55 protein-coding genes, 1 other RNA gene and 2 pseudogenes (1 of these 58 only partly in view) are annotated in these 54567 nt (G+C 70.5%); 32 read left to right on the forward strand and 26 right to left on the reverse strand.

The window, feature by feature from the left end:
* Window positions 1–22: 22 nt before the first annotated feature.
* Window positions 23–391, reverse strand: a complete 369-nt coding sequence (locus tag ABZX79_RS15555) for an ATP-binding protein (RefSeq protein ID WP_355257087.1) — start codon at window positions 389–391, stop codon at window positions 23–25.
* A 137-nt stretch (window positions 392–528) separates the two neighbouring features.
* Between ABZX79_RS15555 and ABZX79_RS15560 the strand changes: the two genes are divergently transcribed.
* Both ABZX79_RS15560 and ABZX79_RS15565 read left to right on the forward strand, forming a co-directional pair.
* Window positions 529–1377 carry a helix-turn-helix transcriptional regulator gene (locus tag ABZX79_RS15560; protein ID WP_355257089.1) on the forward strand — a complete coding sequence of 283 codons (849 nt, stop codon included), beginning with the start codon at window positions 529–531 and terminating at the stop codon, window positions 1375–1377.
* Entirely contained in the window at window positions 1337–1612 is a 276-nt protein-coding gene (locus ABZX79_RS15565; RefSeq protein ID WP_355256638.1) for a DUF397 domain-containing protein, read from the forward strand. The genes ABZX79_RS15560 and ABZX79_RS15565 overlap by 41 nt, the downstream gene beginning before the upstream one ends.
* Window positions 1613–1729: 117 nt before the next feature.
* Here ABZX79_RS15565 and ABZX79_RS15570 read toward each other — a convergent pair whose 3' ends face one another.
* From ABZX79_RS15570 to ABZX79_RS15585, 4 genes are all read right to left on the reverse strand, one after another.
* Complete coding sequence (locus ABZX79_RS15570) at window positions 1730–2215, reverse strand: hypothetical protein (RefSeq protein ID WP_355256641.1); 486 nt, start codon at window positions 2213–2215, stop codon at window positions 1730–1732.
* Window positions 2216–2327: 112 nt separating this feature from the next.
* Window positions 2328–2792: a hypothetical protein gene (locus ABZX79_RS15575; protein ID WP_355256643.1), complete on the reverse strand. Its 465-nt coding sequence runs from the start codon at window positions 2790–2792 to the stop codon at window positions 2328–2330.
* A 103-nt stretch (window positions 2793–2895) separates the two neighbouring features.
* A complete protein-coding gene (locus ABZX79_RS15580; RefSeq protein WP_355256645.1) occupies window positions 2896–3816 on the reverse strand; it encodes a hypothetical protein in 921 nt (306 codons plus the stop codon).
* Between the two features lie 14 nt (window positions 3817–3830).
* Window positions 3831–4964 (reverse strand): hypothetical protein, encoded by a 1134-nt coding sequence (locus ABZX79_RS15585; RefSeq protein WP_355256648.1) that lies wholly within the window; start codon window positions 4962–4964, stop codon window positions 3831–3833.
* A 232-nt stretch (window positions 4965–5196) separates the two neighbouring features.
* On the opposite strand from ABZX79_RS15585, the gene ABZX79_RS15590 reads away from it, so the two are divergent.
* From ABZX79_RS15590 to ABZX79_RS15610, 5 genes are all read left to right on the forward strand, one after another.
* Window positions 5197–6201 carry a LysR family transcriptional regulator gene (locus ABZX79_RS15590; protein WP_355256651.1) on the forward strand — a complete coding sequence of 335 codons (1005 nt, stop codon included), beginning with the start codon at window positions 5197–5199 and terminating at the stop codon, window positions 6199–6201.
* 54 nt (window positions 6202–6255) lie between these two features.
* Window positions 6256–8427 (forward strand): acyl-CoA dehydrogenase, encoded by a 2172-nt coding sequence (locus tag ABZX79_RS15595; RefSeq protein WP_355256654.1) that lies wholly within the window; start codon window positions 6256–6258, stop codon window positions 8425–8427.
* A 14-nt stretch (window positions 8428–8441) separates the two neighbouring features.
* Window positions 8442–9641: a lipid-transfer protein gene (locus ABZX79_RS15600; RefSeq protein ID WP_355256657.1), complete on the forward strand. Its 1200-nt coding sequence runs from the start codon at window positions 8442–8444 to the stop codon at window positions 9639–9641.
* 229 nt (window positions 9642–9870) lie between these two features.
* Window positions 9871–11295, forward strand: coding sequence for an MFS transporter (locus tag ABZX79_RS15605; protein ID WP_355257092.1), 1425 nt, complete (start codon window positions 9871–9873; stop codon window positions 11293–11295).
* Window positions 11296–11319: 24 nt separating this feature from the next.
* Entirely contained in the window at window positions 11320–11799 is a 480-nt protein-coding gene (locus ABZX79_RS15610) for a hypothetical protein (RefSeq protein ID WP_355256660.1), read from the forward strand.
* A 19-nt stretch (window positions 11800–11818) separates the two neighbouring features.
* Here ABZX79_RS15610 and ABZX79_RS15615 read toward each other — a convergent pair whose 3' ends face one another.
* Window positions 11819–12424 carry a response regulator transcription factor gene (locus ABZX79_RS15615; protein ID WP_355256663.1) on the reverse strand — a complete coding sequence of 202 codons (606 nt, stop codon included), beginning with the start codon at window positions 12422–12424 and terminating at the stop codon, window positions 11819–11821.
* 410 nt (window positions 12425–12834) lie between these two features.
* Between ABZX79_RS15615 and ABZX79_RS15620 the strand changes: the two genes are divergently transcribed.
* Genes ABZX79_RS15620 through ABZX79_RS15630 form a run of 3 tightly spaced genes read left to right on the forward strand, consistent with a single transcriptional unit; the run spans window position 12835 to window position 15759 of the window.
* Window positions 12835–13689, forward strand: coding sequence for a MaoC/PaaZ C-terminal domain-containing protein (locus ABZX79_RS15620; protein ID WP_355256666.1), 855 nt, complete (start codon window positions 12835–12837; stop codon window positions 13687–13689).
* A gap of 27 nt (window positions 13690–13716) precedes the next feature.
* Entirely contained in the window at window positions 13717–14793 is a 1077-nt protein-coding gene (locus ABZX79_RS15625) for a Zn-dependent alcohol dehydrogenase (RefSeq protein ID WP_355256669.1), read from the forward strand.
* A 21-nt stretch (window positions 14794–14814) separates the two neighbouring features.
* Complete coding sequence (locus tag ABZX79_RS15630) at window positions 14815–15759, forward strand: 3-oxoacyl-ACP reductase (protein ID WP_355257095.1); 945 nt, start codon at window positions 14815–14817, stop codon at window positions 15757–15759.
* Window positions 15760–16195: 436 nt separating this feature from the next.
* Here the strand turns inward: ABZX79_RS15630 and ABZX79_RS15635 are convergent, their stop codons facing one another.
* A complete protein-coding gene (locus tag ABZX79_RS15635) occupies window positions 16196–17374 on the reverse strand; it encodes a hypothetical protein (protein WP_355256672.1) in 1179 nt (392 codons plus the stop codon).
* A 185-nt stretch (window positions 17375–17559) separates the two neighbouring features.
* Here ABZX79_RS15635 and ABZX79_RS15640 point away from each other — a divergent pair, with 185 nt between their 5' ends.
* The 4 genes from ABZX79_RS15640 to ABZX79_RS15655 all read left to right on the forward strand — a co-directional run bounded on the left by ABZX79_RS15640 (window position 17560) and on the right by ABZX79_RS15655 (window position 21520).
* Window positions 17560–18603, forward strand: coding sequence for an iron-siderophore ABC transporter substrate-binding protein (locus ABZX79_RS15640; protein ID WP_355256675.1), 1044 nt, complete (start codon window positions 17560–17562; stop codon window positions 18601–18603).
* An 84-nt stretch (window positions 18604–18687) separates the two neighbouring features.
* Window positions 18688–19524 (forward strand): Nif3-like dinuclear metal center hexameric protein, encoded by an 837-nt coding sequence (locus tag ABZX79_RS15645; protein ID WP_355256678.1) that lies wholly within the window; start codon window positions 18688–18690, stop codon window positions 19522–19524.
* A complete protein-coding gene (locus ABZX79_RS15650) occupies window positions 19521–20264 on the forward strand; it encodes a C4-type zinc ribbon domain-containing protein (RefSeq protein WP_355257098.1) in 744 nt (247 codons plus the stop codon). Before ABZX79_RS15645 ends, ABZX79_RS15650 begins: the two co-directional genes overlap by 4 nt.
* A 2-nt stretch (window positions 20265–20266) precedes the next feature.
* Window positions 20267–21520, forward strand: coding sequence for a bifunctional RNase H/acid phosphatase (locus tag ABZX79_RS15655; RefSeq protein WP_355256681.1), 1254 nt, complete (start codon window positions 20267–20269; stop codon window positions 21518–21520).
* Window positions 21521–22154: 634 nt separating this feature from the next.
* On the opposite strand, the gene eda is transcribed toward ABZX79_RS15655, so the two are convergent.
* Both eda and yaaA read right to left on the reverse strand, forming a co-directional pair.
* Window positions 22155–22772 (reverse strand): bifunctional 4-hydroxy-2-oxoglutarate aldolase/2-dehydro-3-deoxy-phosphogluconate aldolase, encoded by a 618-nt coding sequence (gene eda / locus ABZX79_RS15660; RefSeq protein ID WP_355256684.1) that lies wholly within the window; start codon window positions 22770–22772, stop codon window positions 22155–22157.
* Window positions 22773–22834: 62 nt separating this feature from the next.
* Entirely contained in the window at window positions 22835–23638 is an 804-nt protein-coding gene (yaaA, locus tag ABZX79_RS15665) for a peroxide stress protein YaaA (RefSeq protein WP_355256687.1), read from the reverse strand.
* A 96-nt stretch (window positions 23639–23734) separates the two neighbouring features.
* On the opposite strand from yaaA, the gene ABZX79_RS15670 reads away from it, so the two are divergent.
* Both ABZX79_RS15670 and rnpB read left to right on the forward strand, forming a co-directional pair.
* The gene (locus ABZX79_RS15670) at window positions 23735–25177 is read left to right on the forward strand and encodes an RNB domain-containing ribonuclease (RefSeq protein WP_355256690.1); all 1443 of its coding nucleotides are present in this window, start codon (window positions 23735–23737) and stop codon (window positions 25175–25177) included.
* 71 nt (window positions 25178–25248) lie between these two features.
* An RNA gene (gene rnpB, locus ABZX79_RS15675) (RNase P RNA component class A) lies at window positions 25249–25650 on the forward strand.
* Window positions 25651–25724: 74 nt separating this feature from the next.
* Here the strand turns inward: rnpB and ABZX79_RS15680 are convergent.
* The gene (locus ABZX79_RS15680; RefSeq protein WP_355256693.1) at window positions 25725–26288 is read right to left on the reverse strand and encodes a hypothetical protein; all 564 of its coding nucleotides are present in this window, start codon (window positions 26286–26288) and stop codon (window positions 25725–25727) included.
* Window positions 26289–26293: 5 nt separating this feature from the next.
* Window positions 26294–26488, reverse strand: a complete 195-nt coding sequence (locus tag ABZX79_RS15685) for a hypothetical protein (protein WP_355256696.1) — start codon at window positions 26486–26488, stop codon at window positions 26294–26296.
* 420 nt (window positions 26489–26908) lie between these two features.
* Here ABZX79_RS15685 and ABZX79_RS15690 point away from each other — a divergent pair, with 420 nt between their 5' ends.
* The 3 genes from ABZX79_RS15690 (at window position 26909) to ABZX79_RS15700 (ending at window position 28566) form a co-directional block, all read left to right on the forward strand.
* A complete protein-coding gene (locus ABZX79_RS15690; protein WP_355256699.1) occupies window positions 26909–27634 on the forward strand; it encodes a hypothetical protein in 726 nt (241 codons plus the stop codon).
* Window positions 27634–28116: a hypothetical protein gene (locus tag ABZX79_RS15695; protein ID WP_355256701.1), complete on the forward strand. Its 483-nt coding sequence runs from the start codon at window positions 27634–27636 to the stop codon at window positions 28114–28116. The genes ABZX79_RS15690 and ABZX79_RS15695 overlap by 1 nt, the downstream gene beginning before the upstream one ends.
* A 126-nt stretch (window positions 28117–28242) precedes the next feature.
* On the forward strand, window positions 28243–28566 hold the full coding sequence (locus ABZX79_RS15700) for a nuclear transport factor 2 family protein (protein WP_355256704.1): 324 nt from the start codon (window positions 28243–28245) through the stop codon (window positions 28564–28566).
* An 11-nt stretch (window positions 28567–28577) separates the two neighbouring features.
* Here the strand turns inward: ABZX79_RS15700 and ABZX79_RS15705 are convergent, their stop codons facing one another.
* Complete coding sequence (locus ABZX79_RS15705; protein ID WP_355257101.1) at window positions 28578–28730, reverse strand: hypothetical protein; 153 nt, start codon at window positions 28728–28730, stop codon at window positions 28578–28580.
* On the opposite strand from ABZX79_RS15705, the gene ABZX79_RS15710 reads away from it, so the two are divergent.
* Complete coding sequence (locus ABZX79_RS15710; RefSeq protein WP_355257127.1) at window positions 28671–28928, forward strand: hypothetical protein; 258 nt, start codon at window positions 28671–28673, stop codon at window positions 28926–28928. The genes ABZX79_RS15705 and ABZX79_RS15710 overlap by 60 nt on opposite strands.
* A 389-nt stretch (window positions 28929–29317) precedes the next feature.
* On the opposite strand, the gene ABZX79_RS15715 is transcribed toward ABZX79_RS15710, so the two are convergent.
* The 4 genes and pseudogenes from ABZX79_RS15715 to ABZX79_RS15730 all read right to left on the reverse strand — a co-directional run bounded on the left by ABZX79_RS15715 (window position 29318) and on the right by ABZX79_RS15730 (window position 32615).
* Window positions 29318–30283 carry a thermonuclease family protein gene (locus tag ABZX79_RS15715; protein WP_355256707.1) on the reverse strand — a complete coding sequence of 322 codons (966 nt, stop codon included), beginning with the start codon at window positions 30281–30283 and terminating at the stop codon, window positions 29318–29320.
* A 118-nt stretch (window positions 30284–30401) separates the two neighbouring features.
* A pseudogene (locus tag ABZX79_RS15720) lies at window positions 30402–30850 on the reverse strand (lamin tail domain-containing protein).
* A gap of 77 nt (window positions 30851–30927) precedes the next feature.
* On the reverse strand, window positions 30928–31818 hold the full coding sequence (locus tag ABZX79_RS15725) for a PhzF family phenazine biosynthesis isomerase (protein ID WP_355256710.1): 891 nt from the start codon (window positions 31816–31818) through the stop codon (window positions 30928–30930).
* Window positions 31819–31862: 44 nt separating this feature from the next.
* Entirely contained in the window at window positions 31863–32615 is a 753-nt protein-coding gene (locus ABZX79_RS15730; RefSeq protein ID WP_355256713.1) for an SDR family oxidoreductase, read from the reverse strand.
* A gap of 140 nt (window positions 32616–32755) precedes the next feature.
* On the opposite strand from ABZX79_RS15730, the gene ABZX79_RS15735 reads away from it, so the two are divergent.
* Entirely contained in the window at window positions 32756–34345 is a 1590-nt protein-coding gene (locus ABZX79_RS15735; protein ID WP_355257104.1) for an alkaline phosphatase D family protein, read from the forward strand.
* On the opposite strand, the gene ABZX79_RS15740 is transcribed toward ABZX79_RS15735, so the two are convergent.
* Window positions 34287–35363, reverse strand: a complete 1077-nt coding sequence (locus ABZX79_RS15740; protein WP_355256716.1) for a Gfo/Idh/MocA family oxidoreductase — start codon at window positions 35361–35363, stop codon at window positions 34287–34289. The two genes, ABZX79_RS15735 and ABZX79_RS15740, sit on opposite strands and share 59 nt — an antisense overlap.
* An 80-nt stretch (window positions 35364–35443) precedes the next feature.
* On the opposite strand from ABZX79_RS15740, the gene ABZX79_RS15745 reads away from it, so the two are divergent.
* On the forward strand, window positions 35444–36727 hold the full coding sequence (locus ABZX79_RS15745) for a Bcr/CflA family multidrug efflux MFS transporter (protein ID WP_355256719.1): 1284 nt from the start codon (window positions 35444–35446) through the stop codon (window positions 36725–36727).
* A 1104-nt stretch (window positions 36728–37831) separates the two neighbouring features.
* The gene (locus ABZX79_RS15750; protein WP_355256722.1) at window positions 37832–38539 is read left to right on the forward strand and encodes a hypothetical protein; all 708 of its coding nucleotides are present in this window, start codon (window positions 37832–37834) and stop codon (window positions 38537–38539) included.
* Window positions 38540–38592: 53 nt separating this feature from the next.
* Here the strand turns inward: ABZX79_RS15750 and ABZX79_RS15755 are convergent, their stop codons facing one another.
* On the reverse strand, window positions 38593–39906 hold the full coding sequence (locus tag ABZX79_RS15755) for a hypothetical protein (RefSeq protein WP_355256725.1): 1314 nt from the start codon (window positions 39904–39906) through the stop codon (window positions 38593–38595).
* Between the two features lie 115 nt (window positions 39907–40021).
* Between ABZX79_RS15755 and ABZX79_RS15760 the strand changes: the two genes are divergently transcribed.
* Window positions 40022–41041, forward strand: coding sequence for a small ribosomal subunit Rsm22 family protein (locus ABZX79_RS15760; protein ID WP_355256727.1), 1020 nt, complete (start codon window positions 40022–40024; stop codon window positions 41039–41041).
* Between the two features lie 101 nt (window positions 41042–41142).
* On the opposite strand, the gene ddaH is transcribed toward ABZX79_RS15760, so the two are convergent.
* Window positions 41143–42012 carry a dimethylargininase gene (gene ddaH / locus ABZX79_RS15765; protein WP_355256730.1) on the reverse strand — a complete coding sequence of 290 codons (870 nt, stop codon included), beginning with the start codon at window positions 42010–42012 and terminating at the stop codon, window positions 41143–41145.
* 146 nt (window positions 42013–42158) lie between these two features.
* On the opposite strand from ddaH, the gene ABZX79_RS15770 reads away from it, so the two are divergent.
* Window positions 42159–42824, forward strand: coding sequence for a TetR/AcrR family transcriptional regulator (locus ABZX79_RS15770; RefSeq protein WP_355256733.1), 666 nt, complete (start codon window positions 42159–42161; stop codon window positions 42822–42824).
* A gap of 185 nt (window positions 42825–43009) precedes the next feature.
* The gene (locus ABZX79_RS15775; protein ID WP_355256736.1) at window positions 43010–43783 is read left to right on the forward strand and encodes a bifunctional DNA primase/polymerase; all 774 of its coding nucleotides are present in this window, start codon (window positions 43010–43012) and stop codon (window positions 43781–43783) included.
* 34 nt (window positions 43784–43817) lie between these two features.
* On the opposite strand, the gene ABZX79_RS15780 is transcribed toward ABZX79_RS15775, so the two are convergent.
* Window positions 43818–44816, reverse strand: coding sequence for a hypothetical protein (locus ABZX79_RS15780; RefSeq protein WP_355256738.1), 999 nt, complete (start codon window positions 44814–44816; stop codon window positions 43818–43820).
* 124 nt (window positions 44817–44940) lie between these two features.
* Between ABZX79_RS15780 and ABZX79_RS15785 the strand changes: the two genes are divergently transcribed.
* A complete protein-coding gene (locus tag ABZX79_RS15785) occupies window positions 44941–45606 on the forward strand; it encodes a PhzF family phenazine biosynthesis protein (protein ID WP_355256741.1) in 666 nt (221 codons plus the stop codon).
* Here ABZX79_RS15785 and ABZX79_RS15790 read toward each other — a convergent pair.
* Both ABZX79_RS15790 and map read right to left on the reverse strand, forming a co-directional pair.
* Window positions 45603–46274 carry a biliverdin-producing heme oxygenase gene (locus tag ABZX79_RS15790; protein WP_355256743.1) on the reverse strand — a complete coding sequence of 224 codons (672 nt, stop codon included), beginning with the start codon at window positions 46272–46274 and terminating at the stop codon, window positions 45603–45605. The genes ABZX79_RS15785 and ABZX79_RS15790 overlap by 4 nt on opposite strands.
* A 152-nt stretch (window positions 46275–46426) precedes the next feature.
* Window positions 46427–47284, reverse strand: coding sequence for a type I methionyl aminopeptidase (gene map / locus ABZX79_RS15795; protein WP_355256746.1), 858 nt, complete (start codon window positions 47282–47284; stop codon window positions 46427–46429).
* Between the two features lie 58 nt (window positions 47285–47342).
* Between map and ABZX79_RS15800 the strand changes: the two genes are divergently transcribed.
* Window positions 47343–47579 carry a hypothetical protein gene (locus ABZX79_RS15800; RefSeq protein ID WP_215137129.1) on the forward strand — a complete coding sequence of 79 codons (237 nt, stop codon included), beginning with the start codon at window positions 47343–47345 and terminating at the stop codon, window positions 47577–47579.
* 6 nt (window positions 47580–47585) lie between these two features.
* On the opposite strand, the pseudogene ABZX79_RS15805 reads toward ABZX79_RS15800, so the two are convergent.
* Together ABZX79_RS15805 and ABZX79_RS15810 are read right to left on the reverse strand one after the other, a co-directional pair.
* Window positions 47586–47879 (reverse strand): annotated as a pseudogene (locus ABZX79_RS15805) (MFS transporter); the annotation flags it as partial.
* 5 nt (window positions 47880–47884) lie between these two features.
* Entirely contained in the window at window positions 47885–48487 is a 603-nt protein-coding gene (locus tag ABZX79_RS15810; protein ID WP_355256749.1) for a hypothetical protein, read from the reverse strand.
* Window positions 48488–48579: 92 nt separating this feature from the next.
* On the opposite strand from ABZX79_RS15810, the gene npdG reads away from it, so the two are divergent.
* Together npdG and ABZX79_RS15820 are read left to right on the forward strand one after the other, a co-directional pair.
* On the forward strand, window positions 48580–49305 hold the full coding sequence (gene npdG, locus ABZX79_RS15815) for an NADPH-dependent F420 reductase (protein ID WP_355256752.1): 726 nt from the start codon (window positions 48580–48582) through the stop codon (window positions 49303–49305).
* A gap of 13 nt (window positions 49306–49318) precedes the next feature.
* Window positions 49319–49564, forward strand: a complete 246-nt coding sequence (locus ABZX79_RS15820; protein WP_355256755.1) for a hypothetical protein — start codon at window positions 49319–49321, stop codon at window positions 49562–49564.
* Here ABZX79_RS15820 and ABZX79_RS15825 read toward each other — a convergent pair.
* Entirely contained in the window at window positions 49554–50348 is a 795-nt protein-coding gene (locus ABZX79_RS15825) for a site-2 protease family protein (RefSeq protein WP_355256758.1), read from the reverse strand. The genes ABZX79_RS15820 and ABZX79_RS15825 overlap by 11 nt on opposite strands.
* An 82-nt stretch (window positions 50349–50430) precedes the next feature.
* On the opposite strand from ABZX79_RS15825, the gene ABZX79_RS15830 reads away from it, so the two are divergent.
* Complete coding sequence (locus tag ABZX79_RS15830) at window positions 50431–50967, forward strand: DUF6578 domain-containing protein (RefSeq protein WP_355256761.1); 537 nt, start codon at window positions 50431–50433, stop codon at window positions 50965–50967.
* A gap of 4 nt (window positions 50968–50971) precedes the next feature.
* A complete protein-coding gene (locus tag ABZX79_RS15835) occupies window positions 50972–54451 on the forward strand; it encodes a BTAD domain-containing putative transcriptional regulator (protein WP_355256764.1) in 3480 nt (1159 codons plus the stop codon).
* A 30-nt stretch (window positions 54452–54481) separates the two neighbouring features.
* On the opposite strand, the gene ABZX79_RS15840 is transcribed toward ABZX79_RS15835, so the two are convergent.
* Window positions 54482–54567, reverse strand: the 3' end of a protein-coding gene (locus ABZX79_RS15840) for an ABC transporter permease (protein ID WP_355256767.1). Its footprint extends 787 nt past the window's final position; 86 of the gene's 873 nt are visible here — the last part of the coding sequence; its start codon lies beyond the right edge, outside the window — the gene reads right to left on this strand; the stop codon is at window positions 54482–54484.

The following is a 54567-nucleotide window of genomic DNA, read 5'->3' on the forward strand; positions in this document are numbered from 1 at the left end:
GTCGGTACGTACAGGCCGCCCATTATTGCTTCACGTCGCACTCGAACCACACCGTCTTGCCGCCGGGCATCGGCACCGTGCCCCAGCGGTCGGTCACGGCCTCGACCAGCAGCAGTCCCCGCCCGCCCTCGGCGAGCTCGTCGCCTCCGCCGCCCGTCGCGTGCGCCGGTCGGGGGCACCTGTCCGTGACCTCCACCCGCAGTCCGCCCGGCTGCCGCAGGATGAGGAGCGTGCAGTGGCGGCCGGGCACGTGCCGTACGACGTTGGCGACGAGCTCGGTGAGCGCGAGTTCGGCGGCGTCGGTGACCTCGGCCATGTCCCAGCGAGCCAGAAACGTGCGCAAGATGCGCCGCATGTGTCGCGCTGAGTGTTCGCCGACGGTGAAGCCCATGCGGTAACTGGCGTCAATTTGCGCCGATGAATGGGCAGTTACGTGATTCATGCCACCAGGATGGCGTGGCGCGATTACGCTCGGCTACTGACCGAAACGAACGCCGCACGGCGTGAACTTGGGGGGTGGCCGCCACCATGGTCAACATCCGCGACCTCGATCCCAGCGCATCACCGCTGGACTACTACGGCTCCGAACTGCGTCGCCTGAGAGAGGCGGCCGGACTCAAGCAGGGGCAGCTCGGCGACATCGTCTTCTGTACGGGCTCACTGATCGGCCAGGTGGAAACGGCACGGAAGGTGCCGACCCGCGACTTCTCGGAACGGATCGACGCGGCGCTGGGGACGGGCGGGACGTTTTCGCGGCTGTTGGGGCTGGTGCTGCGGAGTCAGTTGCCGCATTGGTTCCAGCCGTATGCGGAGATGGAGGCGCGGGCGACGTACATCTCCACGTTCCAGACACAGGTGGTGTACGGGCTCCTCCAGACGCGGGAGTATGCGCGAGCCTTGCTGAGCATCGGCCATCCGGGCAAGCTCGACGAGATGGTAGCGGCCCGCATGGAGCGCCAGCGCATTCTGGATCCGCACCATCCGCCGGTGATTTGTGTGGTGCTGGACGAGGCTCTGCTGCATCGGGAGGTCGGCAGCAGCGAGATCATGCGGAAGCAACTCGGCCGCCTGTTGGCCTCCCGCGACGAGAAGTGGCTACAGCTCCAGGTGCTTCCGTTCTCCGTGGGGCAACACCCCGGAATGATCGGCGCGTTCAACCTTCTGCGGTTCGATGACGACCCGGACCTCTTCTACGCGGAGACGTATGACGCGCCCTACATGACGGCCAATCCACAACTGATCAGGGATCGTTCGGTCGGTTACGCTCGCCTTCAGGCGGAAGCACTCTCCCCTCGGGAGTCGGCAACTCTGATCGCCCGCGTAATGGAGGAGCGTTATGGCCACGAACCAGGATCTGACGGGCGCGCAATGGCGTAAGTCGTCGTACAGCAGCACCAGCGGTGGCGACTGCGTCGAGTGCGCCCCGCTCGGCGCCGCCGCCTGGCGCAAGTCGTCGTACAGCGGCAGCTCCGGCGGTGAGTGCGTCGAGGTCGCCGCTCAGCCCTGCCGTATCGCCGTCCGCGACTCCAAGCACCCCGAAGGGCCCGCTTTCGCCGTCGCTCCCGCTGCCTTCGCGGCCTTCGTCACGGCGGCTGCCGAGGGCGGCCTCTGAGGGGCGTCGCCACACAGTGAGAGCCCGGCAGGCACGCGCCTGCCGGGCTCTCACTGCCGCCCGTACTTGGCGGTCACAGATATTGGCCGCGAGCCGGCACTGAATATCGGACGAGGGTTACCACCAGCCGGTGCACTGCACCGGGCTGCCATTGCCGCGACTGCCGCACGCGCGGAATCGCCAGTTGGTGCTGTTGTCGGTGCGCTGGGCGGCGGTGGTCAGCGGATCGCCCAGCCGGGTGGCGCGGAAGGGGCCGCACTGGACCCAGTTGCGTCCGCCGTCGACCGTCCAGTCCATCCAGACCTCATCCCCTGCCCAGGGACCGGTCAGCGACGCGAAGCCCCGGATCTCTCCGTTGATCCTGGCGTGCTTCAACGTGATCCTTCCGGGCCAGGACGCTCCGGGGTGCAAGTCGAAGTGGTAGCCGGGACCGACTTCAACTCCCGACTGGTTGTCGGGGATGTCGACGAATCCCCTGGCTCCTCGCTCGCAGTCCTGTGGAGAGGCCTGTGCGGTGGCGGGCATGGCGGCGGTCAGTCCACCTGCGATCAACACTGCGGCACACACCGCACGAGTCGCCGCGCCCAAGGTGAGCTTGATCATGACTGTGCTTCTCCTGACGACAGGCAGCGAAGGCTGCGTCCGTGGTCGGTGGTCGGTGGTCGGTGCGCGCCCCGGCGCAGCCGCACACTGCGGCTGCGCCGGTCTCAGCGCGTCAGCAGTAGTTGCCCCAGCGGTGCGAGGCGACGTTGTTGTCCATGTACTCGCCGCCTCCATTGCCGTTGTACGGGAAGCGGTCGTAGCGCATGTCCATGAGGTAGTTGCCGTTGCCCAGGCAGTAGGCGGCGCCGACGTTGCCACGGTCCCAATACAGCAGTACGTCCTCGTAGGCGCCCGCGTAGCCGTTGTTGTGCACGGAGGAGGCCTGGTTGCGCATGTTCCGGTCTGCCCAGTCGGAGCTGCTGTTGACCCAGGTAACCTGACGGCCGCCCTTCCACGAGTGCTCCCACGCGTAGAGGAGACCGTCCGCGGCCTGGGCGGCGGTGCCTATCTGGGCGGCGGTGCCGGCCTGCGCGGGCGCCGGCGCGGGGGCGGCGGCTTGTGCGGTGGTGGGTGCCAGCCCGAGTGCGGTGACGACCGCAGCCGTGGCGAGCAGGAACCTGCCTCGGTTCATCGACATGAATATTCCCCTCGTTGATTCGCTGTCGTATCTCTCACCCCGCCTTGCCCGGGGCAGCAGTGGTCTGCGGACCCGGTGCGGGAGTTTCTGGGTGCCTGGCCCGTCAGGGGGCCAGCACGTCTCGTGCTCGCGGCAGCGCGTTGGTCCGCAGGCGCTCCACCCGGTCCACCGCTTCTCGGTGCTCTTGGCGCAGTGCCTGGTCGTGGCGGCGGTCCAGGCGTACGGCGACGGCGGACAGGCCGCTGCTGAGCGCGCACCGGGCTTCCTGGGCGGCGACCCGGGTTTCCGCCGCCAGGTCACCGGTCTTCGCGTCCCGCAGGAACTCGGCCTTGCTCTGCGACGGGTCGCGGTAGGCGTGCCCGCTCGCCCGCATACAGGTCGACCATTTTGTGACCGCCCGGCCGAACTCCGGGTCCGCGAGCACCCGTTCGTACCTGTGCGCCTTCAGGTTCGCGACCAGCGTGCTCGCCGCGTACCAGCCGGGAAGATCGCCGTACAGCTTCTGCCAGGCCTCCGCCCTGCACCCGGTGGCGCTGTGTCCCATGACCATCCCGCTGGGCAGCCGCGATGTCAGCTGCTGCGAATCCGTGCGGGTGCCGTTGAGGGCGGTGATCGCGGCTCGTCTCCGTTCCTGGGACAGTCCACGCAGGTACACCTGGTTCGGGTCCTTGGCGCGCAGCCGGCCGATCCGCGCGTTCAGAGTGCTCCCGTAGCCGTACTGGCTCGCCCACGCCGGATCGTCGACGACGTAGGGGAACTCCCGCGACTCGGGCATCGGCTTCGCGGACTCGGCCCAGTACCTGAAGCCGGCCGCTGCCATGCATCTGCGCCGCAGTTCCTGTTCCGCGTCGTGCAGGAGCGTCAGCTCGCCCGTCGTGGACGGCCTCGCAGCCGTGGTGGCCGCGCCGGAGGTCTTCTGCGGGGCGGTTGCGGCTGTCCGTGCGCCGGAGCAGCCTGTGGACAGGAGCTGCAGGGCGAGGAGCGCTGCCGCGGCGACCAGTGCGTTCCTGTGAAGGCGTGCCATCACCTGCCCTCCCCTCAACAGACCCGGACGCCGGGAAGCTGGTTGTCGGGTGACTTGATGTAGATGTTGGTCATGTAACCGCCGTACTGAGGCAGGTACGCCCACCAGGAGTTGGTGTACGGCGGCACGGTGACCGTCTGCCCCTGCTTCTGGCAGGAGACCAGTACCTCCACACCGGCGGGCAGGGTGGTCAGGGTGGCGGATTCCGTGGTTGCCCCGGCCCGGACACGGACACCGGAGCTCCAGGTTCCGAACCACGTGCCCGCGGGCTTCTGCGCACCGGGCACGACGAGCGAGCGAGTGAGTCTGCCCAGGTCGGAGTAGGCCTTGCCGTACGTGGTGCCGTCCGGGTGCAGGGTGAGGACGGCCACGATGGCCCGGTCACCGGCACCGACGGTGCCGGTGGTGTGCAGTGCCGGGCGGGTCAGGTCCACACCGTTCGCCGCCGTGGTACGGGCGTCGGCGGACGCGTCGGCGGGAGCCTTGGCGGTGGTCGGTGCGGCGGTGCAGCCACCCGAGCTGAACTCGGACCATCCCTGCTTGACCGCCCACGGGCGCTCGAAGGCTTCCGCGATGCCGAAGTACTGGTCGAAGCCGTCAGTCGCGCAGCGCGTCGACCGCCGCAGGTTTCCCATCACGTAGTCGCGCAGGGGCGTGGGTGCCCTGTCCAGCAGGTAACGGTAGATCCGTACGGTGTCGGAGGCCGTGACAGCGGTGTAGCCCCAGTAGCCGGGATGCGTCGATGGGGGACGGCTTGTGTGAGTCAGGCCCAGCCGGGTGACCATCCGGTCGATGATGGCGCCCTGGCCGTTCTGCACCCAGTAGTGACTCGCCGCGTCGTCATTGCTGCTGCGCAGCATCGCGTCCAGCCGCGTGCGGTCGGCGGCGGGGATGTCGTACGCGGGGCCCTTGTCCCACAAGTGGTCCAGCGTGATCAGCAGCTTCACCACGGATGCCGACCGGAACGGCATCGTGGTGTTCAGCTGCTCGGTGAAGGTCCCGGTCTGCCGGTCGAAGACGGCGACCCCGGCGGTGACTCCTGCGGGCACCTCGGACGACGCCGTCGTCCGGTCGGGCTCGCCGGTGCTCGGTGCCCGGTGCGACGCCGCTGACGTGGCCGATGCGGCCGACACCGGTGCGAGACACACGCAGGCGAGCAGGAGAGCTAGGCAGGCGCGTAGTCCGCCGACTCCGTGCGCCCGAAACTGCCGTGAACGAAACATGGTGATCCCCGTCATTGCCACGTGTTCAGCAGGTCTGCCCCCCGATGCCGGCGGATGGTCAGTCAGACGGCGGGGCGATTGAGACACTCGCACAGGAGGCAGCCCGTGTCATGGACACGGGCATGAGACAACACAGGCCACTGATAAGGGAATCACCATGGTCGCAGGTAGTGACGCGGGGCGGTCGGCCGAGGGCAACGCGGTTGTGCGCGGGGGAAGCGGCGGGAGCGGGGCGGGGGAGCCGACGATCCACCAGTTGCGGTTGTTCCTGGCGCTGAGTGAGGAGCTCCACTTCAGCCGTACCGCGAAGCGGTTGTTCATGACGCAGTCCGCACTCAGCCAGCAGATCCGAGACCTGGAGAAGCGTCTGGGCATACGGCTGCTGGAGCGCACCAGCCGTACCGTCGAACTCACCCCGGCCGGCCAGGCCCTGCTCCCGGAGATCGGGGCGTCGGTCGCGGCCACGGACCGATTACGCCGGGCGGCCGATGCCCAACTGCGCCAGCTCTCCGGGCAGCTGGTGGTCGGTGCCATCGGCGCCGAGGCCGCCATGCCGCACACGCGTGCCGTGCTTCAGGCGCTGCACGCACGCCATCCCGCCATCGGGATACGGATCGTCAGCCTCAACTTCGTCGACCACGTGGCCGCCCTGATCCAGGACGAGGTCGATGTGGTCTTCCTGCGCCCGCCGGTTCCCGAGGGCATCGAACTGCACCATCTCGCCACCGAGCCCCGCGTCGCCTGCCTGTCGGCCGACGACCCCTTGGCGGCCCTGGAGCGCATCACGCTCGCCCAGCTCGCCAACCACCCGGTCGTCGACGTTCCGGCACGAGCCCCGCGGGTCTGGTGGGACTTCTGGGCGGTGGACCCGCGACCCGACGGCACCCCCGTACGGTACGGGCCCGTCGTCACGGACATGGAGGCCCTGCTGCACGCCGTCGCCCACGGGCAGGCCATGTGCTTCCTGCCGGCGGCCGCCCGGCATTTCTTCCCCCGGCCGGGCGTGCGGTATGTCGACGTCGTCGACCTGCCCCCGTCCCACTCGGCGCTGGCATGGCTGGAGAAGAACCGGACTCGGCCCACCGTCCTCGCCGTCCGCCGTGCCGCGCGATCGCTCCGCAGTAGCAGCGAGACCGAGTATCCATGGGACGGCGACGGCTGACCGATCAGTCTCCTGACCTTCCGTCAGATTGAAACGTGTTCTAGTCTGCCGCGCATGGGTATCGGAATCACGCGAGAGCATCGCGACCTGGCGGACTCCGTACGCCGCCGGCTCGCGCGGGCCGTGCCGCCCGAGGCTGTGCGGAAGGTGCTCGACGGGGCGGGGGAGCGGCGGCCCTGGTACTGGGACGGAGCGGCGGAGCAGGGCCTGCTCGGGCTGCACCTGCCCGAGGAGTACGGCGGAGGGGGTGGCGGACTCCTCGACCTCGCTGTCGTGCTGGAGGAGACCGGGCGGTCCGCGCTGCCGGGGGCGTATCTGCCCAGCGTCCTCGCCTCGGCCGTACTCCACCGGGCCGGGCAGCGCGACCTGGCGGCCGGTCTCGCGGACGGCGGGCGGATCGGGGCCGTGGCGCTGGGCCCAGGGACGCTCACGGCCGTGCCGGCGGGCGGCGGCGGTTACGTACTCGACGGGGCCGCGCCGCCGGTCCTCGCCGGGGCGCAGGCCGACCTGATCCTGCTGGCCGCCGAGTCGGCGCGCGGCCCGCTGACGCTCGCCGTGGACGCCTCGGCACTTACCGTGCGCGCGCAGGAGAGTGCCGACCCGGCCAGGCCGACGGCCGAGGTCGTGGCCCGGGGCGTGGCGGTCCCGGCCGGGCGGGAGCTCGGTGTGGACACCGTGCTCGTACGGGACCTGGCGGCCGTGCTGTACGCGGCCGAGGCGTGCGGGACCGCGGGGTGGGCCCTGGACACGGCCGTCGCGTACGCGAAAGTGCGTGAGCAGTTCGGGCGTCCCATCGGACAGTTCCAAGCCGTCAAGCACCTGTGCGCCGACATGCTCGTCCGCGTCGAACAGGCGCGGGCCCTGGTGTGGGACGCGGCGCGGGCCGCCGACGAGCCGGCGTGCGAGCCCGGCGTACGTACGCTCACCGCCGCGCTCGCCGCGTCGACCGCACTCGACGCCGCCTTCACCTGCGCCAAGGACTGCGTCCAGATCCTCGGCGGCATCGGCTTCACGTGGGAACACGACGCCCACCTGTATCTGCGCCGGGCGCTGGTCGCGCGGCAACTGCTCGGCCCGGGCGACGAGCACCGGCTGCGCGCCGCACGCCTCGCGTCGGCCGGCGCGCGGCGCGAGCTGCGGCTGGAGCTGCCGCCGGAGGCCGACGCGTACCGGCAGCAGGCGAGGGAGGCGATCGAGGGGGCGCGCGGCCTCGACCCGGGCGCCGCGCGGCGTGCGCTGGCGTCCACGGGGTACGCCGCCCCGCACCTGCCCGCGCCGTACGGGCTGGGGGCGGGGCCCGTACAGCAGCTCGCCGTACAGCAGGAGATGCGAGCGGCCGGGGTGAAGGTGAGCGATCTGGGGATCGCCACCTGGGTCGTACCGTCGCTGATCGCGTACGGGACGCCGGAGCAGCAGCAGCGCTATCTCGGGCCGACGTTGCGTGGCGAGGTGCTGTGGTGCCAGCTGTTCTCGGAGCCGGAGGCCGGGTCGGACCTGGCGTCGCTGCGGACGAGGGCCGAGAAGACGGCGGACGGGTGGCGCGTCAACGGGCAGAAGGTGTGGACGAGCGCGGCGCAGTGGGCGGACTACGGGATCCTGCTCGCCCGTACGGACCCGGACGCGCCGAAGCACAAGGGGCTTACGTACTTCCTCGTCGACATGAAGGCGGCGGCGGACGGCATCGACATCCGTCCGTTGAAGGAGATCACCGGGGAATCGCTCTTCAACGAGGTCTACTTCGACGACGTACTGCTGCCGGACGACGCGGTGGTCGGGGAGGTGGGCGGCGGCTGGCAGGTCGCCCGTAACACCCTGGGCAACGAGCGGGTCCACATGGCCGACCAGGTGGCCTTCGACACGGGACTCGAAACGCTGATCGCGGGGTCGGCGGAACTCGACGACGTCTACAGGGCGCGTATCGGGGCGCTCGCCGCCGAGGCGCACGCCCTGGCCTGCATCGGGCTGCGTACGACGACGCAGCAGGTGTCGGGCCTGGAACCCGGCGCGGGAGCGAGCGTACGCAAACTCGTCCAGACCCCCCACCAGCAGAAGGTCGCCGAACTCGCCCTCGAACTGCTCGGCCCGCAGGGCGCGGTGCGCGAGGGGGCGGGGGAGCGGGCCGTGCACGGCTTCCTGATGTCGCGTTGCCTGACGATCGCGGGCGGCACGACGCAGGTCCAGCTCAATGTCGTCGCCGAGCGGATCCTCGGCCTGCCGCGTGACTGAAGGGAGCTCCGCTGATGACCACGAAGGCGTACATCGTCGGTGTCGGGATGACGAAGTTCGAGAAGCCCGAGAGCCGTGACGACTGGCAGTACTGGGACATGGCGAAGGAGGCCGGGACGAAGGCGCTGGCGGACGCGGGGATTGCGTACGGGAAGGTCCAGCAGGTCCCCGTCGGCTACTGCTTCCAGGCTTCGACGGCCGGCCAGCGGGCGGCGTACGAACTCGGCCTGACCGGCGTCCCCGTCTACAACGTGAACAACAACTGCGCGACGGGCTCCACGGCGCTGATGATGGCTCGGCAGTTCATCGAGGGCGGCATCAGCGACTGTGTGCTGGCGCTGGGCTTCGAAAAGATGAAGCGGGGGGCGCTGGGCGGGGGCTCGGACGCTGGGGACTTCGCCACTTCCCCCGTCGCGCGCCACTACGGCGTCATGGCGGCAGCCCACGGCTTCGAGATGACCCCGCCCACCGCGCAGATCTTCGGCAACGCGGCGCGCGAGCACATGGAGCGGTACGGCACGACCGAGGCGCAGCTCGCCGCGGTCGCCGCCAAGAACCACAGGCATTCGGCGGACAACCCCAACGCCCAGTTCCAGGACGTATGGACGGTCGACGAGATCCTCGCCGCGAAGACCATCCACCGGCCGCTCACGAAGCTCCAGTGCTCCCCGACCTCCGATGGCGCGGCGGCTGCCGTGGTCGTCTCCGAGCGCTTCCTCGTCCAGTACGGCCTGCACGCCAAGTCCGTCGAGATCGTCGCCCAGGCGATGACGACGGACACGGAGGAATCCTTCGCCTCCGGTTCCTGTATCGACGTCGTCGGCAAGCCGATGTCGCGGGCGGCGGCGCGGCAGGTGTACGAGAGGTCCGGCCTCGGCATCGAGGACGTCGACGTCGTCGAGCTGCACGACTGCTTCTCCGTCAACGAGCTGCTGACGTACGAGGCGCTGGGCATGTGCGGGGAAGGCGAGTCCGGGAAGCTGGTGGAGAGCGGGGCGACGACGTACGGCGGCCGATGGGTGGTGAACCCCTCCGGCGGGCTCATCTCCAAGGGCCACCCACTGGGCGCGACCGGCCTGGCGCAGGCGGCGGAACTGACGTGGCAGTTGAGGGGCGAGGCGAAGGCGCGACAGGTGGCGGGAGCGCGGGTCGGCCTGGCGCACAACATCGGGCTCGGCGGCGCGGCGGTGGTGACGATGCTGCGGGCGGTTTGACGGGGGGCTCTGGGGCGCTGCCTCATATCCCGCAGCCGCGCGCGGCAAATCCAGTCCGTCCGGCGTTTGAGGACACGCCCGGAGGACACGCCCGGAGGGCGTCCCGGGGGCTGGGGGCTTGCCCTCAGTTTCGGGAAGGGGCGGGGTGGGGAACAAGCCCGCCGCAGGCGCCGCGCCCGCGCCGAGACGCGGATGTACGGGGCGCACCGATGCTGCGAGCATGACGCCCATGGTCGAAGCTCACTCCGAAACCCGAATACCCCCCGCCCGCAAGGCATCCCGCACCTGGGTGGTCGTACTGGCCGCCTGCGCGGGCCAGTTCCTCGTTGTTCTCGACGTGTCGGTCGTGAACGTCGCGCTGCCGTCGATGCGCGCCGACCTCGGGCTGAGCGCGATCGGTCTGCAATGGGTGGTCAACGCCTACTCGATCGCCTTCGCCGGATTCATGCTCCTCGGTGGCCGCGCGGCGGACCTCTTCGGCCGAAAGCGGACCTTCCTGACCGGACTCGGCCTCTTCACCGCCGCCTCCCTGGCCGGCGGGCTCGCCCAGGAGGACTGGCATCTGCTGGCCGCTCGCGCGGCGCAGGGCCTCGGCGCGGCCGTACTGGCGCCCGCGACGCTCACCATCCTCACCTCCGCCGTCCCCGAAGGCTCCGCCAGAACGCGGGCCATCGGAACGTGGTCGGCGGTCGGCGCGGGCGGTGGCGCCGCGGGCGGGCTCGTCGGCGGTCTGCTGACGGACGCGCTGTCCTGGCGCTGGGTGCTGCTGATCAATGTGCCGGTCGGCGCGCTGGTCCTCGCGGGCGCGGCCCTGTGGCTCGTCGAGAGCCACGCCAGGGACGGGCGGCGGCTCGACCTCCCCGGCGCACTGCTGGTCACCGCCGGGCTCGCGACTCTCGCGTACGGGATTGTGCAGACCGAGGCGGAAGGCTGGGCGGCGGCGGCCACCCTGGTGCCGCTGGCGGCTGGACTCCTGCTCCTCGGCGCCTTCGTGGCGGTGGAGGCGCGGACCAAGGCGCCGCTGATGCCGCTGAAGTTCTTCCGGGTGCGGGCGGTCTCGGCGGCGAACGCGGCGATGTTCGTGAACGGCTCCGCGATGTTCTGCATGTGGTTCTTCATGACGCTGTACGCCCAGAACGTCCTGGGCTACACCCCGCTCGGAGCCGGGCTCGCCCTCGTCCCCAGCTCCCTGAGCATCGTCATCGGATCCAAGCTGGCCCCGCGCTTCATGGCCAGGTTCGGTGCGCGCCGGGTCGCGATCAGCGGCGCCCTGGTGGCGGCCGGCGGCATGGCGTGGCAGTCCACGCTGAGCGCCGATGGGACGTACCTCACGGCCATCCTCGGCCCGGGCATCGTGATGATGGCCGGCGCGGGCCTCGCGTCGACCCCGCTGGCCTCGCTCGCGACATCGAGCGGCGAACCGGGCGACGCCGGGCTCCTGTCGGGCGTCATCAACACCTCGCGCACGATGGGCGGCGCACTGGGTCTCGCGGTGCTGTCCACGGTCGCGGCGTCCAGGACGGGTGGCGAGCTGAGCGCGGAGGCCCTGACGGCCGGGTACGCCCTGGCGTTCCGGGTGGGGGCCGGGGCGCTGCTGGCGGGTGTGGTCCTGATGCTGGTCTGGCTGCCGCGCCACCGTGAGAAGCAGCTCTAGGGCCTGCCCTGGCATAGTCGACGCATGGTCCCCGTGTCCGAACAAGCCGACGGATTGCCGCTGACCGCCGAGGAGTACGAGGCCGTGCGCGCGGCTCTCGTCTCTACGGGGGTCGACCGCTGGGCCGACGGTCGGCACCGCACACTCAACTCTCTGTTCGCTCAGTGGACCGCACTGGTGGAAGAGGTGGAAGCCGGCTATTCATGGTGCGCGCCAGAGCTGGTCAACGACATCTGGTGCCGTGGTGAGCTGGCCGAGGTCTGGCCCCTTCTGCCCCCGCGTGTCAGGTCCGTCCGACAACCGGAGCTCGACGCACTCGATGGGCGGTTCCGCTCGGCCACCATTGCCTGGCCCGGCCGAACCGAGGAGCGGGGCGTGTGGTGGAAGTGGCGCATTCCCCGACTTCTGGAAGCCGAGGCCGGAGACCGGTGCGAACGAGGCTGGCCCTTGGGCTGGGACATGATGCCGTTTCCCAAGCCGGTCGCCGTGAAGGTCTCCGTTTGACCTGGCGAGGCAGCGAAAGTCAGAGCCAGCCCTGCTGCCTCGCCGCGCGTACCGCCTCCATGCGGTTGCGGGTGCCGGTCTTGCCGATCGCCGATGACAGGTAGTTCCGTACGGTCGACTCCGACAGGTGCAGCTTCCCCGCGATGTCGGCGACGGTCGCCCCGTCCACCGCCGCGTTCAGTACGTCGCACTCGCGCGCGGTGAGCGGGCTGGGCCCGGAGCTGAGGGCGGCCGCCGCGAGCGCCGGGTCGATGACGGTCTCGCCGGTCAGCACACGGCGGATCGTCGCGGCCAGTTCCTCCACCGGGCCGTCCTTGACCAGGAAACCGGCCGCTCCGGCCTCCATCGCGCGCCGCAGATAACCCGGCCGGCCGAAGGTGGTCAGGATCACCACCCGGCAGTCCGGTGCCTGGTCACGCAGCAGCGCCGCCGCGTCCAGCCCGCTCAGCCCCGGAAGTTCGATGTCCAGGAGCGCCACGTCGGGGCGGGAGACGAGGGCGGCGTCCACGATCTCGTCGCCCGCCGCCACCTGGGCGACCACGTCGATGTCCGCCTCCAGGCCGAGCAGCAGGGCGAGGGCGCCGCGCATCATGCCCTGGTCCTCGGCGAGGAGGACTCTGATCATGGGCTGGGCTCCAGTTCGAGGTCGGTACCGGCAGGCAGTTCGGCGCTCACCAGGAAGCCGCCGCGAGACGTTCGGCGAGGCCCTTGAGGCCCGCGCCGCCGATGGAGACAACGGGCTGGTCGGAGCTTACGCCCCGGCCGATGTCGGGCCGATGGTCCGCTGAGCGGTGCGTGTCGGGATGGTGCGTTTGTGAGTCCGGGGGCCCGCCCTGGACGAGCGGTCAGCGAATCTGACGCATCGTCAGCGAGCTGTCTTCACAACTGTCGGGGGGTGCGTTATACATAGGCCCCATCGGCCTAGAACGCGTTCTAGAACTGGCGGTCCGCGGCCGGTCCCGCTACGACCTCGGTGCGACCGACGGTGCGGACGGCCGCACCGAGGTCTTCCATCCATCAAGGAGCAGCATCCCCATGCCCATCGATGCCGCAAAGGCCGTCGCAGCCGAACCCCGCAGCGCCGAGATCGCCTGGGACCACAAGGACGTCCAGCTCTACCACCTCGGCCTCGGCGCCGGCACGCCCGCCACCGACCCCGACGAGCTGCGCTACACCCTCGAATCCCGGCTGCACGTCCTGCCCAGCTTCGCCACCGTCGCCGGCGCCGGCATGGCCGTCGTCGGTGGGCTGTCCGCGCCGGGCATCGACGTGGACCTCGCGCATGTCCTGCACGGCGGCCAGCGCATCGAGCTGCACCGCCCGATCCCCGTCAAGGGCAAGGCAGTGCAGACCTCCAAGGTCCAGGCGGTGTACGACAAGGGCAAGGCGGCGGTGATCGTGCTGCGCTCCGAGACCGCCGACGACGACGGACCGCTGTGGACCAGCGACACCCAGATCTTCGTACGCGGCGAAGGCGGCTTCGGCGGCGAGCGCGGCCCCTCCGCGCGCACCGAGCAGCCCACCGGCGCGCCGGACGCGGAAGTCGAGCGGCATGTGCGCGAGGACCAGGCGCTGCTCTACCGCCTCTCCGGCGACTGGAATCCGCTGCACGCCGACCCCGAATTCGCGAAGCTCGCCGGTTTCGACCGGCCGATCCTGCACGGCCTGTGCTCGTACGGCATGACGCTCAAGGCCGTCGTCGACACCGTGCTCGGCGGCGACGTCGCGCGCGTGAGCTCGTACAGCACCCGTTTCGCCGGGGTCGTCTTCCCCGGCGAGACCCTGCGCCTGCGGATGTGGAAGTCGCCGGGGCGCGTCCAGGTGTCGGTCACGGCCGTCGAGAGGGACGACGCGCCGGTACTGGCCGACACCACCGTCGTACACACGTGACCCGAACTCCGTGAAGGGAGCCGTACCGTGCGCGCAGCCGTACTGCACGAGATAGGGCAGGACAAGCTGGAAGTCCTCGACGACGTCGAGGCGGTGGGCTTCGGGCCCGGCAAGGTCAAGCTCCGCGTCCGGGCCACCGGACTGTGCCACTCCGACATCTCCGCGATGAGCGGCGTACTGCCCCAGCCCGCCCCCTTCATCCCGGGGCACGAGGGCGCGGGCGAGGTCATCGACGTCGGGGACGGCGTCACGGGACTCAGCCAGGGGGACCGGGTTCTGGTCAGCTGGCTGCCCGCGTGCGGCGTCTGCCCGTCCTGCAAACGCGGGCAGGCCCACCTGTGCCTCGCCGGGCTCATGAACGCCGGCACGCCCAACTTCAAGCGCCCCGGCGGTGACGTCTTCGGCTTCGCCGGGACCGGCACCTTCACGGAGGAGGTCGTGGTGGACGCGGGCTGCGCCGTACCGATCCCCGACGACCTGCCGTACGAGATCGCCGCGCTCATCGGCTGCGGAGTGACGACGGGGCTCGGGGCGGCCATCAACACGGCGCAGGTGGAGGCCGGTTCGTCGGTCGCCGTCATCGGGTGTGGTGGCGTCGGGATTTCGGCGGTCCAGGGCGCGCGCGTGCAGGGCGCGGCGCAGATCATCGCCGTCGACCCGGTCGCGTCGCGGCGGGAGGCGGCGCTGCGCTTCGGCGCGACGGAGGCCGTGTCGCCGGACGAGCTCGCCGACGCCAAGCAGCGCGTCACGGCGGGGGAGGGCTTCGACTACGTCTTCGAGGTCGTCGGCAAGTCCGCCACGGCCCGGACGGCGTACGAGACGACGCGGCGCGGCGGCACGCTGTGCGTCGTCGGCGCGGGGGCCATGGACGACTTCCTCCAGGTCAACATGTTCGAGCTGTTCTTCGACGAGAAGCGGATACTGCCGTCGATGTACGGGGGCGGAGACGTGCTCCGTTCGTACGAGCGGGCCATCGCGCTGTGGCGCGCGGGCCGGATTGATCTGGCCGGCCTGATCACCCACCGGGTGCGGCTGGACGGGATCAACGACGCGCTGGACCAGATGCGTACGGGCGAGGCCCTGCGCACGTGCATCGAGATCTGAGGGGGTGGTTCGATGTCTTCGATGTCACGGCCCCTCGACGGCCTGTCCGCGATCGTCACGGGCGCGGGGCGCGGCCTCGGCCGCGCGGAGGCCCTGGAACTGGCCCGGCTCGGCGCGAGCGTCGTCGTCAACGACTACGGGCAGCCGGGGCGAGACGGCTCGGGCGAGGCGTCGGCGGCCCCGGCCGAGGAGGTGGCCGCGGAGATCCGGGCGGCGGGCGGGCGGGCCGTGTCCCACCTCGGCGACGTATCGGACCATGAAGAGGCGGGCGCGCTGGTTCAGTTGGCCGTCGATGCGTACGGAAAGCTGGACATCCTGGTCAACAACGCGGGGATTCTCCGCGACCGGATGGTCTTCTCGATGACCGAGGACGAGTGGGACTCCGTCATCCGCGTCCACCTCAAGGGCCACTTCAACACCACGCACTTCGCGGCGGCGCACTGGCGCGCACGGTCCAAGGCGGCGGGCGCCGCTCCGGTCTACGGGCGGATCGTCAACACCTCGTCGGAGGCGTACCTGGCGGGGTCGGCCGGGCAGCCGAACTACGCGGCGGCGAAGGGCGGGATCGTCGGGCTGACGACGTCTACGGCGCTGGCACTGGGGAAGTACGGCGTTACGGCGAACGCGATCTGTCCGCGTGCGCGGACGCGGATGACGCAGGACGTGTTCGCGGGGTTCGCGGAGCCGGCGGGGGATGAGCTGGACGCGCTGGCTCCGGAGCATGTGTCGCCGCTGGTCGGTTATCTCGCGTCGCCGGCCGCGGGGAGGATCAACGGGCAGTTGCTCGTCGTGCACGGGGGCATGGTCGCGGTCATGGAACGGCCGAAGGTGGCGGCCAAGTTCGATACGGCGAAGGAGGTCTTCTCGTACGAGGAGCTGGCGGAGCGGTTGTCGCCGCACTTCGAGGGCCGGCCGGCGAACGAGACGTTCGCGGCGGCGGAGGTGCTGGGGCTGAAGCGGGGGTGACGTGGGGTTGCCAGCGGCGCTGTTCCCTACCCGCCCCTTCCCGAAACTGGGGGCGCCCCCCAGCCCCCAGCCCCCAGTCAACGCGGACGCCCTGCGGGCGTGTCCTCAAACGCGGGAGCCCCTCCGGCGTTTGAGGAGCGGGGTCTGGGGCAGCGCCCCAGTTCGGGTAGGCCCCTACGACCGGCGGTGGCGGCCGTGCGCCGGAGTGTTGGAATCCTCCTTCGCGGCCGCACCCCCGCGGTGCCTACCGGAGTGGTGGCCGGCGTCGTCCCGTTGGGCGGCCGAAGGCTGCGGCCGCGTGTGGGTCGTGTCGGTTCGGACTTCAGACATGTTGGGAGATCCCCTGGAATCGCTGCGATCACTTTCAGTGGTGCAAGGCCCGCCCCGCCGTCACCGTCGGCGTTCAGCCGCAACGACTGCGTAGCCCCGGACCGAGTTAATCACGTGCCCCGCGCCCGGTGAGGGGCGCCTGCTGGAGCGGTACGGGCTTGCACACCACAGGAGTGTCCGGAGCCCGGAATGGTTCCCCACCTGCGGATTCCACTTGTGGGGGTTCAGTGATCACCACGTCTTCCGGGGCATCGACGCGTGCCACCCCGCACGGCACCGCCCCCGTCACGTACGGCAGTTGCAGCACCGCGTCCCGCGTCCACAGCCCCGCCCCCGCCAACCACCCCGCCGGCGCCGCGAGGTGATGCAGCCTCCGCCCGGCGGGCCGCCACACCCCGACCCAGCTCCTCCCCGCCACCCCGTCCACCCGCAGCGCCACCGCGCAGCTCTCCGGCGTCAGTACCTGCCCCGGCTGCACCGCGAACGGCGTCACCGCGCAGTCGGCCGGAGCCAGGCACTCCGGGAAACGCACCGGCAGCATGCTCCCCAGCACACCCCACCCCAGCCGGTCGCGCCCCGGCGCGTCCGACCGGATCAGCAACAGCCCGCTGTCCGGATCCGCGAGCAGCAGCCGGTCGTTGCTGCCCTCCGTGATCTGCAACAGCGGCGTCACCTCCCCGCCCCGCTCCAGGTCGACCGCCACCGCCTTCGTCACCCCGTCGGCCTCCCGGTCCAGGGCGAGCATCCGTCCCGTACGGTCGAGCCATACGCCGCCGGAGCAGCGCCCCGCGACCTCGGCGACGTACTCAGGCCCGAAGGCGCCGCCCGCCACCTGCCATACGGTGGTGGACAGTTCGCCCACGGACAGGGCGTACGCACGTGAGCCGTCCGGGGCCGGCGGCAGCAGCTCCAGCCGCTCGCACTCGACCGCGCCCACCGGCAGCTCCCCGGTCCGCGGCCCGTTCCGCGGCCCCGTCGGATACAGCAGCGAGAAGCAGTGCCGGCCCCCGCCGCTGCCGAAGGCGTGCGAGGCGCCTCCCTCCCGCCGGTGGATCAGCACCCGGCCGTCCGTCATCGGCAGCAGTCCGGTGTCCGGCTCCTCGGGCTGGTCGGCCGGCAGTGGCACGGCGTAGGGCTCGGGTCCGTCGAGCGTCCAGCGCTCGGGGAACCGCGCGTCTCCCTCACCCGCGAGCCGCGCCGCGTAGGAACCGTCAGCGGCGATTGTGAACGCCGCCTCGCGCACCGCGTCGCCGTCGGCCGCGGTCTCGATGGCACAGGCCGTCATCAGGCCATCACCTCCGGCGACCGAAGCTAGTTTTCGCACTTCCTGCCGAACAACACGAGACCGCGCACTTCACACATAAGGGTGGCCATCACCTGATTCGGCTGAGATGGCGGAGGCGGGTGTGCTGGGCGGTACACCCGTGGCGATAAAGTAAGGCGAACCTAACCAACCCGCAGGAGTGCTTGATGTCCGTACGACGCCGCGGTGCCGCCGCAGTCTCCCTCGCCGTGGCCGCGGCCCTCGCCCTCACCGCCTGCGGGAGCGGCGACGCCGGCACCAAGAGCCAGGAGAAGACCGGCAGCGGCGACAAGAAGGCCGTCGCGCAGGGCGGCGAGGACTTCGGCGACGCCGCCGCCAAGACCGCCGCGTACGGCACGGACGCCAAGGCCGGCCAGTTCCCGCGTACCCTCACGCACGCCATGGGCAAGACCGAGCTCAAGGCCGCGCCCCAGCGCGTCGTCGTCCTCGACGTAGGCGAGCTCGACAACGTCGTCTCGCTCGGCGTCAAGCCCGTCGGCTACGCACCCGCCGAGGGCGACGAGGGTATTCCCGGGTACCTGAAGAAGGACGCCGGAGCGCCAAAGAGCGTAGGCACCATCAACAGCCTCAACCTCGAGGCGATCGCGGCCCTCAAGCCCGACCTGATCCTCGGCAGCCAGCTGCGCGCCGCCGACAAGTACAAGGAACTCTCGGCGATCGCGCCGACCATCTTCTCCATCCGCCCGGGCTTCACGTGGAAGGAGAACTACCTCCTCAACGCCGCCGCCCTCGACAAGAGCGCCGACGCGAAGACCAAGCTCGCCGCGTACGAGAAGAAGGCGGAGCAGCTCGGCACGGACATCGGCGAAAGCGGCAAGAAGCCCACCGTCTCGATGGTCCGCTACCTCCCCGGCAAGATCCGCCTGTACGCGAAGGCCTCCTTCATCGGCACCATCCTTGAAGACGCCGGCCTGCCGCGACCGGCGAACCAGCAGATCAACGACCTCGCCGCCGAGATCAGCCCCGAGAAGATCGACGAGGCCGACGGCGACTGGATCTTCACCGGCGTCTACGGCGACCCCAAGGCCACCAGCCAGGACAAGGCCGAGGACAACGCCCTCTGGAAGAAGCTCGGCGCCGTGAAGAAGGGGCAGGCCAAGGACGTACCGGACGAGACCTGGTACCTCGGCCTCGGCGTCACCGCCGCCGACGAGGTCCTCGACGACCTGCGCGGGTACCTGGTCAAGTAGGGCTCCGGCCGAGTAGCGGTCCCGGTCGAAGGAGGCCGCGTACGCCATGGCCGGCGGGGCACGCAGCGCAGGTAACCTGTCTGCGTGCCCCGTCTGTCTGAAGTCATCGCCGCACTCGACGCCCTCTGGCCCCCCGAGCGGGCCGAAAGCTGGGACGCGGTCGGTACGGTCTGCGGTGAACCCGACGCCGAAGTGAGGCGGGTCCTGTTCGCCGTCGACCCCGTCCAGGAGACCGTCGACGAAGCCGTGAAGCTCGGCGCGAACCTCCTCGTCACCCACCACCCGCTCTACCTGCGCGGTACGACGACGGTCGCGGCGACCACCTTCAAGGGCCGCGCGGTGCACACCCTCATCAAGAACGACATCGCGCTGCACGTCGCCCACACCAACGCCGACAGCGCCGACCCCGGCGTCTCCGACGCCCTCGCCGGAGCGCTGGACCTGCGGGTCACCGGGCCCTTGGTCCCCGACCCCACCGACCCCTCCGGCCGCCGCGGCCTCGGCCGCGTCTGCGAGCTCGACCCCCCGGCCACCCTCGGCCACTTCGCCGCCCGCGTCGCCGCCCGGCTGCCCGCCACCGCGCAGGGCATCCGCGTCGCCGGCGACCCCGACGCCCTCATCAGCCGGGTCGCCGTCAGCGGTGGCTCCGGCGACAGCCTCTTCGCCGACGTACGGGCAGCAGGAGTCGACGCCTTCGTTACGGCCGACCTGCGCCACCACCCGGCCTCCGAGGCCCGCGAACACACTCCCCTCGCGCTGATCGACGCCGCGCACTGGGCCACCGAATGGCCCTGGTGCGAGCAGGCCGCCGCACAGCTCGACGAGATTTCCGACCGTCACGGATGGGACCTGCGCGTCCACGTCTCGAAGACGGTCACCGACCCCTGGACCACCCACCACTCTTCTGGAGCCCCCAACTGAACGCCGCGCCCGCCGACCAGATCCGTCTCCTTGACGTCCAGGCCCTCGACCTCCGCCTCTCCCAGCTCGCCCACCGGCGCGACTCCCTCCCGGAGCACGCCGAGATCGAAACGCTCACCAAGGACCTGGCGCAGCTGCGCGACCTGCTGGTCGCCGCCCAGACCGAGGAGAGCGACACCACCCGCGAGCAGACCAAGGCCGAGCAGGACGTCGACCAGGTCCGCCAGCGCGCCGCGCGCGACCAGCAGCGCCTCGACTCCGGCGCTGTTTCCTCCCCCAAGGACCTGGAGAACCTCCAGCGCGAGATCGTCTCGCTCGCCAAGCGCCAGGGTGACCTGGAGGACGTCGTCCTCGAAGTCATGGAGCGCCGCGAGTCCATCCAGGAGCGCGTCGCCGAGCTGACCGAGCGCGTCTCCTCCGTCCAGGCCAAGCTCGACGACGCGACCGCGCGCCGCGACGCCGCGACGCAGCAGATCGACGGCGAGGTCGTCACGGCCACCAAGCAGCGCGAGGTCGCCTCCGCCACCATCCCCGCCGACCTGCTGAAGCTGTACGAGAAGATCCGCGTCCAGTCCGGTGGCGTCGGCGCCGCCAGGCTCTTCCAGCGCCGCTGCGAGGGCTGCCAGCTGGAGCTCAACATCACCGAGGTCAACGAGGTGCGGGCCGCCGCCCCCGACACGGTGCTGCGGTGCGAGAACTGCCGCCGCATCCTTGTCCGTACGTCCGAGTCCGGCCTGTAGTCATGGGACGCAGCCTCCTCATCGAGGCCGACGGCGGCTCCCGGGGCAACCCGGGGCCCGCCGGCTACGGCGCGGTCGTCCTCGACCCTCAGACGGGGGAGACGCTGGCCGAAGCCGCCGAGTACATCGGCGTCGCCACGAACAACGTCGCCGAGTACAAGGGCCTGATCGCCGGCCTGCGCGCGGCGCACGCGCTCGCGCCCGACGCGTCGGTCCACGTCCGTATGGACTCCAAGCTCGTCGTCGAGCAGATGTCCGGCCGCTGGAAGATCAAGCACCCGGACATGAAGCCGCTGGCGGCCGAGGCCGCGACGGTCTTCCCGCGCGTCCGGGTCACCTACGAGTGGATCCCCCGGGAGAAGAACAAGCACGCCGACCGGCTCGCCAACGAGGCGATGGACGCGGGCAAGAAGGGCAAGAAGTGGGAGCCGTCGGCTTCCACGGCCGACTTGGATTCCCGCGCCTCGGCCCCGCCGCGTGTGGTGGGCGACGCGGTCGCGGGCGCGGCGAAGGCGCGGGCTGCGCTGGGGCGCGGCGCGGCGGTGGCCGAGCCGCTGACTCTGCCGGAGGCCTCGGAGTCCGAGCCTGCCCCTGCCGCCGCGACCGTGGGCTGGGGGGCCTCCGCCGACCTGGGTACGCCCGCCACCTTCGTGCTCCTGCGCCACGGCGAGACGGCGCTCACCCCTGAGAAGCGGTTCTCCGGGAGCGGTGGATCCGACCCCGAACTGTCGGCGGTCGGCCGCCGCCAGGCGGAGGCGGTCGCCGCTTCGCTGGCCGCGCGCGGCACCGTCCAGGAGATCGTCAGTTCGCCGTTGCGGCGCTGCCGCGAGACGGCGGACGTGGTGGCGGCGCGGCTCGGGCTCGACGTACGCGTCGAGGAGGGCCTGCGCGAGACGGACTTCGGCGCTTGGGAGGGACTGACGTTCGCCGAGGTCCGCGAGCGGTACCCCGACGACCTGAACGCCTGGCTGGCGTCCCCGAAGGCGGCGCCGACGGGCGGCGGCGAGAGCTTCGCGACGGTGGCGCGGCGGGTGTCGACGACGCGGGACAAGCTGATCGCCCGTTACGCGGGCCGCACGGTCCTGGTGGTCAGCCACGTGACGCCGGTCAAGACGCTGGTACGCCTGGCCCTGGGCGCCCCGCCGGAGTCCCTGTTCCGCATGGAACTGTCGGCGGCGTCGCTGTCGGCGGTGGCGTACTACGCGGACGGCAACGCGTCGCTGCGCCTGCTGAACGACACGTCGCACTTGCGCTGAGCTTGTTGTTGTAGTTCCGGGTGCCGGGCCCTACGGGAACGGCATTCGGGACTGCATGATTTAGGCGCGGAGCGGCGGTGCCTGAAAGCCTCCCCCGGCGTCCTGCCCACAAATCACGCTTTACGTCCCGAACACCGCTCCCTACGGTCCCGACCCCCTCCCGCCGTCGTTTGGCTGCGCTCACAGACCACGGGGACGCAGAGCGCGATTTCCAGCCCCGCCCAGGCAAAATCCAGCCCCGCCCAGCAAATCCAGCCTCGCCCGGCAAAATCCAGCCCCTCCGGCGTTTGAGGAGCGGGGTCTGGGGCGGAGCCCCAGTTGGCCACCCCTGGCAACTTCAGCCCGTCCGGCGTTTGAGGACACGCCCGTTGGGCGTTCGGGGTTTGGGGCGGAGCGCCGGCAGCACACGCGCCGTCACCTCGGCCCGTCCGGGGTTTGGGGAGTGGGGTGTGGGGCCGAGCCCCGGTTGCCCCCGGCGATTTCAGCCGGTCCGGCGTTTGAGGACACGCCCGTTGGGCGTTCGGGGTTTGGGGCGGAGCGCCGGCAGCACACCCGCCGTCACCTCAGCCCGTCCGGCGTTTGAGGACCGGGGTCTGGGGCAGCGCCCCACGCGGCGGAGCCGCCGCAGGCGCCCCTACCGCCGCAGCCCCGCCGCCTCCCTGGCCAGAGCTTCCACCCGCCCCCAGTCCTTCGCGGCCAGCGCATCCGCCGGAAGCATCCACGTACCACCCACGCACCCCACATTCCCCAGCGCCAGATACGACCGCGCCGAGGCAAGCGTGATGCCGCCCGTCGGGCAGAAGCGGGCCTGGGGGAGTGGGGCGCCCAGGGACTTCAGGTACGGCGTGCCACCCGCCGCCTCCGCCGGGAAGAACTTCATCTCCGTCACGCCCCGCTCCAGCAGCGCCACGACCTCCGAAGCCGTCGAAACCCCCGGCAGGAACGGCACCCCGGACGCCTTCATCGCGCCCAGCAGCGCATCCGTCCACCCCGGGCTCACCAAAAACCGCGCCCCGGCCGCGACAGCGTCGTCGACGCCCGCCGGGGAAATCACCGTGCCGGCTCCGACCACCGCGTCCGGCACCTCCGCCGCGATGGCCCGGATCGAGTCGAGCGCGGCGGGCGTCCGCAGCGTGACCTCGATCGCCGGCAGCCCGCCCGCGACCAGCGCCCGCGCGAGCGGCACCGCGTCGGCGGCGTCCTTGAGGACAACAACGGGGACGACGGGCGCGAGGTCGAGCAGGGAAGTCATGCCGACATCCTGCCGCCGAGACGCGTTGCACGCAACGAGCGTTGCGCACCATGCAACGGCGTTCAGTGAATCTGGCTCACCACCACGTCCAGCCCCCACGCCTTCCCCGCCTTGCCCGGCGCCGACGCCTCCACGACGTACCCGAGATCCCGCAGCACCGACACCAGCTCCGCCGGGTCGGCCGGCGCGGCTCCCGCCACCAGTAGGTCCCGTACGATCCGCCCCTTCGTCGCCTTGTTGAAGTGGCTGACCACGGACCGCTTCTCGACCCCCGCCGCGTCGATCTGCGAGTGCAGCACCCGCACCGTGGCCGTACGCCCCGCCACGTCCCCCTTCGGCTTCCAGGCCGCCGCGTACGCCGACGAACGCAGATCCAGGACCAGACCATCGCCCGCGGCCACCGGCATCGCGGCGGCCATCGGCTCGCGCCAGTACGCCCCCAGCGCGCCCAGCGCCGGCAGCTTCACGCCCATGGAGCACCGGTACGAGGGGATCCGGTCGCCGATGCCGACCGCGCCCCACAGCCCGGAGAACACCAGCAGCGACTCCCGGGCGCGCCCCCGCGCGGCCGCGTCCAGGGTGGCCAGACCCAGCGCGTCGTACAGCACGCCGGTGTAGATCTCCCCGGCCGGCCGCGCCCCGGCGGTCCGCAGCTCGACGTTCTTGGCGATCTCGCCGCGCAGGCCCTCGCTCAGCCCGAGGACGACCCGCGCCTTCTCCTCGTCGGCGGCGCACAGCTCCACCAGCTCGTCCAGCACCGCGGCCCGCGCCCCGGCCAGCTCCGGCAGGGAGAGGGACTCCGGCTTCAGGGGCGCGCCACAGCCGCTGGCGGCCTTTCCTTCGGACGGCGGCAAGAGCACGAGCACAGCGGAACTCCTTCGGAGCGGATACGTACACACGAAAACGCCAGGGTAAGCGGATCCCGCCATGCCGCCCGGCCCCACCCGGCCTACGCTCGGACCATGCCCCGCCGCCATATCCATGTGACCGGTGCACCGGAGGCTCCGCTCCGGGCCGCCCTGCGCGCGCTGCGGACCACGCTCGATGCGCCGGACGAGTTCCCGGCCGACGTCCTCGCGGAAGCGGAACAGGCCGCGAAGGCGCCCCGGCTGCCCGCGTACGACGCGACCGGCATCCCCCTGTTCACCATCGACCCGCCGGGCTCCGTCGACCTCGACCAGGCGATGCACCTGGCCCGCCGCGAGGGCGGCGGCTACCGCGTCCACTACGCGATCGCGGACGTGGCCGCCTTCGTCACACCGGGCGGTGCGATCGACGCCGAGGCACACCGCAGGGTGATGACCCTGTACTTCCCGGACGGAAAGGTTCCGCTGCACCCGCCGCAGCTCTCCGAGGGCGCCGCGAGCCTGCTGCCCGACCAGACGTGCCCCGCGCTCCTGTGGCGCATCGACCTCGACGCGCACGGCCTCACCGAGGCGGTCGACGTGCGCCGGGCGCTCGTACGCAGCCGGGCAAGGCTCGACTACTCCGGCGTCCAGCAGCAGATCGACGCGGGCACCGCCGAGGAGCCGGTGGCGCTGCTCCGCGACATCGGGCTGCTGCGGGAGAGGCTGGAGCGCGAGCGCGGCGGGATCTCGCTGAACGTGCCGGAGCAGGAGATCGTCGAGCACGGCGACTCGTACTTCCTCGGCTTCCGCGCCCCGCTGCCCGCCGACGGATGGAACGCCCAGATCTCCCTCCTCACCGGCATGGCCGCCGCCGACCTGATGACCGCCACCGGCACCGGCATCCTGCGCACCCTGCCCGCCGCCCCATTCGGCGAGGTGGCGCGCCTGCGCCGGTCGGCGAAGGCGCTGCGCATCGAGTGGCCGCATCACACGTCGTACGCCGAGATCGTCCGTTCCCTGGACCCGACGAAGGCCGCGCACGCCGCGTTCCTCCAGGAGTGCACGACGCTGCTGCGCGGCGCGGGCTACACCGTCTTCGCGAACGGCGAGGTGCCCGTCCCCGCCGTCCACGCGGCGGTCGCCGCCCCGTACACGCACTGCACGGCCCCGCTGCGCCGCCTCGTCGACCGCTACGCGGGCGAGCTGTGCGTCGCCGCCGTCGCGGGCGAGGAGTCGCCGCAGTGGGTACGGGAGGCACTGCCCGGCCTCCCGGCGGAGATGGCGCTGGGGACGCGGCGGGCGGCCGCCGTGGAGCGCGAGTGCGTCGACATCGTCGAGGCGGCGCTGCTCAAGGACCGGGTGGGCGAGCTGTTCAACGCCCGCGTGGTCGACGTGCAGGAGCGCGACCGGGCCGTCGGCGTCGTCCACCTGGAGGACGTGGCGGTCGTCGGCCGGGTGGAGGGCGGCGACGGGGACCTCCCGCTGGGCGAGCGGATCAGGGTACGGCTCACGCAGGCGGACCCGGGGTCGGCGAAGGTGGTGTTCGCCCCCGCGTGATACGACGGCGACCTCGGTGCAGCGGCGGTCAACGAGGCCGGCCTGGCGGGTAGCATGGTCGGCACGGCAGACGAGCCGGGCGGACGGCCGCGTGGGGATCTTCGGATCTCCCCGAGGAACGTCCGGGCTCCACAGGGCAAGGTGGTGGCTAACGGCCACCCGGGGTGACCCGCGGGACAGTGCCACAGAAAACAGACCGCCGGGGACCTCGGTCCTCGGTAAGGGTGAAACGGTGGTGTAAGAGACCACCAGCGCCTGAGGTGACTCAGGCGGCTAGGTAAACCCCACCTGGAGCAAGGTCAAGAGAGGTCGTCGCAAGACGGCCTTGCGCGGATGATCGAGGGCTGCCCGCCCGAGTCCGCGGGTAGACCGCACGAGGCCGGCGGCAACGCCGGTCCTAGATGGATGGCCGTCTCCCCGGCCGCCGCGAGGCGACCGGGCGACAGAACCCGGCGTACAGCCCGACTCGTCTGCCGCCCCGACTTCTCCCAGGTCACAAGCGCGGCCGCCGCCGCGGCCACGCGGCCTGCGCGAAGGGCTGGAGCCCCTAGTAACAGACGCGGAAACCATAGGCCCGAGCGTCGGCCCGTCGCTCGGCCAGCAGCTCTTCGCCGGCGACTTGGTCCAACTCCACTTGCGCCCGGTCGGTGTCCCCAGCCGCCCAGAGGTCCCGTACGCGTTTCATCGCCGCCGCGTCCGCGTACTGCTTCTCGATGAAGACGTCGGCCCTGCCGTCATCGCCGGGCGGAGGCGTCATGGCTTGCCACTCGTTCGCCATATCCGTGGCAAGACTCATGAGGGTGGTGAGGAGTTCCTGGCTCAGCACGAAGCCGGGAGTGGTGTGCTTGTCGGCCTGACGGGTCCACTTCTGACAAATGGCGTCAGCCGCTTTGACGTACTCCTCCTTCGTGGGCGAGCTCGGTATGGCTGATTCGGGCCGCGGCGAGGTTTCCCGTATGGGTGCTGCGGGCGGGGCCGCCGCCTGCTCTTTTACGTCGTTGCCGCTGTTTTGGTTGCCGCACACGGAGCCCGTGCAGTTATTGCAGCCGGTGACGAGCGAGAGCGTCACCAGGCCGGCGCTCAACCAGCCGGCCGCGGCGCGGACGCTCACCGCGCTCACCTGGTCGGCGACGGCGTCGGAACGACGACCTGGTTGTCCGTGTTGCTGTCGCCGCAGACGGCCCCCGCACAGGCGTTGCTGCTGCCACCCACGGTGTTGGCCACGGTGAAGATGCCGATGATTCCCAGAGCCACCACCCCGAGCACCATGATGAGTTTGATCCAGACTTGCCGCCGGTCCATGCCGCTCATGCCAACCATTGCGTCCCCCTGCTCGCGCCCGCTGGTTTCCGGCCATGGTGACACGGACCGCGTTCGGTCATCCCCGGATTCGGTGACAACGATCAGCCGTCGGCAATGCGACTCAGGATCTGTCCGTCAGGCGTTCGACGAGAGCCGGGATGCGTGTGTCGCCGCCTTTGTGGACGGCTTCCACGATTTAAGTCATTTCGCGCAGCGATATATGAGGGGCCTGCGTGAACAGAGGAGTGGAGTGTTCGACTGGTTTCGAACGAAAGAATCGATTCTGCCATTCCGGCCCGGTCGATCCTCCATTTTCTTTGGTCAGGCGGGCCGCGACTCCGCTACGTTGAACGGAGTGACCGGGATCACAAAGCGTTGTTGATCTGCTACGTTGGGTAGACCTAACGTGCGTGCTCCCAGGGGGGTGTCATGGGACCGAACTTCACCGCAGGTATGTTGAGCGTTCTCGATCCGACCGGCCGGGTGCTGCCGGCCCGGCCAAGCGTTCAGTCGGCGACAAGTCGGACTTTCGACGAGGGGGTCGAGGCGCTGATCGCCGCCCTCTCTGTCGTGGAAGCCGAAGAGGAAAAGGCGTCCGAAGGCGGCGCCAGGGGTATCAGTGACACGCATAGACCGCTCTCAAAGCTGCGTATCACGGCGGTAACCGGAAGTTTTCTCTGCGCCGTGTCAACGTTGGTGCTGTGCACGATCGCCATGGCCAGCGACACTGCCTGGCCCTTAATCGCCGTCAGTGCGATTTCGGCCAGCGCCACACTCGCGATTGCCCTGTTCTTCGCTGTCCTTCGGTGGACTCTGGCTCGACAGGCGCTCGCACTGAAGAACGCCCAGGCTATGCGCGCCGTTCTGCGTCAAATGGCAGAGTCCAAAGTCGCCGATTTGGAAACCAAGCAGCTTTTGCGCCTCAGTCAGGACAACCCCGAGTTGGCCAATGCCATTCTTGGGGAAATCATGACCGAATATACGGACGCGGAGCAATCTCCCGGCCGCCATTCGAGCCAGGGTGACGGGCGTGGAATTTCTGTAGAGCACCTGATGCAGGCAGCCAGTGTCAACCACGTGGTCGCTCGCACGCTGAGGCGACTGGCGTCCGACGTGAGCGAAGCTCGTACGTCTGACGTGAGCGAGGCGCGGTGATGCCTCACGCCGCAGAAGCCGACGCCGACAAGGTTGACGTCGATCGCCTGATCGACCTCACCAAACAACTTGAGGGCGTTAAACCGAAGAATCTGAAGCTGGCTTTCAAGGCCATCAACTACCCGGCCCGAGTAGCGTTCAGAAGCGCAATGATGAACACCGCCGTGGCTGTGCTCGGTATTTGTGTTTCCGGGTTGCTGGTCATCGGCTTCATCTGGCTGGGCTACCAGCTGGTCCTCAAAGGCCATCCGGGCTGGTGTGTCACCCTCTGCGGAATCCCGCTCACCTCCGTGACGTCCATCTTCGTCCTGAAGAAAACCATCGCAACCCAGGCGATGAACGGGTTCATGAACAGAACCGGCAGAACGATGAACGCCGAGGCTCAGGCTGCCCAAGTGCCCCCTCAGTCGGCGTCGCCCGCTCAGGATCCTGCCGCGGCGTCACCGGGCGGTCAGGGCGGCAGCGGAACACCCGCTCCCTGACGTCGATCAAGTACTGGCGTCGGCCGCCGGGCGCGCTGTCACGGTCTCTATGTGTCAGGGGGCTCGTCGTCCGACGCCAGGGCGCATCCTTGACCGGGGGCGCCGAAACGAATGAGGAGACTCGCCGTGGTCATGTCTGTCGATCAGCTTTCGGAGCCGGCCGTGCGCGCGTTCGTCGCCGCGGTCAACGCCAACGACCGCGCCGCGTTCCAGGACGCTCTGGCCCCTGCGGCCACCATGTCCGACGACGGGACCGAGAGGGATCTCGGCGAGTGGACGGAGCGGGAGATCTTCTCCTCGGCCGGCCACATGGACGTCGAGTCGGAGCCGGCGGGCGGCCGTTCCTTGCTGGTCCGCTACCGCAATGAGACCTGGGGCGAGATGCGCACCGCCTGGGACTTCATCATCGACGGCGGAAAGATCGCCCGCTTCGAAACGGGGCAGGCGTAGGCGGCCCGAGGCTATCGGAGGAAGACGAACCGTTCCGCGAGTTCGTCGGCGAGCCCTCGTGGCAAGTCGGCATAGGCCTCCAGCTCCTCGGCGAAGTCGAAGCCATGGTGCTCGACGCGGGCGTGGACCACCCGTTCGGCCAATTCCGGCGTGAAGCCCGGCAGCGCGGCAAGAACCGCGACCGGTGCGTGATTGACGTCCACGAGGCCGCCGTCGTCGTATCGCCGGTGGAGATCTGGTCGGCCGATCAGCAGCTCTCGTGCGAGGGCGGGATCACGTTCGAGGAGGCGCCGGGCTTCGGCCCGTCGCTGCCGACGTTCGAGAGCGTCGTCAATGGCAGGGTCCGAAGCTCGAGGCGTTGACCGATTGGTGCGGGGCGACCACGTGGGCCCCGGGACCGCGGCTCTCGGCCTCGTGCGGTAGCTGTGGGCCGGGTCAACAAGCCGTGGCCGAGTCACGAATGTGGCTGTGAGGCCGCCGCCTATCAACGTGACAATGAGCCAAGTGGCCGTAGTGCTCCCGGCCGAGCCTTCGGGGGAGTCAACGAGCGCAAGCCCGATGACCATCATGATCAGCGCTACGAAAGCGCTGAGGGCGAGACCGAGTGACCTCAGCCGGTGCGCCGCCCACGCGAGTGCGAACGGCGTTCCCAGCCCGAGCGTGAAGAGGGGTATGAGCGCCCATAGGACGCTCCCGGTGGGGCTCATCTTCCCGGCCGGGACACCGGAACCACGCATAGTTCGGTCCTCTCTCATTCGCAACCGATGCCGTCTCCGTCGCGGTCGAGGCGGTGGGGGTCGTCGGAGCCGACCATCACGGGGCCCTGGATGTCGGAGCAATCCAGGTCGGGGCCGGGCGGAGGGCCGGGGGGATAGGCGCCCTCGGGGGCGGCCGGCTCCGGGATGTCGGTGGGCGGCGGAGTATCGGCAGGCGGGGGAGTGTCGGGGGGTGTGGGGGTGTCTGTTTCCGGGGCGCAGGTGGACCAGAGGCCTGAGTCGTTCAGCTCGGCGGCGTCACCGGCCTGCGAGATGGTCGGCCAGTGCTTGTCATTGGGTTCGAAGAGAACCGCTTCGGCGTGCCCCGTACGCGCCAGGGATTCGTTTACGAACTCGCCTTGTTCGTTCCAGACGTACAGCAGGTAGCGGTCGTACCTGTCCTTGAGGTCCTTGTCCCGCTCGATGCGAACGGTCGAGCCCACGGGCAACAGCTGCTCTAGGCGTGCGGTTGCTTCGTCGCTGTAGCAGGTTCCTTCCTCAGGGGCGTCGATCGCCAGAAGGCGTACGCGCAGTGATGAGTCCCTGGGGAGGATTTGGCCGTCGCCGCTGACCTCGATTGTGTCGCCGTCAACTATTCGCTCGACCACGGTCGATCGGCCATCGGTGACGGGTGGTTCGGGAGGCTGACTCTCCGCTTCTTCCTCCCTTTCCTCTCTTTCGCCCTGAGGGGCGGGCTCGTTCGGAGGAGAGGTCTCTGGAGAAGGCTTGGGAGGTGGCTCACGAGGGGGCTTGGGGGAGGGCTCTTCGCGGGGTGGGGTGGCGTCCTCGCGTGGGGGCGGGGTGTCTTCGCGCGGCCTGGTCTCTTGCGAAGTAACGGCACCGCCGTCGTCGTTCCTCTGACCCGCGTCGTTTCCGCCGCCGCATGCGGCAAGGGCGGTGCCCGTGGTCAGCGTGAGTGCGAGGACGGCGGTGGTGAGCGGCCTGCGGTTCATGGCCCGCATCTTCTTTCGTGCGCGCAGGGCCTGTGACCGTCATTCTCCACCCTGACCAGCAGCAGCGGCAATGCCCCATTTCTGGGGATTGCCGCTGCTGCGGCTCGTCAGGGGCAATCGGTGGTAATCAGTGGCAGTATTTCGTGCCGTTGTTGCTCGTCGTCCAGGAGCACGAGTCCAGGTGGGTGCCGCTGGGCTTGATCAGGCGGGCCCTGTCGCTGGTGTTGTTCCAGACGTAGGAGTCGCGGCCCCAGTAGCGGTCGGCCGCCGTGTTCGTGCCCTTGCCCGTGTGGATGCGGACCGTCTTGTAGGCGCCGATCCGGTACGTGCCGAAGGTGTACGTGTGGTTCGCGTCGTCCTTCAGCTTGTAGCCGCTGAGCTGCATCGACGAGCCCGTGTTGTTGTGGATCTCGACCCACTCGGCGTTCAGCGAGGTGTTGCTGCGGTTGTCGCTGCCCGGGCTGTTGTACTGGATCTTCCCGAGGTGCAGTCCGCCCTGGTGACCGCCTGAGCGGGGGTGGCGACGACGAGGAGGGACGCCGCTGCGGCGGCGAGAGCGGCAACATGTATGCGCAAGGTGCACTCCGTGTGTGTGAGTTGTGAAGAGGAGTGTAGGGGCGCACCTTGCGCAAGGACCCGGTCCGGTCAGGGGTTCACGTGTTCGGGCCGCCAGACATCTCCTCCGGGATGCGCGCACCCGCGCCGCCGACCCTGATCCGCCCGTCGCCCGCGCGGAGTTCGACCGTCAGGACGCCGGCGCGGCCCATGTCGACGCCCTGGTGGAGGGTGAGCGTCGAATCCGCCGGGACCAGGCCGAGTTCGCGTGCGTACGCCCCGAAAGCCGCCGCCGCCGCGCCCGTTGCCGGGTCCTCGACGACACCGCCCACCGGGAACGGGTCGCGGACGTGGAACGTCGTCGCGTCCTCCCGCCACGCCAGCTGCACCGTCGTCAGGTCCAGGCGGCGCATCAGCGTGGCCAGCCGCTCGAAGTCGTACGACAGCCGCGCCAGCCGCTCGCGGGTCGCCGCCGCCAGAATCAGGTGGCGGGCACCGGCGTACGCGATGCGCGGCGGGAACGCCGGGTCCAGGTCGGCGGCCGGCCAGTCCAGTGCGGCCAGCGCCTCCGCCACATCACCCTCCGCCACGTCCTCGACGCGCGGCTCGACGCTGGTGAGGGTGGCGCGGTACGTACCGTCGGCGCTCTCGGTCACCTTCACCGGAACCGTGCCGGCCTGTGTCTCGAAGACCAGGTCGCCGGGGCGTCCCTGGTGCTCGGCGAGCGCGACAGCCGTCGCGACCGTGGCATGGCCGCAGAACGGGACCTCGGCCTTCGGGCTGAAGTAGCGGACGGTGAAGGCGCGTCCGGGCTCCAGCTCCTCCGTGAGGAACGCGGTCTCGCTGTACCCCAGCTCGGCCGCCACGGCCAGCATGCCCGCGTCGTCGAGTCCGGCCGCGTCCAGGACGACGCCCGCCGGATTGCCGCCCCGCGGGTCGGTGGAGAAGGCGGTGTAGCGAAGGACGTCGGCTTGAGTGAATGACTTCATATCGCGCCCAACGGCGGGAGCCGCCCAGGTGTTCCCGTGATCGCTCAGCCTCGCCCGACGTACGGCATCGTCGTCGCCAGCACCGTCGCGAACTGCACATTCGCATCGAGCGGGAGCTCCGCCATGTGTACAACCGTGCGCGCCACGTCCCGTACATCCATCACTGGCTCCGCCATCAGCTCGCCGCTCGCCTGAAGGATTCCGGCCTGCATGCGCTCCGTCATGTCCGTCGCCGCGTTGCCGATGTCGATCTGGCCACACGCGATCCGGTACGGCCGGCCGTCGAGTGAGAGGGACTTGGTCAGGCCCGTCATGGCGTGCTTGGTGGTCGTGTACGCGACGGAGTTCGGCCGGGGCGAGTGCGCCGAGATCGAGCCGTTGTTGATGATCCGGCCGCCCTGCGGGTCCTGACCCTTCATCTGCCGGAACGCCGCCTGCGCACACAGGAACGCGCCCGTGACGTTCACGTCGACGACCGCACGCCACTCCTCGTACCTGATGTCCTCCAGCGGCACACCGCGCGGCCCAAACGTACCCGCGTTGTTGAAGAGCAGGTCGAGGCGTCCGTAGCGCTCGCGTACGGCGGCGAAGAGGGCGTTCACGTCGTCCGGAATCGACACGTCCGCCTGTACGCACAAGGTCTCGCCGCCCGCTTCCTGCGCGGTCTCTTCGAGGGTCGCGGTACGCCGTCCAGCCAGCGCCACCGACCAGCCCGCCCCGGCGAGGGCGATGGCGACGGCCCGGCCGATGCCCGAGCCCGCTCCGGTCACGACGGCGATCTTCGTCTGAGGGTTCATGGCCCAGCAGCGTACGTGACACGTACATGAAAGCGCGGCGACGCCCCGTGCCACTGCAATACCTCTGACAACAGCCGTCAGGGGAGGGGCAGATGACAATCACACCGGGCGCATCCGTCACATCGGGTCACGGCCACGAAATGCGGGCCGCCGCACGGCACATCCACCGCCGCAGGTTCCTCACCGTCACCGGAGCGGCCGCCGCGCTCGCCTTCGCGACGAACCTCCCGGGGACCGCCCAGGCCGCGGAGTTCGACGCCAAGAAGATCACCGACGACCCCTTCACCCTCGGCGTCGCGTCCGGGGACCCCCTCCCCGGGTCCGTACTCCTGTGGACGAGACTCGCGCCGAAGCCGTACGAACCGGACAGCGGCCTGCCGCAGGCCCGCGTCCAGGTGCGCTGGGAACTCGCGTACGACGCCCGCTTCAGCCGCACCGTCCGGCGCGGCCACGTCACCGCGCACCCCGAGTTCGACCACAGCGTGCGGGTGGAGGCCGGCGGGCTCGCACCCGACCGGGTCTACTACTACCGCTTCCGCGCCGGTGACTGGATCAGCCCCGTGGGCCGCACCCGCACGGCCCCCGCCCGCGACGCGCGGATCAGCGAGCTGCGGCTCGCTGCCGTCTCCTGCCAGGCGTACCACGACGGCTACTTCACCCCGTACAAGCACCTCGCCGAGGAAGACCTCGATGTCGTCTTCCACCTCGGCGACTATGTGTACGAGTACGCGGTGAATGGCGTCGGCGGCGCCCGCGCCCACACCGACCGCCGGCTGCCCGCGCACTTCAACCGCGAGACGGTCACGCTGGAGGACTACCGGCTGCGGTACGCCCTCTACAAGTCCGACCCGGACCTGATGGCCGCGCACGCCGCGCACCCCTTCGTCGTCACCTGGGACGACCACGAGACCGAGAACAACTACGCGGGCGCAGCCCCCGAGAACGACGTACCGCCCGAGCAGTTCCTGCTGCGCAGGGCGGCGGCGTACCGCGCCTACTGGGAGAACCAGCCGCTGCGCGCCCCGCAGCGGCCCGACGGCGCCGACATGCGGCTCTACCGGCGGCTGCACTTCGGGCGGCTCGCGCAGTTCGACATCCTCGACACCCGCCAGTACCGGTCCAACCAGGCGTACGGCGACGGCTGGCAGCTCCCCGGACCCGAGTCCGAGGACCCGTCGCGCACCATGACCGGCGCGGAGCAGGAGCGGTGGCTCATCGACGGCTGGCGCGAGTCGCGGGCGCTGTGGAACGTCGTACCGCAGCAGGTGACCTTCGCCCGGCGGCGCAGCGTGGGCGATCCGAAGGTCAGCATGGACGCGTGGGACGGCTATCCGGCCTCCCGCAGGCGTGTGCTCGACGGCGCGGAGGCGGCGGGCGTCGACAACCTCATGGTGCTCACGGGCGATGTCCACGTCTCGTACGCCTTCGACCTGAAGAAGGACTTCGAGGACCCGGACTCGCGCACCGTCGGCACGGAGTTCGTCACCACCTCCATATCCAGCGGCAAGGACGGCGCGGAGCGGCCCGCCAACTACGACCGGCTGATGCAGGGCAACGCGCACCTGCGGTTCTACAACGGCAGGCGCGGCTACACGACGGTCACGCTCGGCGAGGACGTGGCGCGCGCGGACTTCCGGACGGTGTCCGCGGTGACGACGCCCGGCGCGCCGGTCACGACCGCCGCGTCGCTGGTGACGGAGGCGGGGAACCCGGGCCTGAAGCCTGCTTAGCTCCCGTCCTCTCCTTCTCGTCCCCCGGGTAGCGGACGCCGATGCGGTCACGCACGGCGTCGAGCGTCCGCATGACGGCGAGGCTGCCGGCCAGCGGCACGAGCGGCGACTCCTTCTCGCCCGCGCGCAGGCAGCGCATGACCTCGGCGGCTTCGTACTGGAGGCTGTGACGGCTGTCCATCCCGGCGGTGAACTCCTCCGCGTCCTGAGTCCCGTTCCGGTGCAGCACAAACCGGTCGGGGTAGAAGAAGCCGCGCCCGAGTTCGATCCGGCCCTTCGTCCCCGTCACGGCCGCCGTGATGGGGGTGTCGGCGGTGATGGAACAGCTCAGCAGCGCCGTCGCACCCGAATCCCACCCGAGCAGCATGCCGGTGTTCAGGTCGACGCCCTCCGGCGACAGGAGTGCGTCCGCCTGTACGCGGTCGGGCTCGCCCAGCAGCAGATGCGCGAACGACACCGGGTACACGCCGAGGTCAAGGAGTGCTCCGCCGCCGAGCGCGGGGTCCCGCAGCCGGTGCTCGGCGTCGAACGGCCCGGAGAGCCCGAAGTCGGCGTGTACGGTCCGTACTTCACCGATCGCGCCGTCCCGCACCAGCTCCACCAACCGCCGGACGACGGGGTTGCAGTACATCCACATCGCCTCCATCAGGAAGCGGTCCTGGCGCCGGGCCACGGCGACCAGCTCCTCGGCCTCGCGCGAGTTGAGCGTGAACGCCTTCTCGCACAGCACCGCCCGTCCCGCCTCCAGGCACAGGCCGGCGGCCTGCCGGTGCGCGGAGTGCGGGCCGGCGACGTACACGACGTCGATGTCCTCGTCCGCGGCGAGCTCCGCCCAGCTTCCGTACGCCCGCGGTATTCCGAACCGGTCGGCGAATGCCTTCGCCTTCTCCGCCGTACGGGAGGCGACCGCGACCACCTCCGCGCCGTCGGTCTCGCGCATCGCCATCAGGTCCGTGGTGAACGACGACGCGATACCGCCTGTCGCCAGCACGCCCCACCGTACGGTTTCCTTGCTCATCCCAGCCCCCGGAAAAAAGGTCTCGACCACTCTGGACGAGCTGAGAGCATAGGTGCAGATTCAACGACATGGAGATGCGAATGCCGGAGACAGGCCAGTCCACGCAAGGTCACATATCCGGCACGGGGGCGGAAAGAGCGACCGCGAGCCCCGCAATCCGACGCACAAGCCTCCTGGTCACGCTGGTGCTCGGCGGGCTCACCGCGCTGCCACCGCTCTCCATGGACATGTACCTCCCGGCTCTCCCCGACGTCACGCAATCCCTGCGCTCGCCGGCCGCGACGGTGCAGCTCACACTGACCGCGTGCCTGGCCGGCATGGCGCTGGGGCAACTGGTGGTCGGCCCGATGAGCGACAGGTTCGGCCGCCGGAAGCCGCTTCTCCTCGGCATGATGGTGTACGTCGTAGCCACCGCGATCTGCGCCTTCGCGCCCTCCATCGAGCTCCTGATCGCCTTCCGCCTGCTCCAGGGGCTCGCGGGGGCGGCGGGCATCGTGATCGCCCGGGCGGTCGTCCGCGACCTCTACGACGGCGTGGAGATGGCCCGTTTCTTCTCCACGCTCATGCTGATCTCCGGCGTCGCGCCGGTCATCGCGCCCGTCATAGGCGGCCAGGTGCTCCGCCTCACGGACTGGCGCGGCATCTTCGTAGTCCTCACCGGCGTAGGCGTCCTCCTCACCCTCGTGGTGTGGAAGTGGCTGCACGAGACGCTGCCGGCGGACCGGCGGCACGAGGGAGGCGTAGGCGAAGCCCTCCGTACGATGCGCGGCCTGCTCGCGGACCGCGTCTTCACCGGCTACGTACTGGCAGGCGGCCTCGCTTTCGCGGCCCTCTTCGCGTACATAGCCGCATCCCCCTTCGTCGTCCAGGAGATCTACGGCGCGTCGCCCCAGACCTTCAGCCTGCTCTTCGGCATCAACTCGGTCGGCCTGATCGCCGTCGGTCAGATCAACGGCAAGCTGCTGGTGGGCCGGGTCAGCATGGACAAGGTGCTGGCCACGGGCCTGACCGTCATCGCGCTCGCGTCCCTGGCGCTGCTCCTGATGACCACGGGCGTATTCGGCAAGGTCGGCCTGGTTCCCGTCGCGGCCGGCCTCTTCGTCCTGATGTCGTCGATGGGCCTGGCCCTCCCCAACACCAACGCCCTGGCCCTGATGCGCACCCCGCACGCGGCGGGCTCGGCGTCCGCGCTGCTCGGTACGTCGTCATTCCTGATCGGCGCGATCGCGTCGCCCCTGGTCGGCATCGCGGGCGAGGCGACGGCGGTCCCGATGGCAGTGGTCCAACTGACGTGCGCCCTGGCATCACTGACGTGCTTCGCGGCCCTGTGCCGCCCGTGGCGGCGCTCACCCGCCTCGGTGTGACGGGCGTGTTGGGGCGTCAGCGCGCGTACCGGGCCACTGTGTACGCAGTCGGCCCGGGAAGCCCGGTCCCCCCGGACTCGTCGACCATGTCCACGACCTCAAATCCTGCGGCTGACGCGTAACGCTCCAGTTCCTGCGGGAACAAGACGCGCCGCCGGATCGAGTCCTGGGCATCGACCCCGGAGGCGATCGGAGTGGTGTGGAGTCAGACCTTCATTCGCCAGGATTCGCCACCCCTCGCAACGCGCTGACCAGGACGTTCATTTTTGATCTACGTCGGCCTGCACCGCGCCACCCCTTAGCGCCACGGTTAACCACGGGCTTTCGCCAAGTTCTTGATCTTGGTCTTCGGCTCGGACCTTGAAGCACCCGTTGATTTGCGCTTTCCTCGTCTTGGAGCCGAGAGGTTCCAGGACCACGCATAAGGCCTGGCCCCGGGATGCACCCCGAAGCCAGGCCCATATGCGGGGCTATGGGCGGGTCCGGCCGAGTAGATTGCGGCCGGGCTCGCTCGCCACCCAACCAGCCGTCCGGACTACCTTTGCCCCCTCACACAAAGTGCTCGACGCACCCTGCGATGGCAGTGACCGCCGAGAGAATCAATGCCGCTAGTTGAGCCCAGTCCGGTACCTGGTTTCGCCTGCGGCAGCGCCCCCGTGCTGTCGATCGCTCCATCTCGCCTGATCTCCCATCTCTCAATGTTCCCAACGGGGTTGGGACCCGCCCAGGAGCAGGCGGGCGTGCGGGGGAGAGAGGCATCAAACTCTCTGCAAGGTATACCGCGCCCGTAATGGCGCGATGGGTAGTTCGGGGTGGCGTTTGCTGGCGAACCTGCGCACGCCAACGATGATCGCCACAGTGTCGGCGGGAGCCGAGCCTGTGCAGCAACGGCACGGCGCCTGCACGCAGAGGCGCTTCGCCAGTGAGTGGGCTGGGCCTAGCTACTGGCTCGTGGGACTGAGACCTGCGCTCTTGATGAAGTAGGGAAAGTTCTGCCGCGCTCAGGTTGGCGGTCCTCAAGACCGGGTTCTCACGCAGCAGCAAAGGCCAGCGACCAGGGGTATGGATGTACGTGGTCGCGCTGCCTGGGAGATGATCTCCGGCGTGACGAACGAAGCGGAGGCCGATGCCTGGAGTGCGCGGTTGGGCTGGGCGTTTGGTCTCATATCGGACGATCCTGCTGAGCGGGCAGTGGCGCTTGCGCATCAGGACAAGGCCACGAGGAACACCCGGGATGCTCTCGATCGCTCCAACGAGTTGTGGCAGCTGACGTTGCCGCTGGGGACGGAGGAGCAGTACCGGGAGTCGGCCTTCAAGCGGGCGCGCGAGGTGTACTACGAAGTCGGTAGGCATTCCCTCCCAGGAGGGTTGTGTGAAGACCTCGACGGGGTGGCCATCACGGCCTGGCCGGGTCTGCCCTACGCGCTTCTCTTTCTGGAGTGGGAAGCGCGGTACCCGCAGGAATGGACAGAGCACGCCAAGGAATGGGGCACGAAGCAGCGACTCATCCGCATCATGGCTGCCTCCGACCACGACGAAACGCTCAGGACCAAGCTCACCGACCTGGTTGAGATCGTCGTCCAGCGGGCCTACCGCTGTAAGGACCGCGAGTACGTTCGCGTTGCGCGGGCCGTCGACAGCGATGATCTGCGCCGCAGGCTCGGTACGGCCGCCCAATCGGACCATCCATGGGCACGGCTCCACGCCGACTACGTTCTCTGGCTTCTCGATCGCCCCGACGTACCGAACACACGCCACGTGTGGCGAACATGGCTTGCGGGAGAGATGCGGGCCCCGGCGACTGGGGGCTGAGTTCGCGGCGGCTCGTCCGACGGCGCGGACTGTTGCTCGGAGCGCTCGCCGTGTCAGTTTCGGCGTGCGTAGGCGATCAGGTGGGGGCGGTCCTTGCGGTCGGTCCAGGGGAATAGGGCCGTGCCCGCTACCTCCACCGCTGGGATGTGCACGTTCGTTGGGAGGGCTGTGGGGCGGGATGTTGTGAGGTCGGCCTCTACTGGGGTGTTTGTGGTCGTCGTGCCGTAGGCCATGCCTGTGTCCGTGACCATCGTCAGGGACAGTGGCTTCGTGCCGTCCGCTTCCTCGAAGCAGTGGCCGGTGGCCGTCTCCAGGTCGAAGCCCAGGCTGCCCGCCACCATGTACCGGCCCTCCGGCGCCACCGCCGCCTGGGGGCGCGTCCCCGGCTCTATGGCCGGCTTTCGGCACTCCGCCTTCGCCAGTACCTTCCCCGTCGCCGTGTCGTGGACCGCCCACACGTCGTAGTCTGCGGCGCCCTTGCCGGCCCGCTTTTTCTGCCATCTGGCGAGAACCCGGCCGTCGGTCACCGACGTCGGTACGCCCGAGGCCGAATCCGTTCCGGCGGGCGCGGTCTTTCGGCTGTGCCAGCCGCCCCGGACCCAGAACTCGCGGCGGCCGCTCACCAGCAGCCCCTTCTCCGTCACCGCCCGTACCTGGGTCTGCACCCGGCAGTCCCCGCAGCCCTTCGGGTAGCGGAGGTCCGAAGCAGCGATGTGCGTGACCAGGCCCGTCGCCGGGTCCACGACCGCGCTCTCCGCGCCGCCGTCGCTGACGAGGATGCCGGGGCCGGCGCCGTTCACCGTCGGGACGTCCTCCCAAGGCAGCTCGACCCGCTGCTGGGCGCCGCTTTCGACGTCGTACACGTCCAGCGCCACGATCATGTCGGCCGAGGTCAGCGCGTCCTCGCCGACCTTTCCGTACGACCAGGTGACGAAGTACTCCCGGCCGTCCCTGGCCACGGTCAGCAGCCGGGGGAAGTACGTGGGGTCGGACAGGGGCTGCCAGGCGTCACCCTTCCACCGCGTCTTGCCGCTCGCCGCGTCCACCGTCCGCAGCCGGAAGCGGGTGGCGGACACCCGCTCCAGGTAGCCGACCCGGCCCGCGCTCGGGGCGACCGCGTAGTCCGGTGAGACGTTGGTGATCTGCCAGCCCTGTTCGCTGGTGTACGCGGAAGGAACGGCCAGCCGGGTCGCAGGCCCGACGGCCGCGCTCTTCTTCGCGGGTTTCGCAGGCTCCGGCTTCGTCCGCTTCTCGCCCTCGTTGCCGCCGCCGCACGTGGCCAGCAGGAGGAGCAGTGCCAGGACGATCACTCCGGTCACCAGAGCCACCCGTACGACCCGCTGTCCCATGGTCCCCCCGATGGTCACGTCAACGGGCGTCAGCGTAGCAACTGCCTGGTGTGGCAGATCAGTTCGGCCGCAAGGCCCTCCGGCCCTCGTACGGGCGCCCCCGGCGTACTCCAGAAGTGCCTAAAATTCGACAGTGAACTCCACCCTCCCCACCGCAGAAGCCCTGCGCAGCGCACTCGCCGGACTTCTCGACGGGCTGCCGCCCAAGCAGGCCGCACAGGCCGTCGAGCGGCTGATCGCGAACTACCGGGGGGTCACCCCCACCGGCGCCCCCGTGCTCCGCGACCGCTCCGACGTCGCCGCGTACGCCGCGTACCGGATGCCCGCCACCTTCGAGGCGGTACGTTCCGCACTCGCCGCACTGCGCGACGCGGCCCCCGAGTGGATCCCGGCTACCCACACGGACATCGGCGGGGGGACGGGTGCGGCGACCTGGGCCGTGGCGGAGGCGTGGCAGGAGAAGGCGGCCAGTACCGTCATCGACTGGGCGGAACCCGCCCTCGCGCTCGGCCGGGAACTCGCCGAAGCCTCCGGGTCGCCCGCGCTGCGCGCCGCGACGTGGCAGCGCTCTCGTATCGGATCGGCGCTCCGGATTGAGAGCACTGATCTCGTTACGATTTCGTACGTTCTGAAGGAGCTCACCGCTGCCGACCGCGCCAGCCTGGTCGCGGAAGCCGCCCGCGCCGCCCAGGCCGTCGTGATCGTCGAACCCGGCACCCCCGACGGCTACCTCCGCGTCATCGAGGCCAGGCAGCAGCTCATCGACGCCGGCATGAGCGTCGCCGCCCCCTGCCCGCACAGCGGCGCCTGCCCCATCGAGCCCGGCACCGACTGGTGCCACTTCTCGGCGCGGGTCAGCCGTTCCTCCCTCCACCGCCAGGTCAAGGGCGGCTCGCTGCCGTACGAGGACGAGAAGTTCAGCTACGTCGCCGCCGTCCGCGACGACGTGGAAGCCGATCCGGCCGCCAACCGCGTGATCCGCAGGCCGCAGATCCGCAAGGGCATGGTCCTGCTGGAACTGTGCACAAAGCCGGAAGAGCTCACCCGCGAAACGGTCACGAAGAAGCGCCACGGCGACCTCTACCGGGCGGCCCGCGACATCGACTGGGGCGACGCGTGGCCGCCGCCCCCGTCAGACGCGCACCAGCCCTAGGGCGAGCAATCGCCACCCCGTCTAAGGCCCCTGCGTGCTATCCGTTCCCGAGCGGTGGTGAGGGAAGCCCGAAGTGGCAGCAAGGCCGCGCGGCGCCGAGCTCAGCTTCCGGGCTCCCCGCCCGGCTCCCCGCGCAGTTCCTGCGTACAGCACTTCACGCTGCCGCCGCCCTTGAGCAGCTCCCCGAGGTCCATCCCGACCGGCTCGTACCCGCGTGCCCGCAGCGGCGCGAACAGCCCCAGCGCGGTCTGCGGCAGCAGCACGTGCCGCCCGTCGCTCACCGCGTTCAGCCCGAGCGCCGCCGCGTCCGCCTCCTCCGCGATGATCGCGTCCGGGAAGAGCCGGGCCAGGACGGCCCGGCTGCCGGGGGAGAAGGCGTCGGGGTAGTACATGACCTCGTCCGTACGGTCGTCCAGGACGGCCAGCGCGGTGTCCAGGTGGTAGTAGCGCGGGTCGACGAGGTCCAGGCCGATGACCGGGCGGCCGAAGAACTCCTGCGCCTCGTCGTGCGCGAGCGGGCTGGAGCGGAAGCCGCGCCCGGCGAGGATCCACGACGAGGTGACGGCGAAGTCGCCCTCGCCCTCGTTGATGTGCGCGGGCTCGCCGATCTCCGTGAAGCCGTGGGCGCGGAACCACTCCAGGTGCGCCTCGGCCTCCCGCGCCCGCTCCGCGTACGCGAACCGGGCGCCGAGCACCCGCCCGTCGATGACGGTGGCGCCGTTGGCGGCGTACACCATGTCGGGCAGTCCCGGCCTGGGCGTGAGGAGTTCGACGGTGTGGCCGAGGCTCCGGTAGCGGTCGCGCAGGTCCTCCCACTGAGTGAGGGCGAGCGGCAGGTCGACCGGCTTTCCGGGGTCCATCCACGGATTGATGGAGTACGTGACCCTGAAGTGCTCCGGGGGACACATCAGGTAGCGGCGGGGTGAGGCGTCACGAGGCAATGAGGGCTCCTCACGAGCGGCATGGGGCACAGAGTGTGCCGTGAGGAAGCCATGGTCGCGCCGAACGGGCCTGTCGCGCTGTGAACCGATCGGGTGGTTCCCGACTGGTCAGCCGGCGTCAGCCCTCCGTCCATGCAGCGAGACGAGGCGTCTCGTCGCGCTGGTAGATTGGCGCCATGGCCGAGACTGGAACCACCGGAACCACCGGAACCACCGGAACACCCAAATCCCCCAGAACCCCCGACACCACGCGCCGCAGCGAGCGCTCCCGCCGCGCCATCTACGAAGCGGCCCTCTCCCTCGTCGGCGAGGTGGGCTACCCCAAGACGACGATCGAGGGCATCGCCGCCCGCGCCGGCGTGGGCAAGCAGACCATCTACCGCTGGTGGCCGTCGAAGGCCGCCGTCCTGCTCGAAGCCTTCATCGACCTCGGCGAACAGGCGGCGGAGGCAGCGGGAGCCACCGGCAGCGAGTACGAGATCCCGGACACCGGCGACCTGGCGGCCGACCTCAGGACCGTCCTGCGCGCCACCGTCGACGAACTCGTCGACCCGAAGTACGAAGCCCCCTCCCGCGCCCTCGCCGCCGCAGGCGTCGTCGACCCGAAGGTGGGTGCGGAGTTCGTCGACAAGCTGCTGGAACCGCAGCTTCAGCTGTACGTGAAGCGGCTGCGTGCCGCGCAGGAAGCCGGCGACGTACGAGCCGGAATCGACCCGCGCATCGCCCTCGAACTCCTCGTCGCCCCGCTCGCCCACCGCTGGCTGCTGCGCACCCTCCCCCTCACGCACGAGTACGCGGACGCCGTCGTCGACTACGCGCTGGGCGGCCTCACGCCGCGCTGAGGTGCCTGAGGTGAGTTCGCTCACGGAGTTCACCGTACGTTCACCTCGACGCCACTTATCGGGGCAAAGGCGCCAATCACACCACCTCTGTGGTATCGGCCCACGTACCCCGGATGGGGACTGAGGCCACCCGAGGCGCAGGATGGTGGCAGCATGGACAGCACAACGCTGAGGTGAGGGGTTGAATGGGCGCCGATTTCGGCCGCTATCGCGGCACAGAGAGCAGGCAGACAGTGGAAAGCAGACTTCCCCAGTGGCTGCGCCGCCGCCCGAAGGCCACCGACGCCGACGACCTGGCCGAGGGCCGCGAGGCTCTTCTCCTGGCCGCCGCCGCCGCGGGACTGCCGCTCGCCCCCGCCGCGTATCCCGCGGGATACCGATGTTCGTGCGAACGGGTCGGCTGTCCCACCCCCGCCAGGCACCCCGTCTCGTTCGCCTGGCAGACCCAGTCGACCACCGACGCGGCGCAGATCAAACGCTGGGCCGAGGGCCAGCCGCAGGCCAACTTCATCACCGCCACCGGCATGGTCCACGACGTACTCGACGTACCGCTCGAAGCGGGCCGCAGCGCCCTTGAGCGGCTGCTCGAAGCCGGAGTCGACGTCGGCCCGGTCGCCGAGTTCGGCGCCAGCAACGGCGACGACGCGCGCCTGCTGTTCTTCACCGCCACCCGCGGCACCCCGGACGACGAGGACGAGTGGTGGCCGTGCGAGCTGGACTGCCACCCCGAGACCATGGACGAGCATCCGGGACTGCGCTGGCACTGCCGGGGCAGCTACGTCCTCGTACCGCCCGCGAAACTCCCCGGCGAGCACGAGGTCAGCTGGGTCCGCGGCCTCGAACATCCGCTGCCCGACCCGCTGACCCTCCTGGAGACGCTGACCGACGCCTGCGCGCGGTACGTCGGCGAGGACGACCCGGACGACCATCACGCGGTGGCCTGGCCCCTGGGCCGCTGAGCCGGTCGAAGCAAAGGAAGCCGGACCGGCTCACTTACGACCCCTTGGCGGCCGTAAGCCCCTGAATCCGGGCGAGCACCGTCACCTGCTTGCCCTTCACCGGCACCTGCACGACCTGGCTGGAGACCCGCTCCTTGGTGAGCCTGGTCTTCGCGGTGCCGGTCATCAGCGCCCGTACGTCGGCGTTGAGGTCCAGCCGGACCCCCTGCGCCACGGTCTGCTGCTCGAACTGGCGGGTGGCGAAGAACACCGTCGCCCCGCCGTCCGCCGTGACCAGTCCCAGTGGCGCGAACGCCCCCGTGTCCAGCCGCTGATCGAGGTACTGGACCGTGCGACCGAGCTGCCGCGCCGACTTCTGACGCGTCTGGCGTACGGCGGAAGTGTGCGGCCCCGGCGCGAAGTTCTCGGGCTCGCCGTTCTGCATGTACGACGCGTACTGCTCGCTCAGATCCTTCGGCGGCACCGCGAGGTCGGGCGCGTCCGGCCTGACCGGCTCGGCCCAGCCGTCCTTGTCCTTCTTGAAGTCCGGGACCTCGTTGGGTGTCAGCACCGCCAGGTGCGAGACCTCCCACAGCTGGTCGGCGCTTCCGCGTACGAACACCAGCAGCCAGCGCGTGTCGAGCCGGCCGCTGTCCTTGTCACGGTTGCTGTCGGTGTCCGCGACGAACCACCGGGGCCAGCCCTGCTTCTTGGGGATGGCGTACTTCGCGTCCGTCAGCTCCAGCGGCACGTGACGCGGATTGCCCCCCGGGCTCTGCGCCTGGCGCGCCTTGAGCCCGGCCTGGTTGATCGCGCCGAGCGCGCCGGTGACCCGGCCCGCGTCGAGGGCCGGATCGTACGCCTTGTCCGCCTTGTTGTACGCCGCTGTGAAGTCCTCCAGGGCCTGTGCGGCCTCGGACTTCGTCGCCGACCGTACGACTTCCAGCTCGCCGTGCACGGTCACGCAGCCGCTCGCCGTCATCGAGATCGCCGTCGCTGTCGCGAGACTCGTTCCCAGCCGCCTCAGCGTGCTCCGCCTGCCCAGCCTGCTCATGCGCTGCCTTCTGTGTCTTCGTCCCCACCGACTTCCGGAACCCTACCGGGGACAGGAAAAGCGCGAGCGCGGGGATCAGGTACAGCAGCCACACCGTGACCTGAGCCAGTGCTTCAATTCCGGGATGAACGAACTCGACGTACTCCGCGTCTTCTGCGGCCCCGACGGCCGCCACGGCAACGCCCTCGGCGTCGTACGCGACGGACGCGCGTACCCCGACGAGGCGTCGCGGCAGGCACTCGCCGCCGAACTCGGCTTCAGCGAGACCGTGTTCGTCGACGACCCCGAGCGCGGCATCGTCGACATCTACACGCCCGGCCTGCGCCTGCCCTTCGCCGGGCACCCCCTCGTCGGCACCGCCTGGCTGCTCGACCTGGAAATCGTCAACCCGCCCGCGGGCGAGGTGTGGGCCCGCCACGACGGCGAGTTCACCTGGATCACGGCGCGCGCCGAGTGGGCCCCGCCGCGCCGCCTCCAGCAGTACGCGTCGGCCGCCGAGGTCGACGCGCTGCCCGCGCCGCCGCCGGGTGAGGGCTGGCTGTACGCCTGGGCCTGGGAGGACGAGGCCGCGGGCCGGGTCCGCGCCCGCGCGTTCCCGCGCCGCGACGACGGCATTACGGAGGACGAGGCGACCGGCGCCGCCGCGCTGCTGCTCACCGCCGAACTGGGCCGCGCCCTCAACATCACGCAGGGCCGAGGCTCACAGATCCTGACGGCGCCGGGACCGGACGACGACACGATCGAGATCGGCGGCCGCGTCCGCTTCGCCCCGCACGCGCCCCAGCGCTAGGCGCTGAGCGGGTACTCGCCGCCCAGCTCGCGGAAGACCGCCCCGTTGAAGTCGAAGGCGCGCTTGCACTCGTCGATGATCCGCTGCTTCTCCAGGTCGTCCGCGTTCACCCGGTCCAGCAGCTCCCGGTAACCCCGCTTGAAAGCAGCTGGGTTCGAGATGGCCTCGAAGACGTAGAAGCGCACACCGTCGCCCTTGCGCGCGAAGCCCCACGTCTTCTCCGCCTTGTCGCGGATGATCTGGCCGCCCGACAGGTCACCGAGATAGCGCGTGTAGTGGTGCGCCACGTACCCGGCCGGCCAGTCGCGCGCGCATTCGGCGACGCGATCGGCGTACGCCGCGGTGGCGGGCAGCGGGCGTACGCCGTCGCGCCAGCCCTCACCCCGCAGGTGCGCCAGGTCGCGCTCCAGTTCGGCGGTGCGCATCAGCTCGGGCTGGATGAACGGGCCGGCGACCGGGTCGTCCGCGAGGGAATCGGCCGCTTCCTCCAGCGCCCGGTACACGAACCACAGCTGCTCCGTGTAGCGCGCGTACGCGTCCACCGACAGCTTCCCGCCGAGCAGGTCGCTCATGAAGGTGGAGGTCTCCGCCTCGGTGTGCTGCTCGTGCGAGGCGACACGGATCAGTGTCGAGAACGGCGTATCGGCGGCTGTGGCGGTTGCGTCCAAGGCGGGCCTCCGGGGACCGAGGGGACGGGAAAGGAAAGGGCCTGCGATGACGGCACACACGCAGCCGCCACCGCCGATCCTCCTGCTTAGGTATGCCTAAGTCAATCAGTTCCCGACGACCTGTCGGTAAAAACCCTACGCCCCCGATCCATTCACGGCAGCGTGAGGATTTCCGCCCCGGTCTCCGTCACGACCAGCGTGTGCTCGAACTGCGCGGTCCGCCTGCGGTCCTTGGTCACGACCGTCCAGCCGTCGTCCCACATGTCGTACTCGTGCGTACCGAGCGTGAGCATCGGCTCGATGGTGAAGGTCATGCCCGGCTGCATCACCGTCGTCGCGTGCGGGCTGTCGTAGTGCGGAATGATCAGCCCGGAGTGGAACGACGAGTTGATGCCGTGCCCGGTGAAGTCCCGCACCACTCCATAACCGAAGCGCTTGGCGTACGACTCGATGACCCGCCCGATGACGTTGATCTGGCGCCCCGGCTTGACCGCCTTGATGGCGCGGGCGAGCGACTCGCGGGTGCGCTCGACGAGCAGCCGCGACTCCTCGTCGACGTCACCGCACAAGTACGTCGCGTTGTTGTCGCCGTGCACACCGTTGATGTACGCCGTGACGTCGAGGTTCACGATGTCGCCGTCCCGCAGGACCGTGGAGTCCGGGATGCCGTGACAGATGACCTCGTTGACGGAACTGCACAGCGACTTCGGATAACCGCGGTATCCGAGCGTCGACGGGTACGCGCCGTGATCGACCATGAAGTCGTGAGCGACCCGGTCGAGCTCGTCCGTGGTCACACCGGGCGAGATGTGCTTGGCGGCCTCCTCCATCGCCTGCGCGGCGATGCGGCCCGCGATGCGCATCCGCTCGATGGTGTCGGAATCCTGGATTTCCGGGCCGGTGTACGGCGTGGGCGCCGGCTTCCCGACGTACTCGGGACGCCGGATATTGCCGGGAACGGAACGGGCGGGAGAGAGCTCCCCTGGTACGAGCAGCGACTGGCCAGACATGCAAGCGAGTGTATCCAGCCGGGATCGGGCAGCATGGCGGCAGAGGAAGGAGCCGACGATGGCCCTGTTCAAGAAGCGCACAGTCGGAAAGCCGGGCGAATGGTTCTACTGCCTGGAGCACAAGAAGGTCGAGGAGGGCCCCGAGTGCCCGGCGAAGGACCGTTTCGGTCCCTACCCGACGCGTCAGGAGGCGCAGCGCGCGATGGAGACCGCGGCCGAGCGCAACCTTCAGTGGGAGACGGACCCGAAGTGGCACGACAAGAACGGCGCGCGGTCCGGGGAGGAAGACGCCTGAGCAGGCCTACCTGGCCCGGCGACGCTGGGCGTCCGCGTCCGTATCGGCGTCGTACGTCATGAGCTTGGGCAGGGCCGCGGCGAGCAGGCCGACGGAGGCGAGGCAGGCCAGGCCGCCGCTCCAGATGGCGGGCCGGGTCCCGGACCAGCCCGCCATGGCGCCGGCCCGCACCTGACCGAGCTGCGGGCCGACGCTGTACGACAGCACCTCGATGCCCGCGAGACGGCCGCGCAGCTCCTCCGGGACGGTCTGGTTCCAGATGGTCAACCGCCCGAGGCCGCTGAGCATGTCGCCCGCACCACCCCCTACCACCGCCCCGGCGGCGGCGCTGTCAGCTGGTCGGCCAGGCGGGACAGTCGGTCACGGAAGCGGCGGGGGCCGCGCGGTGCTAGCAGGCTGTTCTCCCCCGCCGCCGCACTCACCAGGTGCTGGACGGTGTCCAGATCCACGTCCCCACCCGCCGGCACGGACAGCGCCTCGTGCGCCAGCCCCCGGATCTCCCGGTCCCCGCCGTCCAGCGAGAGCACGGTCGCCCCGGCCCGCCGCGCGTCATGCACCCGCTCCAGGAGCCCCGCTCCCGGCCGCTCCGGCGCCACCACGAGCAGCGTCTCGCCCCGCCCGGCCGCCTCGATCCTGCCGAGCCCCACCGACAGGTGCGCCGGCTCCCCGGGCCTAACCCGGTGGCGTACGAGCGTGGGATTCAGTTCCGCGAGCCCGGACCAGGCCGCCTCGTCGACGAGATGCGCGGCCAGGTGCCACGGCTCGTACACCTCGGTCCCCACCAGCAGCAGCCCACCGCCCTGCGGCACGACGGAGGACCGCAGCGCCCCGGCGAACCGCCGCGTGGCCGGCAACCACTCGGTCCCGTCGAGGACTTCACGCAGCAGCGCGACACGTACGGCATCCATGCGGCGGCATCCTGCCGTACGCCCGCACCGGCGGCAGGCGAATGCTCCCGCCTCACCCGTACGAGCGTGCTACCTGCAAGTAGGGTCGGCGCATGACTTCCACTGACAACAGCACCGGCAGCACCGGCAGCGCACCGAAGCCGGCCGCCAAGGACCCCTGGGACCTCCCCGACGTATCGGGCCTGGTCGTCGGCGTGCTCGGCGGGACCGGCGACCAGGGGCGCGGGCTCGCGTACCGCCTGGCACGGGCCGGCCAGAAGGTGATCATCGGCTCGCGCGCCGCCGACCGTGCGCGCAGCGCCGCCGACGAGCTGGGCCTCGGCGTCGAGGGCGCGGACAACGCGCAGTGCGCGCGGCGCAGCGACATCGTGATCGTCGCCGTGCCGTGGGACGGCCACGCCAAGACGCTCGAAGCGTTGCGCGAGGAGCTCAGCGGCAAGCTCGTCGTCGACTGCGTCAACCCGCTCGGCTTCGACAAGAAGGGCGCGTACGCCCTGAAGCCGCAGGAGGGCAGCGCCGCCGAACAGGCCGCCGCCCTGCTGCCGGACTCGCGGGTGACCGCCGCTTTCCACCACCTGTCGGCGGTTCTCCTCCAGGACCCGGCGATCGACGAAATCGACACCGACGTGATGGTGCTCGGCGAGGTTCGCGCCGACACCGACATCGTGCAGGCTCTGGCGGCCCGCATCCCCGGCATGCGCGGCGTCTTCGCGGGCCGGCTGCGCAATGCCCACCAGGTGGAGTCCCTGGTCGCCAACCTGATCTCGGTGAACCGCCGCTACAAGGCGCACGCGGGCCTGCGCGTGACCGACGTATAAGCGCTGCCGGGGCATGGGGGACACTGGACGGGAAGCATCGCATTCCGCCCCCGGACAGGAGCCGACCCCCATGCCCCGCCTCGCTCTGTACGCCCTCGTCGTCTGCGTCCTCGCCGTGGCCGCCGCGGTGGTGTCCTTCGTCCAGGGCAATTGGCTCGGGGTCGTCTGGATCCTGCTGGCGGGCGTCGCCTCCAACATGGCCTGGTACTACCTGCGCAAGGCGAAGGCCGACCGCGCGACCCGGCCCGTCACGGGCTGACCGTCGACGCGATCTCCGGTTCGCCCTCCCAGAACTGGTAGAACTCCCGGCCCGTCCTCCAGTCGTCGACCCCCAGGCCGCGCAGCACGGCGTCGACCGCGTCGAAGAAAACCCCGCCGACCTGGGGAATCCACAGCACGGCGAAGATCAGCAGCAGCCCGAACGGCGCGAGCGGCTCGACCTGGCGGCGGATCTTGTACGAGAGCCAGGGCTCGATCACGCCGTAACCGTCGAGCCCCGGTACCGGCAGGAGGTTCAGGATCGCGGCCGTCACCTGGAGCAGGGCGAGGAACCCGAGCGCGTAACGGAACACGTCCGGGACGCCGGCCAGCGCGTCCAGCCAGAACGGCGCGGTGCACACGATCGCGAACAGCACATTCGTCAGCGGCCCCGCCGCCGAAATGAGGCTGTGTTTCCAACGGCCCTGGATGCGGCCACGCTCGATGAAGACCGCGCCGCCCGGCAGCCCGATGCCACCCATGATCACAAAAAGCACCGGCAGCACGATGCTGAGCAGCGCATGCGTGTATTTGAGCGGATTGAGCGTCAAATACCCCTTCGCACTGACCGAAATGTCCCCGCTGTGCAGTGCGGTGCGGGCGTGCGCGTACTCATGCAGACACAGCGAGACGATCCACGCGGACGTGACGAAGAGGAAGACGGCGAATCCGGTACTCGCCGAGAACTCCGTCCACACCGCCCAGCCGGAGACCGCCATGACGGCGACGATTCCCAGGAAGACGGGACTGATCCGCCGGTCGCGGCGGGTGAGGGCGGTGGTCATGGGTCGGGGCTCCAGGGATGGAGGACGGCAGGACTACGAAAACGTCTCGCGCGGCAACGGTAGTTCCGGCAAAGCTGGATTCATGGCGCTCTGGAGAATCAAGTACGACGACTGGCAGATGGAATGCTGCGGCGAACCGTTCTCCGTCGGCGACGAAGTGCGGTGGCGGCTGGCCCTGCGGGGGCCGGACGAGGGGGCTGTGCCCGAGACCTGGGCGGACAGCTACAGCGAGCTGGAGCCGGTGGCCGCCGACGGCAGGCTGCTGAGCGGCCCCGGCCTCACCGCCCTGTACGCGGGCGAGCCGGTCGCCCACCCCCTCGGACTCCTCGCCGTGGAGACCCACGGACCGGGACCGGGCGACGTCCCGGAGACCGTCGGTACGGTCTGCTCCATCCAGGTCGTCACCGAGGGGTACGCCGAGACGCGCCCCGGGTCGCGTACCTACGAACCGGTGGCGGGGGAGCGGTGGCTGCGGGCGGTCGCCACCTGCCCCAAATGGTTCAGCAACGAGACGCGGCCGGACCGCCGGGGTCGCGGCTACCGGCGCGACGAGACCGGGGTCCTGGTCGAGTTGGAGACGCCCGGCGGCCCGGCGTCGCCCGCGCGTCCCGGAGAATAGAGCGGTGCGCTACCGCATTCTCGGCCCCACGCAGGCACTCCGCGACGACGGCACGCCCGTACCCGTCGGCGGAGCGCGCCTGCGTGCGCTCCTCACCGTGCTGGCGCTGCGGCCCGGGCGTACGGTCACGACCGGCGCGCTCACCGGCGAAGTATGGAACGGCGAGCCCCCCGCCGACGCCACGGGCGCCCTCCAGGCCCTGGTCGCCCGACTGCGCCGAGCCCTGGGCCGCGCCACGATCGCCTCGACCGACGGCGGCTACCGCCTCTGCGCCGACCCGGAGGACGTGGACCTGTACCGCTTCGAGCGGCTGGCAGGGGAGGGGGCGCGGGCCCTGGACGCCGGCGACCCGGGCAAGTCGGCGGAACTGCTCGACGAGGCGCTGGCCCTGTGGCGCGGCCCGGTCCTGGCCGGCCTCCCGGACCGTACGGCGGAAGCGGCCCGCTGGGAGACCCGCCGCCTGGCGGCCCGCCGCGCCCGCCTGACCGCCCTGCTCGCGCTGGGCCGGCCGGAGGAGACGCTTCCGGAGCTCGCGGAGCTCTGCGCCGACCACCCGATGGACGAACACCTCCAGTCGCTCCGCCTGCGTGCCCTGCGCGACACGGGCCGTACGGCCCAGGCTCTGGCGGCGTACGACGAACTCCGCCGCGACCTGGCATCCCGCCTGGGCACGGACCCGTCCCCAGAACTCCGAGCCCTCCACACCCAACTCCTCACCCCGCCCCGCCCCGCATACGGTTCCGGCACAGGGGACGAGGCACCCGCGGGCTCCCGGGACACGGTGCCGGGAGGGGACGTGCCGGGGCGCTCCCCGCAGGGCGTTGAACGCAACCACCCCGAAGAATGCCCAGTACCCGAACGTTCGACGCCCGAGGAGACGCCCCGGCGCGGCACCGACCCCAACGCCGCCCCGCACGCCCCCGCCCCGCACGCCCCCGCACCCGAAAAGGCCCCGCCGCGCGGCAACTTGCGCGCTCGCCTGACGTCCTTCGTCGGCCGCGAGAGCGACATCGCCGCCATCACCGCCGACCTCGGGCGCGCCCGCCTCGTCACCCTGCTCGGCCCCGGCGGCGCCGGCAAGACGCGGCTGTCCCAAGAGGCGGCCGAGGCCGCCAACGGCGGCTGGCGGGACGGCGTCTGGCTCGCGGAACTCGCCCCCGTCGACGACCCCGACACCGTCCCCGAAGCCGTACTCGTCGCGCTGGGCGCACGCGAAACAGTCCTCCGCGGCGCCGGCGCCGAGGAGCTGCGCGCCGCGGACCGCCACGGCGACGATCCGCTCGTACGCCTCGTCGAGCACTGCGCCCGCCGCCAGATGCTGCTCCTGCTGGACAACTGCGAGCACGTCGTCGACGCCGCCGCCCACCTGGCCGAGGAACTGCTGGCCCGCTGCCCCGGCGTGACCGTACTCGCCACCAGCCGCGAACCCCTCGGCGTCCCCGGCGAGGTCGTCCGCCCCGTGGAACCCCTGCCCGACCCCATGGCCCTGCGCCTGCTCGCCGAACGCGGCGCGGCCGCGAGACCCGGCTTCCGTGTCGACGACGACCCGGCCGCCGCCGCCGAGATCTGCCGGCGCCTGGACGGTCTGCCGCTTGCCATCGAACTGGCCGCCGCGCGCCTGCGGATGCTCACCCCGCGCCAGATCGCCGACCGCCTCGACGACCGGTTCCGGCTCCTGACCGGCGGCAGCCGCACCGTACTGCCGAGACAGCAGACCCTCCGTGCGGTGGTCGACTGGTCGTGGGACCTGCTGGACGAGAACGAGAGGGCGGCCCTGAGCGCCCTGTCCGTCTTCGCGGGCGGCTGCGATCTGGCAGCGGCGGAAGCGCTGATCGGCCCCGACGCACTTGAACTACTCGGCTCACTCGTCGACAAGTCGCTGGTGGTGGCGGCCCCTTCGGCCGACGGCAGCAACAACGGCGGTATGCGTTACATGCGTTACCGACTCCTGGAGACAGTAGGCGAGTACGCCGCCGAACGTCTCGACGAAGCAGGGAGCCGCCCCACCGCCGAACGCCGCCACCTCGTCCACTTCCGCGAACTGGCCCGCCACGCCGAACCCCTGCTGCGAGGCCGCGAACAGCTTGCCTGGTTCGGCCGCCTGGAGGTCGAGTACGACAACCTGCGCACCGCGCTGCGCCGCGCCGTCGCCGCCCGCGACGAGCACGAGGCACTGTGCCTCGTCCACTCACTCGGCTGGTACTGGACGATCCGCGGCCTGCGCACCGAAGCCCGCCACTGGTCCCTCGCCGCCGCCGAGCTCGGCCCCGACCCCTTCGCCCCGCCGGCCGTCCCCGCTCCCGCCCTGCACGAGCGGTGTACGGACGCGCCGCCGCCCATGGCGCCCGAACAGCTGCTGGAGGCCCGTCGCGGAGCCTGGCTGATCCATCTGGCGAGCATGAACCACGAGCTCGACGAATGGACCACCGACGAGGCGATGGCATGGCTGCGCCGCGTCGTCGACGTCTACCGGCCAGGCCTGCCGCAGACCTGCCGTACCCCGGGGACACTCTGGTTCTACGCGGTCCTGCTGACCGGTGACCCCGGGCAGCTGTACGAGGTCGTCAACCAGACCGTCGAGGCCTGCCGGGAGTACGGCTACACCTGGGAGCTCGCCTCCGCCCTCCAGTTGCGGGCCAACATTTTCGCCAACCGGAGCGAATGGGCGGGCGACGCGAGCCGTGACGCCGACGAGAGCCTGGAGATCTTCACCCGGCTCGGCGACGCGTGGGGCGCGGCCGAGGCCCTGGCCGCACGCGCCGAGGCACGTGAGCGCAAGGGAGAATTCGCCCTCGCCGCCGATGACTACCGCGCCGCGATCGGGCACGCGGACCTGCTGGGCGCCCAGACACAGGTGCTGCTGCTGCGGGCCAGGCTCGCGGGCGTACTCGTGGAGACGGGCGACGGCGAGAAGGCCGAGGTGATGCTGCGCGACATCCTTTCCAAGGTCGAACAGCAGGGGCACGAGTCGGAGCCCGCCGCCCGCCTGTACCTGGCGATGTGGCTGGCCCGCACGGGCCGTACCGACGAGGGGCGCTGGGAACTGGAGCTGATGCGTCGCTCCTTCAACCGGTCCAACCTCGCCATCTTCGAAGGCTACGTGGTCGGCCTCCTCGCCTGGATGGACAACCTGGACGGCCGGTACGAGGAGGCGCTCGACCAGGCCCGCCAGGCATTGGAGCGCTCACGCGAGCCGCTGTCCCGGATGGTCGCCCCGCACATGCCCGTGGTCCACCTGATTACGGCGGCCCGCGCCCTCGCGGGACTGGGCAGCCCGGACCGGGCCCGCGACGCCGCGCGGCTGCTCGGCGGCTGCGAGGCGCTGCTGCCGGCCGGCCACTTCGCCACGGCCCAGGAGCGCGAGGCCGTGGCGGACGCGGAGGCGGCGGTCCGCGCCGCGCTGGGCGACACCGCGTACGAGGCGGCGTACGCCGAAGGCGGCGGCCTCACGCTGGAGGAGGCCGCCGCTCTCGTCGGGCTCTGAGGCGACCCCAGAGGTGAGAGCGTCGCAACGTCAGCTCTTCGTGCGGAACTTCGAGATCGCCAGCGGCGCCGTCACCAGCGTGATGGCCACGGCCCACCCCACCACCATCCACACAT

This window comes from Streptomyces sp. NPDC002994, from assembly GCF_040611155.1.
Classification (GTDB): Bacteria; Actinomycetota; Actinomycetes; order Streptomycetales; family Streptomycetaceae; genus Streptomyces.

Bases quoted from the DNA above. Each gene is read 5' to 3' on its own strand.
- ABZX79_RS15555 (WP_355257087.1), bottom strand. From the start codon at position 391: ATGGGCTTCACCGTCGGCGAACACTCAGCGCGACACATGCGGCGCATC.
- ABZX79_RS15560 (WP_355257089.1), top strand. From the start codon at position 529: ATGGTCAACATCCGCGACCTCGATCCCAGCGCATCACCGCTGGACTAC.
- ABZX79_RS15565 (WP_355256638.1), top strand. From the start codon at position 1,337: ATGGCCACGAACCAGGATCTGACGGGCGCGCAATGGCGTAAGTCGTCG.
- ABZX79_RS15570 (WP_355256641.1), bottom strand. From the start codon at position 2,215: ATGATCAAGCTCACCTTGGGCGCGGCGACTCGTGCGGTGTGTGCCGCA.
- ABZX79_RS15575 (WP_355256643.1), bottom strand. From the start codon at position 2,792: ATGTCGATGAACCGAGGCAGGTTCCTGCTCGCCACGGCTGCGGTCGTC.
- ABZX79_RS15580 (WP_355256645.1), bottom strand. From the start codon at position 3,816: ATGGCACGCCTTCACAGGAACGCACTGGTCGCCGCGGCAGCGCTCCTC.
- ABZX79_RS15590 (WP_355256651.1), top strand. From the start codon at position 5,197: ATGGTCGCAGGTAGTGACGCGGGGCGGTCGGCCGAGGGCAACGCGGTT.
- ABZX79_RS15595 (WP_355256654.1), top strand. From the start codon at position 6,256: ATGGGTATCGGAATCACGCGAGAGCATCGCGACCTGGCGGACTCCGTA.
- ABZX79_RS15600 (WP_355256657.1), top strand. From the start codon at position 8,442: ATGACCACGAAGGCGTACATCGTCGGTGTCGGGATGACGAAGTTCGAG.
- ABZX79_RS15605 (WP_355257092.1), top strand. From the start codon at position 9,871: ATGGTCGAAGCTCACTCCGAAACCCGAATACCCCCCGCCCGCAAGGCA.
- ABZX79_RS15610 (WP_355256660.1), top strand. From the start codon at position 11,320: ATGGTCCCCGTGTCCGAACAAGCCGACGGATTGCCGCTGACCGCCGAG.
- ABZX79_RS15615 (WP_355256663.1), bottom strand. From the start codon at position 12,424: ATGATCAGAGTCCTCCTCGCCGAGGACCAGGGCATGATGCGCGGCGCC.
- ABZX79_RS15620 (WP_355256666.1), top strand. From the start codon at position 12,835: ATGCCCATCGATGCCGCAAAGGCCGTCGCAGCCGAACCCCGCAGCGCC.
- ABZX79_RS15630 (WP_355257095.1), top strand. From the start codon at position 14,815: ATGTCACGGCCCCTCGACGGCCTGTCCGCGATCGTCACGGGCGCGGGG.
- ABZX79_RS15635 (WP_355256672.1), bottom strand. From the start codon at position 17,374: ATGACGGCCTGTGCCATCGAGACCGCGGCCGACGGCGACGCGGTGCGC.
- ABZX79_RS15640 (WP_355256675.1), top strand. From the start codon at position 17,560: ATGTCCGTACGACGCCGCGGTGCCGCCGCAGTCTCCCTCGCCGTGGCC.
- ABZX79_RS15655 (WP_355256681.1), top strand. From the start codon at position 20,267: ATGGGACGCAGCCTCCTCATCGAGGCCGACGGCGGCTCCCGGGGCAAC.
- eda (WP_355256684.1), bottom strand. From the start codon at position 22,772: ATGACTTCCCTGCTCGACCTCGCGCCCGTCGTCCCCGTTGTTGTCCTC.
- ABZX79_RS15670 (WP_355256690.1), top strand. From the start codon at position 23,735: ATGCCCCGCCGCCATATCCATGTGACCGGTGCACCGGAGGCTCCGCTC.
- ABZX79_RS15685 (WP_355256696.1), bottom strand. From the start codon at position 26,488: ATGAGCGGCATGGACCGGCGGCAAGTCTGGATCAAACTCATCATGGTG.
- ABZX79_RS15690 (WP_355256699.1), top strand. From the start codon at position 26,909: ATGGGACCGAACTTCACCGCAGGTATGTTGAGCGTTCTCGATCCGACC.
- ABZX79_RS15695 (WP_355256701.1), top strand. From the start codon at position 27,634: ATGCCTCACGCCGCAGAAGCCGACGCCGACAAGGTTGACGTCGATCGC.
- ABZX79_RS15710 (WP_355257127.1), top strand. From the start codon at position 28,671: ATGGTGCTCGACGCGGGCGTGGACCACCCGTTCGGCCAATTCCGGCGT.
- ABZX79_RS15715 (WP_355256707.1), bottom strand. From the start codon at position 30,283: ATGCGGGCCATGAACCGCAGGCCGCTCACCACCGCCGTCCTCGCACTC.
- ABZX79_RS15725 (WP_355256710.1), bottom strand. From the start codon at position 31,818: ATGAAGTCATTCACTCAAGCCGACGTCCTTCGCTACACCGCCTTCTCC.
- ABZX79_RS15730 (WP_355256713.1), bottom strand. From the start codon at position 32,615: ATGAACCCTCAGACGAAGATCGCCGTCGTGACCGGAGCGGGCTCGGGC.
- ABZX79_RS15735 (WP_355257104.1), top strand. From the start codon at position 32,756: ATGCGGGCCGCCGCACGGCACATCCACCGCCGCAGGTTCCTCACCGTC.
- ABZX79_RS15740 (WP_355256716.1), bottom strand. From the start codon at position 35,363: ATGAGCAAGGAAACCGTACGGTGGGGCGTGCTGGCGACAGGCGGTATC.
- ABZX79_RS15745 (WP_355256719.1), top strand. From the start codon at position 35,444: ATGCCGGAGACAGGCCAGTCCACGCAAGGTCACATATCCGGCACGGGG.
- ABZX79_RS15770 (WP_355256733.1), top strand. From the start codon at position 42,159: ATGGCCGAGACTGGAACCACCGGAACCACCGGAACCACCGGAACACCC.
- ABZX79_RS15775 (WP_355256736.1), top strand. From the start codon at position 43,010: ATGGGCGCCGATTTCGGCCGCTATCGCGGCACAGAGAGCAGGCAGACA.
- ABZX79_RS15780 (WP_355256738.1), bottom strand. From the start codon at position 44,816: ATGAGCAGGCTGGGCAGGCGGAGCACGCTGAGGCGGCTGGGAACGAGT.
- ABZX79_RS15785 (WP_355256741.1), top strand. From the start codon at position 44,941: ATGAACGAACTCGACGTACTCCGCGTCTTCTGCGGCCCCGACGGCCGC.
- map (WP_355256746.1), bottom strand. From the start codon at position 47,284: ATGTCTGGCCAGTCGCTGCTCGTACCAGGGGAGCTCTCTCCCGCCCGT.
- ABZX79_RS15800 (WP_215137129.1), top strand. From the start codon at position 47,343: ATGGCCCTGTTCAAGAAGCGCACAGTCGGAAAGCCGGGCGAATGGTTC.
- ABZX79_RS15810 (WP_355256749.1), bottom strand. From the start codon at position 48,487: ATGGATGCCGTACGTGTCGCGCTGCTGCGTGAAGTCCTCGACGGGACC.
- npdG (WP_355256752.1), top strand. From the start codon at position 48,580: ATGACTTCCACTGACAACAGCACCGGCAGCACCGGCAGCGCACCGAAG.
- ABZX79_RS15820 (WP_355256755.1), top strand. From the start codon at position 49,319: ATGGGGGACACTGGACGGGAAGCATCGCATTCCGCCCCCGGACAGGAG.
- ABZX79_RS15825 (WP_355256758.1), bottom strand. From the start codon at position 50,348: ATGACCACCGCCCTCACCCGCCGCGACCGGCGGATCAGTCCCGTCTTC.
- ABZX79_RS15830 (WP_355256761.1), top strand. From the start codon at position 50,431: ATGGCGCTCTGGAGAATCAAGTACGACGACTGGCAGATGGAATGCTGC.